Genomic DNA, 49,899 nt, shown 5'->3' with positions numbered 1-49,899 from the left:
TTTTTTATGCGTGATCTCATCGGTTTTCATTTCCCGCTCTCCCCCCGTTACATGGCCAGTCTTCTCTCTTCCATCGCTTGTCTCGGCCCGCAAATTCCATTCTCCCGCTTCCGGGAAGGCCGGGGGAGGTTCTCGGAGAGAGAGCCGTCTATCCCTCGGCAGCATGATAGGAAGAGCGCACCAGCGGACCGCTTACCACATGCCGGAATCCCTTTGCCAAGGCAATCCGTTTGTATTCAGCAAACTGTTCAGGCGTAATATAGGCCCTGACCGGCAGGTGACGGGCGGTCGGCTGGAGATACTGGCCGAGTGTCAGCCTCCGGCATCCGGTCGAAAGAATATCGTCCATCGTCTCTAATATCTCCTCGCAAGTTTCCCCGAGACCGAGCATGAAGCCGGTCTTGGCGGTGACACCGCAACGCACGATTTCACGAAGGACATCCAGGCTGCGGTCGTACCGGGCAACAGAGCGGACAGAAGGTGTAAGGCGGCGCACGGTCTCCATGTTATGCCCTGCCACATGCGGACGGGTCTCCATCACCTGCCGGATGAGGTCGGCCTGTCCCATGAAGTCGGGAATAAGGAGTTCTATCTTCGTGTCAGGATTCAGCCGCCTGACCTCTTCTATCGTCTTTATCCAATGGGCGGCTCCATAGTCGGGCAGGTCGTCGCGGTCGACGGAGGTGATGACGGCATAACGCAGGCCGAGTGCCTTTATCGATTCCGCCACATGGCGCGGTTCATTGGGATCGAGATGGTGCGGACGACCGCTCAGCGTATTGCAGAACCGGCATTTACGGGTGCAGATCTCGCCGCCGATCATCAGTGTCGCCGTGCGTGCCATCCAGCATTCCGACCGGTTAGGACAGAGACCACTGGTACAAATTGTGTTCATGTGGTGTTTAGCCAAGATTCCAGCCGTCTCACCGGTCGACTTCTTCGATGTAAGGTCGATCTTCAACCATTCAGGCTTCCTCACGTGCGGCTCACGTCCGAAGAGCAGCCGGAGGAACTGACGCAGCTGCAAGCCGCGCACAATGGCAGACAGGTCCACGTCCTGCAACGTCTCGCCTACCGCCTCCCGGGTGAATGCGCATCCCTTGAGCAGTGCCAGGAAGTCATGGTCGATGTCGCCGAGCAGGAAGTAGTCTCCCACCATATTGATATTTCCTATGATGTTGTTCTTCAGCTCCAGATGCGCTTCCAGCGTACCGACACCCTCGAAGCGGTGCTTCCGCACGACGGTGTACTTCGGATTCTTTCCATAGACAAAGCTGTCCGATGCCAGTTCCTTCTCCAACTCCGCCACACCCTTCATATCCTCGTCAGTCAGCTGCAGCACCTCTGCACCGCACATCTCACGACGTACATAGTCCATGAAAGCAGAAATGCCGAGATGCGTATAGGCCGCAAGGTTCATGACCCGCTGTTTTACAGACTCCACTCCCTTGCTCTGCAGCTTTTCCTTTGCCGGTGTGAGTGCATTGGAGAGATGGTCGAGCCGGGTGTCGAAGAGCAGGGAGTTATGCAGCACACTGCGGTTGGGAAGCTGGTAAAAAGCACACCCCGACACCTTCGTATCATCAATCAGGATGTCATTGCGTCCCGACAGCCGTGCATCGATCTTCAGTCCTTGCAGCATCCCGGCCATACGCCGCATGTACCGTGCGAAGGCCTCGCCGGCATTGGAGGTGCGGGAGATATAAGAGAACTGTATGCAGCCCCTGTCGGCATAAATACATCCCCCGCCGCTCTTCCGTCTGAAGATGTCAATCGCATTCTGCCTGCAGTAATCCGTATTCACCTCATTGTCTATCAGCTGGTTGCGTCCCAGCATGACCGTAGGATTCACACGCCAGCCCATAAAGTAGTCATCGTCTGTATAATGGCGTGCCACATACTCCTCTACCGCAAAATAGAAGGGGAGCCGGCGGATAACGTCAGGTTCCGGCAGTAGTATATATTTCATAGCTTGGTATTTGATTGTTTATACGGACAAATTTACGAATAAAAAGCCAATAGAAGAAAAGAAAGCCGGAGAAACTGAAAGATAAGGACAAATCGACCCTGCGAAGCTTGTTTCTGCAAGCGGGCCGACCTACCTGCCTGCAAGTAGTGACAATCGGAATGATTATCGTCCGGTAAGACCTGAATGTCATGGATACCAATGCACGCCTTCCTTTAAACCGGCATAAAAAAAAAGACACAAAGCGTTGACAACACCTCTGTCAACGGCAGACCAACGTGGACAATTATTCACATCGGCTTGTTTTACAATTGCACAGCACAATTCGTACCTTCCTTATAAGCAACTTACGCCTTGGTCACTATGACCTCTGCTGACTTTTCATGGCGAGTTCTACTCCATAACTTTCGTAAGAACAACTGATTTTCACGTCCATGAAACCTACTCGGACAAAGACATTGCCTTTTCCTCATAACTACTTCATTTATATCAACCGTTACGAATAGCCATCGGGCTTTAGTTTGTTTAGCAACCTTACCCACACTACATGTCTTATATGAAGTTCCTATGCGTTGGAGCAGGAGGTTGCCATCAGCTTTCTTCAGATTTCATCTCACGGTGGACACCCTTTCCTTTAGCTATATGATTCTCGCTATTGGGGTTTATCCGGGGCTTCCCCCGTTTAGACTATACTCATGCCGAACGTACGAAAAAATGCGGAACGTATAGTTTCAACTATCCGGTCCGCATCTTAAAAAAAGAATTACAAAATAATATATAGTTATGAGTTATTCATCCCAAAAATTATAGCTAGGCCACTCAACCACAACATCTTCCTCGAAAAAGTCATTCTTCTTTGCGCCTATCTCTTCACTGGGATTGTAATTGCCTCCCACACCCGGACTGGCGGTGATCATGATGTTTTCAGTCGTCATGTGAACAACCTCTGTGGTCGGTGTAATATATTTTTTTTCTTCCATAATTTCCTTATGCATTATTTAATAATTACTTTATTTCCGCGATGGATAAAGATACCATGCTGCGGCTTTATCACACGCTGACCGTTGAGGTTGTAATAGCTATCATCATCGGTCTTGGCAGCGTCTACCGTCGTTATTCCGGTTGTTTCATCGTCGTCTGCAAATACAAGTGTCAACTTGGCACCTGCAGGTATGCCCTGAATCTTGGCATACGCCTTATGGATGGGGAAGGGATTAATGGTGCTCACAGCCTTTCTAAAGATACCGCCTTGAATCAGATAGACCGGATCTGTAACCGATGCCGACACACTCTTTGAATTTACTACAACACCTGTCATGATATTATTGCTAATGTTATAGACTTGATCATCCTTTTCACCAATGGCATAGTAGAAATCATTTGATGTAGCTTCTTTGTCCAGCACTTTCAATAACACGCCGGTGTTAGCCGGCACATAACCATAGCTGTTATTGGAACCACCATTTACGTCTACACTGGACATTCTTACAAAATAGTCAGAATTCCCATAGTCTCCATTTCCCGATTTCACATCGCCTATCTTGGCAACAAAAGCTGCTACATCGCTATTCCCTTTTTCTGCGTTATAAACACTGAAGTCCACATCAAACTCACGTGCAAATGTCCCATATTTGTTTTTTATTGTTACACCGGGAATCTGATATTTAAGATGTGACGTGAAATTAAAAGGACTTGGTTCTTCAGTCTTGGTAGCTGTATTATAGATTGTCTTAGTCCAGACTTTCTTGTATTTCGGGAGAGCCGTTTTCTTCACGTAGATGGTAGTTGTCTCTGCAAACTCGTTGTAGCTCTTACGTGTATCATCGAGTTCAAAACGAGTAGTGCTCAACATCCGCTTCGTGGGATTGCTTTCAATAAAGAAAACACTTTGAATAGTACTCTTATCGTGATCCTTATCGGTCATGAAGGCCTTAGCTCCAACATACCTAACATCTTTCGTTACAACAACCTCCTTCATCCTGCTGCTAACGCCATCGAAGGAATAGTCGCCAACCAAGCTCACAACATAGTTCTTGCTGTTGTGGGTTACTTTTGCCGGGAAAACGAAAGTCTCATCTGTGCTCGTTGTTTTGAGCATATCCACAGACATATCAGACACAGCTATATACTCTTCTGTACCATCCATAAAAGAAGGGCTGATGGTCTTGAACTTTTTGTAGAAAGCATCACCAGTGTAATCGCTAAGTTTCTCCTTACGTACATGGATGTCAATCTCTTTCATCAAATCAGGAGCCTGTGCACCATCGTCGAAAGATCTTTCATTCTTTTTTTGGTTGATATTAACTGGATCGATTTTATTATCACAGAGGAACGTGATAGTATTCAGGTTAGAGCAACCACCAAACGCACGTTTTTCTATCTTAGTAACCAAGTTGGGAATCACCACATTCTTCAAGACCGTACAATCATAGAATGCGTATTCACCTATGGTTGTGAGTGAAGGAGGCAGTAATGTGAAATGGTCATTGGCCTTACCTGCAGGGAATATCTTCAATGTCTTCTTATCCTTAGACAAGAGGTAACCATCAATACTGGAGTAAACAGTGTTGTCTCTACTTACATTAATATCTGTGAGTTTAAAGCAGGACTTGAAAGCCTCGGGGCTAATATCCGTTGTAGCTGCTGAAATATTCACGACATCTAATGCTGCACATTTGTTAAATGCTTCGCGTTCAATCTTCTGCACCCTATTAGGAACGGTAAACTGCGTCAAACCACAGTCTGCGAAAGCCCCCTGACCAATAACTTCAATCTCGGCATCAGAAGGGAATTCTGCTGTTTTCATACCCGAACAGCCTCTGAAAGCATTGATTTCAATAGTCTTTACTGTCTTGGGGAATTTGAAAGACTCGAGTTTTGGCAAGTAGGCAAAAGCATTCGATTCAATTTTTTCAAGCTGACAATTTCCTTTGAAGTTAAAATGCTTCAAATTTTTGTTAGTAGAAAAAGAATTGGGACGGAGCGTTTTTAGTTGGGAGCCATTCGGAACATTAATCGTCTCTAAATTGGCACAACCGTCAAAAGGCTTATCAAGCGATGTCACCTTTGAAGGCAATGTCACCTCTTTCAATTTCGGACACGCTCTAAAAACAGCTGTACCAAGATGCTTAACATCTGAAGGTTCCGTGAATGTCACATTTTCAAGTTTTGGCAGTTGACGAAAAGCCTCATCATTGATTGATTCCAACCCTACAGGAAAGGTCATTGCCGTAAGACTCTGTACAGACCAGAAAGCCAGAGCCTCAATCACCTTTGTTGTTGGAAGGATGTCGTAGGTATCACCAGGTTTACCAGCCGGATAGAAATAGAGGATATCCTTTTCAGGCTTAGAATAAATCACGCCGTTCACAGCAACAAAGTCTGTGTTCTCCTCAGGAACTATATACTTATCAACTTTTGTACAAGCACCAAAACAACCAGGTTCCATACCCTTCTTTGTAGTGGAATCATATTTCTTTAGCCCCTTAGGAAGGGTAATCGTGGTAAGCTTATAGGCTGAAAAAAGAGAAGATTTTGCCAAACTGGTAACCCGATTCAGGTCGATTGTTTTCATCTTCTCAGGATAAGCAATAGCGAAACCTGCAAGAGTGGTTATACTGCTAGGTACTGTGTAATCCTCTGTGTTCTTAGCACGAGGATAGAGCATAAGCTCTTCACCTTTACAGAGTACCCCAGCTTCTGTTCTAAAAGGAGTAATTCCTCCACCAGCTATGGCAAACTCCTCAAGCGAGTTGAGTGGGGCGATAGAAGGATAGCCAACAGATATTTCTTTCAGGTTGGGGGGAAGAACTATTTTTTTTAAACCATCAATCAGACTGAAACACGAATTTTTAATAATTTCCACATTGGGCTTAACAGTATAGGTACCACCGGTAAGAGGAACAGATGAAGGGACAAAACGCAGCGTCTTCCCATCCCTTGAATAAAGGGCGCCATCACTATCTGAACTGAAATGGGGATTATCGGGAGACACGGTGTACTTAGGCACCTTTTTCAACTGTGTATTTGCATTTTCTTCGATTCTTTCTACTTTCTTTGGAATATTGATAGATTCCAAACTAGCGCCTGAAAAGACACCTGCATCCAAGTAAGTAATACTTTCAGGCAACTTAACCGAAGTAATCATCTTACAATCATACCCCCCATATAAGTTACGCCTGTAACAGTGAAAGTTGTACCATGACCATCTGGAACTGTTTCAGGAATCACCAACTCGCCAACAACATTGTCTGCATTCAAAAAAGCAAGATAGTGTAAATCAACCGAAGTCACTTTATAGTTCATGTGATTGATCTTAACAATCTGGCCATTGGTATAGGCATAGAGCCCTTTCGGTATTACCACAAACAGCAATGCCAATAAAAAAAGTTTAGTTTTTACCATATTTATCAATTATTTTAATAATTCCAGCTGATTGTTGTGAGTGCCTACCATTCGTTTAAAACCCACAGCACTTTAAATGATGTTTAGCCTCTTTCTTATATAACAACTCTCGCCCGCAAAGGTAAACATTTTATATTGAAAACACAAGTATTTATGGATCAAAGTTGATTTGAATGGGTAACAGAAGTCTGGGTAACAGAAGTCTGGTTCTTCCGTTAAATGCGTAGATGCTTTTCATATGGCTTTAACGGAAGAACCGAAGTGATTGATGAAACAAAAACATGATCAGGACTGTCAACTGCCGATCCTGTCATCAGCCTCCGAGTCAAAGACCTTTTCATTTTAATACGTTGAAAAGGCAGATAAGATTTTGAAAAACCATTACATAATTTCAAACAGATCATCTGTAAATGTAAAGAACACGTACAAAAATCGAGTTTGTAACCAGCAGTCAATCAATCGGTTGTTAAGTCGTTTACAAGAGGTGCTTAATTGGACTTCAAAAGGGCGTTGGTAACACGCTAAGAGAGCACCTGTTGCAGGTCAATCAGGCATCTTTTAGGAGCCAGAAGAGCATGTGTCAGCTTTGAACTGCACAAAAATATTTACAAACACCGATGATCTGAGAATAAGTTGTTTGTAAAAGACGGAAAGACAGGCTGACGGGCAGGCATCGTATCAATTTGTCTTTTCTGCCTTTTATCCTGTAGTTTACCCTCCTTTGCAAGACCATCCGTTTTTGGAGAGTCATACTATGCAAGTACACAAGCCCTTTATTCTATTCTATCCATTTAACGGAAGAACCAGAAGTTTTTCCTATTGATATGGTTATACCCTATTCATGAAATCGCTTGCATTCGCATACTCCTCCGGATCTTCTTTTTCGCTAATTGAATCTTGGAGTTCAGAATTGGTAACAATAGCATATTTGTATCCATGGCTTCAAAGGTGATACTGTTTGAGGACTTGAACTAAACGTTACCCACACAAATCAACACTGCCCTTGGATTTCTTAGAACATGCATAAAGTACATTATCTTTGCTGTTTTACTGCAAGCTGCACTTCGGTCAGCAGATTGCAGGCGTGCAAGCCTTCGACACGAATGATGCCGGGCGTAAGTACACCGGAAGGAGGGCAGGTTCGTCTCTGTCATTACCCTAACATACAGCAAGGGGGAATGACCGACTTATACAGAAAAGGTTTACCGGACGGAACAAACGGGAAGTACGTTTAGAACAGGAATGACGTCGGGGAATGACCATTTAGAGGAAATCTCCACCGTTTTAAACAAATAGAACTTGCCTCTTCTTGAAAGAGCATCGTGCTACGCTTTCAAGGAAAGGCAAGTTCCAGCTGCCTGAAAAGAAAAATCAATACAGACTGTCAAAGCCCCGACCTGACCAGATACTCTGCAATCTGCACGGCATTCAGTGCAGCCCCCTTGCGGATCTGGTCGCCGGTGAGCCAGAGGGTGATGCTGTTGTCGTCAGCAAGGTCCTTGCGGATGCGCCCGACAAAGACATCATCTTTGCCGGCACTCTCCAAAGGCATCGGATAGATATAGTGCTGCGGATCGTCGACAAGCGTCACGCCCGGAGCCGTCTTCAAAGCCTCACGGACTTCCCCGACGGAGAGCGGACGCTCGGTCTCGAGCCAGACCGCCTCGGAGTGGCTGCGGAGCGACGACACACGGACGCAGGTGGCTGATGTGCGTACATCGGAGTGCATGATTTTCCGTGTCTCGTTGAACATCTTCATCTCTTCCTTCGTGTAGTCGTTCCCGGTCATCTTGTCAATCTGCGGGATGACATTGTAAGCGAGCTGGTGCGGAAACTTCTCGATGGTCTTCACCTCACCCGTCTCCACCAGTTCCTTATACTGCTGCTGCAGTTCCTGCATGGCTGCTGCACCGGCACCGGATGCACTCTGGTAACTGCTGACGTGTACTTTCCGGATATGGCTGAGCCTGTCGATCGGATTCAGCACGACGACCATCATGATGGTGGTGCAGTTGGGATTGGCAATGATGCCACGCGGGCGTACGAGCGCATCCTCGGCATTGATTTCCGGGACGACCAGCGGCACATCGGCATCCTGACGGAACTGGCTGGAGTTGTCGATCATCACGGCACCGTACCGGGTGATGGTCTCCGCAAACTCGGCAGATGTACCCGCACCGGCACTGGTGAAAGCAATGTCAACACCCTTGAAGTCTTCATTGTGCTGGAGCAGCTTCACTTCGTAATCCTTCCCCTTGAAGGTGTACTTACGTCCGGCTGAACGTGTCGAGCCAAACAGCACCAGGCTGTCCAGCGGAAAGTTTCTCTCGTCCAGAAGGCGCAGGAGTTCCTGTCCTACGGCACCGCTGGCACCAACAATTGCTACTTTCATCTCTTTTATGTCTTTATTGGTTTTACGAATCCTTTGTCATTGCAAAAGTACTATTTTTCCTGCAATGCCGGCTACTGTCAGCCTTTCTTTTTTCGATTTTTGCAGCGCTTTCAATTTGATTATAACCTTTTGCAAGACAATATGCACCGTACGATTACACAATTATCTTTCGTACGACAGAAGATTAAAGTCTTCAAAGCAGAAGAAAGAATCCCACGTCTGACAGTGATTTTAAACGGCTGTCATCCCTATGCGATTCTGTTGCTTCCACCTAAGAACGAACTCGTCAAAAACCGGTCATTCCACTTTCAACACTTTCTCTCTGCTCATAAATACTCCATCAAAGCCTATTCATCATGTAGAGATATATCAGACTTTTCCGCTATCCCTCTCTGAAGAAAAAAACATTTTCTTTCTCCCGCTGGCTTATAAATCGCAGTTTTTGTGTAAATTTGCAGACAACAAGCGTATAGACTTTCATGCTGAATTTATCCCAATATTTTCCTATCACCGACCCGACACTGATTTTCTTCGTCGTCCTGCTGATGATACTGCTTTCGCCCATCATCATGGGACGGCTGCGCATTCCGCATATCATCGGCATGGTGCTGGCGGGTGTCGTCGTGGGACAATACGGACTGGACATACTGGAGCGCGACGCCTCGTTTGAGCTTTTCGGACGTGTCGGACTCTATTACATCATGTTCCTTGCCGGACTGGAGATGGACATGGAGGGACTGAAGAGGAACCGGAGCCGCGTGGCTGTTTTCGGCATGCTTACTTTCCTTGCACCCTTTGCGATAACCTACGCCATGGCGACCGGGTTGCTGCACTACACGCCTCTGGCATCCCTCCTGCTTGCAGCCATCATGGCCTCGAACACGCTGATCGCCTACCCCATCGTAGGACGGTACGGACTGACACGCCACACAAGTTCGACGCTGAGTGTCGGCTCCTCCATGACGGCGCTCTTCCTGGCACTGATCGTCATGGCCTCCATCGTCAATTCGTTCCATGGCGGCAGCGGTATCGGCTTCTGGCTGCTGTTCGTCGTGAAGTTCGCTGTCTACTGTGCCGGACTCATTCTCATCATCCCCCGACTGACACGCTGGTTTCTCCGCCGCTATTCAGACTCGGTGATGCAGTTCATCTTTGTCCTTGCCGTCGTCTTCCTTTCGGCAGCACTGTCGGATGCCGTCGGACTGGAAGGCATCTTCGGTGCGTTCATGTCCGGACTGATACTGAACCGGTTTGTACCCAAGGTATCACCGCTGATGAACCGCATCGAGTTCACGGGCAACGCACTGTTCATTCCTTACTTCCTGATCGGTGTGGGTATGCTGATCAATGTACGGCTGCTCTTTGCCGGGAGCAGAATCCTCTGGGTGGTATTCTGTCTGGTCTTCTTCGGCACACTGGGGAAAGCCGTGGCGGCTTACCTGGCAGCACGGCTCTTCCGTATGCCGTGGCTGTCGGGGCACATGATGTTCGGACTGACCAGTGCCCATGCCGCCGGCGCCATCGCCATGGTAATGGTAGGCCGGCAGCTGGAGACGGCACCAGGAAGTTATCTGTTCGGCGATGAAGTATTGAATGGCATCGTCATCATGATTCTCTTCACCTGCGTCATCTCGACCGTCATCACCGAGCGCGCGGCGCAGCGTCTCCGCCTGCAGGAGAAGGAGGAACCGCAACTGAAGAAGGACGTTGACGACGAGAAGATACTCATCCCGGTGAAATACCGGGAGTATGCCGACAACCTCGTCACGATGGCGACGATGATGCGCAATCCCCGCTCCAGACGGGAGCTGGTGGCATTGAATGTGGTGTATGATGATGTGAACATGCGGCACAACCAGGCCGAAGGACAGCGACTGCTGGACCATCTTCAGCATCTGGCCAGCGCATCGGACGTACCCATGACCACACAGGTGCGTATTGCGGCAAACATCGCCAATGGCATCAAACACGCTTTCAAGGAGTTTCAGGCATCAGAGATATTGATGGGTCTGCACTTCCACAAGGAAGTCAGCCGGGGCTTCTGGGGGGAGTTCACACGGAGCCTGTACAACGGACTGAGCCGACAGATCATCATCACCCGCATCATGCAGCCGCTGAATACCATCCGCCGCATACAGGTGGCTGTCCCCTCACGTGCGGAGTTCGAGCCGGGCTTCTACCGCTGGGTGGAGCGGATGGCGAGAATGGCCGGCAACCTGGAGTGCCGTATCGTTTTCCACGGCCGGCAGGATACGCTGCAGCTTGTCAAGGAATTCATCCACAACCGTTTCCCGAGCGTCAGGGCCGAGTATGAGGAACTGGAACACTGGAACGAACTGCCAGGACTGGCGACGAGAATACGGGAAGACCACCTCTTCGTCATCGTGACGGCCCGCAAGGGAACCATTTCCTACAAGAGTGCGATGGAACGGCTACCCGAAGAGGTGAACAAGTACTTCAAGGGCAAGACACTGATGATCATCTTCCCTGACCAGTACGGCAACCGGATGGACGACATGACCTTCGCCCAGCCGCAGCACACAGAGGAGCGCAGTGCCTACGAGGCTGTAAGGGAGTGGATTCAGAACAAGGTATAAGCATTGCCTCTGTCTGCCTGGTCCGTTTCACAAAACAGACGGGTCTACCCGTCCCGGCAGACCTCACCGGCCTGCCTTCCCAACAGATTCGATCGGACAGAGAAAAGAAAAAATATGATTGACATTAAGAACATAACAAAGAGTTTCGGGTCACTTCAGGTGCTGAAAGGCATCGACCTGCACATTGACAAAGGTGAAGTCGTCAGCATCGTCGGGCCGTCCGGGGCCGGAAAGACCACCCTGCTGCAGATACTCGGCACACTGGACAAGCCCGACAGCGGTTCTGTCATCGTGGACGGTGTGGATGTCGGCAGACTGTCTGCCGGCAGGCTGAGCGACTTCCGCAACCAGCACTTGGGCTTCGTCTTCCAGTTCCATCAGCTTCTCCCGGAGTTTACCGCACTGGAGAACATCATGATTCCTGCCTATATCGCAGGCAGGAAGACGAAGGATGCACGGAAGCGTGCCGGTGAACTGCTTGAGTTCATGGGACTGGCCGACCGTGCCGGACACAAGCCCAACGAGCTCTCCGGCGGTGAGAAGCAGCGTGTAGCCGTTGCCCGAGCATTGGTAAACAATCCTGCCGTCATCCTTGCCGATGAGCCCTCGGGCAGTCTGGACACAAAAAACAAGCAGGAACTGCATCAGCTTTTTTTCGATCTCCGCGACAGATTCGGACAGACATTCGTCATCGTCACACATGATGAAGAGCTCGCCCGTACCACAGACAGGACCATCCGCCTGAAGGACGGTCTGATAGAAGCCTCCCCGGAAAGAGAGAATACTCCTGAAACAAAAACATCAGAATAAGGTCTACCATCCTTCTTTCTATATCACCTATCACCGTTATCATCGCTTATCCCCACTTATCATCGCTTATCATCACCCAATAATCATCTCCAAAAATGTCTAAAATAAAACTCGGAGCATACAATACGCTCACAGTACAGAAAGTCGCCCTGCGTGAAGGCAACGGCGATCCGTTCGGTCTCTATCTCGACGGCGGACCGGCAGGTGAAATCCTCATGCCGCAGAAATACGTCCCGGAGGGCACACAGATCGGCGACGAGATAGAGGCATTCGTCTATCTCGACCAGGACGAACGCCCCATCGCCACGACCGAGAAACCACTGGCACAGGTAGGCGACTTCGCTTATCTGGAATGTTCGTGGGTCAATGAGTATGGGGCATTCCTGTCATGGGGCATCACGAAAGATCTCTTCTGCCCGTTCCGTGAACAGAAGAAACGAATGGAGAAAGGCAGCAGCTATATCGTCTACATCCATCTCGACGAAGAGACCTACCGGCTTGTAGCCTCGGCAAAGGTGGAACATTATCTCGACGGATGCCCGGAAGGCTACAAGCACGGACAGGAAGTAGACCTGCTGGTGTGGCAGAAGACCGACCTCGGCTTCAAGGTCATCGTTGACAACCGGTATGCAGGACTTGTCTATGAAGACCAGATTTTCCAGTACATTCATACCGGCGACCGACTCAAAGGTTACATCTCCACTGTCCGCCGTGACGGAAAGATAGACTGTACGCTGCAGCCGGCCGGACACCGGCATGCTGAAGACTTTGCAGAAGTCCTGCTCCAGTATCTGAAGGACAACGGCGGTGTATGCGACCTCGGTGACAAGAGCGAGGCAGAAGACATCAAACGCCGCTTCCAGGTATCGAAGAAAGTGTACAAACGAGCCGTCGGCGACCTCTACAAGCGCCATCTCATCACCGTCGAACCACTGATGATAAAATTAGTCTGAGCGTTCCGCTCCCCTGCCCCGTTTCCTCTATCAAGAACCATCTCGACAGAGGAGGCCATCAGGATAAATCTCATCATCGCCTATCACCGCCTATGCACAACCAATTCTCAAGAACCCAACTCCTCCTTGGCAGACCCGCTACTGACACCCTCAACGGCAGCCGCGTGGCGGTCTTCGGAGTCGGGGGCGTAGGAGGATATGCCGTCGAAGTGCTCGCACGCAGCGGTGTGGGGGCCATTGACATCATCGACAACGACCGTGTGTGTCCGTCCAATATCAACCGGCAGCTCCTTGCCACCACCAAGACGGTAGGACTATATAAGGTCGATGTGGCTGAAGAACGCATCCATGCCATCAATCCCGACTGTATTGTACGCAAGCACCGGACTTTCTACCTGCCGGACAATGCCGACCAGTTCGATTTCACTCTTTATGATTACGTGATTGACTGTATTGATACGGTCAAGGCAAAACTCGACCTCATCTTCCGTTGCCACGAGCAGAACACCCCTCTGCTTGCCTGCATGGGTGCCGCCTACAAGCTGGATGCCACCCTGTTCCGTGTGACCGACATCTTCAAGACCATCAACGACCCGCTGGCAAAAGTCATCCGCAAGAAACTCCGCAAGACGAATATCAAACATCTCAAAGTAGTCTACAGCCCCGAAGAACCGCTCGAAAGCATCCTGCCACTCGACGGTTCCGGCCCGTCCGATGAAGACTGCTCCGACACCATCCGGCATTCCGTGCCCGCCTCAAGCGCATGGGTACCAGCCGCAGCAGGACTAATCGCAGGAGGAGAGGCGGTGAAGGACCTTATCCTTTCAGCCCACACCATGCGCATCCGACCCGAAGAAGAGGCAGCAAGCGAACCGGCCCGCATCGCACGTGAGCGGGCTGCAATGATGCTGGAAGAGCATAAACGGATCAAAGCAGAGCAGACTGCAGCGGACAAGCAGTGCTTTTGACAAGAAATTTAAAAAGCGAAGATGAAAGATGAAAACAAGTCAGAACCCTTTACGGGTGCCGGTACAATTATAAGTGCAGAATAAGTAAGCCCCTTATTAAATAAGTCTTTCCGACACAATGCTTCACCGACTATAAGTTGCTCCCATTCCGGCAATATACGGCAGGGAGCGGGCCAACAACATGACTGGTGTTTACCGACAACTCCATAAGTGACGGCCATCAACACATCTGCAGGGAACGGGAAGACCTGCATTCCGGCCGCTTTTATATACAGTAAAGCACCAATGAACAACTTATATTGAAAATGCTCACCGAACAGCACTAAATTCTATTTGCTGTCATTCCCGTCATCCCAAGCAGGTGTAAAAGTGATTAGCTTACAGGATATTATCTCGAAATGTTAGAATGACAGCAAATGAATTTAAAATTATATTGTGATTATCTCTGAAAGGAGTTGTGGTATGACAAAGGCCATTCACAATGATCAGGTTATTCGAAAGTCAGAGTTCAGAATGCGTAAGCAACTTTTACGGCCTTGTCACGTGACAGCTGTCCGGGATTAGTACCGGGTTCTCCTTCGGGCACTTCACGATGGTAGAAGCCATAGAAGCGGATCCAGGAGTCTAAGATCTTACCGTCTTTACCATGAAAGGACATAGGGATAGTGTGGAATACCGGGAGTCCATGATGGTCGACGAACGACTTCTGGACCAGTTCACTGCAATAGATTTCCTTGTCATCGGGCATATAGAAGTGGTCGTAAGGCCTGCCGAGATAGCACAATGCCCGTTTCATAGAAGCAGCTATATCACAGTCGGCAATTACCCTTCCTACAGCAATAAGCGGCCTGCCTTCTTTCCCCTTCGCACGGTTGAGGAAGTCGGTCAGGGCGGTAAGCACAACCCCTTTCCCGATTGCTTCCAGTGCATAATCAAGGCTGTCCGTATGATGGAAAATCGCCACATGGTCAATCTTCAGTCCGTCAATGCCCTGCGTTGCATCTGTAATGGCATTGCTTTGTTCCTTCACAACAAACATCAGGTCTCCCTCACGCAGGTTGCGGAGGGAGATGTCTTCATCCTGCTCAAACGCTGACGAACAGCCACAGAACAGAATGAACAAGACTAAAAGCAGAGGCTTCAGGTTTTCCGGGAATCTTCTCATGGAGTATAAAGTCTGATGTTAATAATATATGTCTACGGGTTTCTTGATCTGTGCAGATAGCATACCGGCAAAATGCTCAATGCTGAAAACAAGATCCGCACAACGGCATCAAGGCATGGAAACGGAACAGGATTGAGCGTACGGCCGTCCCGGCAGCGGATATTCCCTGGCGGAGGAGGCTGCATCAAAAGATCATACGGCAGCTAAACTGTAGGGGCACACTTTCCTCTGCCTACTGTCTGAACTGCAACAGCATCAGTTGGCCATTTCGGAAAGGAACTTGATACGGACAAGACGGATTTCAACTTCACTGTAGTCTCCGTCCAGTTCTTCCATTGCCGTCTCAATGCTGTCGGTCTCACTGTCCATGAAGTAGTCGTAGATGTCGTCTATCTGCTCCTCGTCATACATTTCCTCAAGGAAGTAGTCAATATTGAGTTTCGTCCCGCTATAAACGATTTCCTCGACTTTCGTCAGCAGATCGTCGAAGTCGAGTCCCTCCGCCGAAGCAATGTCGTCGAGCGGCAGCTGGCGGTCGATGCTCTGGATGATCTTGACCTTCTGCATCGATTTTTTCGCCACCGTCCTGACACGCAGTTCCTCCGGCCGTTCGATATGGTTTTCTTCGCAATGCTGTTTTATCAGTTCACAGAACTCCTTTCCGTAGCGTTTCGCCTTGCCGGCTCCCACTCCCTGTATATTCTGCAGTTCCTGTTCGTTGACAGGATACATCATCGCCATCTGTTCCAGCGATACGTCCTGGAAAATCACGTATGGCGGAATCTCCAGTTTACGGGCGATCTTGCGGCGGAGATTCTTCAGCATGGAGAAGAGTTCCGGGTCGAGAACAGCCGTACCTGCCACCGGCTCTTCATCATCGCCATCATCTTTAAACTCGGCATCCATCACGATCATGAACGACTCCGGCGACTTCATGAAACGCCTGCCGGCGGCAGTCAGTCTGAGAAGTCCGTAATTCTCGACGTCTTTCTCCAGATAGCCGGCCAGCAGCGCCTGACGGATGACAGGATTCCATATCTTCGGATCTTCGTCTTCTCCGGCTCCGAACTCCTCCAGTTCGTCATGCTTATGGTCTTTCTGGTCGTCAGTAGCCCTGCCCCTTATAAAGTCGATGACATACTCCTGCCGGAAGTTCTCCTTCAGCACCTTCACCGCCTGAAGGGCTATCAGAAGCTGCTTCTTCCCCTCGATCTTCTTCTTGGGATGCAGGCAGTTGTCGCACATTCCGCAGTTGTCCTTCGGGTATTCCTCACCGAAATAATGCAGCAGCATCTTCCTCCGGCAGACAGACGACTCGGCATAGGCTTCCGTCTCCTGCAGCAGCTGCCGTCCGATGTCCTGCTCGGCGACCGGTTTCCCCTCCATGAACTTCTCCAGCTTGTTCAGGTCTTTCTTGGAATAGAACACGATACAGATACCTTCTTCACCGTCGCGTCCGGCACGTCCCGTCTCCTGGTAATAACCTTCAAGGCTCTTCGGGATATCATAATGGATCACAAAGCGCACGTCGGGTTTGTCGATTCCCATTCCGAAGGCGATCGTCGCCACGATCACGTCCAGATCCTCCATCAGGAAGTCGTCCTGCGTCTTCGACCGCGTCTCCGAGTCGAGACCTGCATGATAAGGTGCGGCCTTGATGTCATTGGCCTGCAGGACGGCGGCCAGTTCTTCCACCTTCTTGCGCGACAGGCAGTAGATGATGCCGCTCTTGCCGGCGTGCTGCTTGATGAACTTAATGATCTGCCTGTCGGTATCGTCGTCGCTCTTCTTCGCCCGTACCTCGTAATACAGATTCGGACGGTTGAAGGAGCTCTTGAACTCCACGCAATCCTCGATGCCCAGACTGCGCACGATGTCCGTACGCACCTTGTCGGTAGCCGTCGCCGTAAGCGCAATGACCGGAGCCACGCCGATCGCTTCAATCGCATGACGGATCTTCCGATACTCCGGACGGAAGTCATGTCCCCATTCCGAGATACAGTGTGCCTCGTCAATGGCGTAGAAGCTGATCTTTACTGATTTCAGGAAAGCTATGTTCTCCTCTTTGTTCAGCGACTCCGGCGCGACATAGAGCAGTTTCGTATGTCCCGAGACAATGTCCGCACGCACCTGGTCGATTTCGGCTTTCTTCAAGGAAGAATTGAGGTAATGCGCCACCCCGTCCTCCTCGCTGATGCCGTTGATGACATCCACCTGGTTCTTCATCAGGGCGATGAGCGGAGAGACGACAATCGCCGTCCCCTCCATGATCAATGAAGGAAGCTGATAGCACAGGCTCTTTCCGCCGCCTGTCGGCATCAGCACGAACGTGTCGTGTCCGGAAAGAAGATTGCGGATGATGGCCTCCTGATCGCCTTTGAACTTGTCAAAGCCAAAGTAATGTTTAAGTTTTCCGGTAAGATTGACTTCCTGTGTCATGTTAATAGCTGGTTGTTCCTTATCCTTTTAGGTTCGGTAGAAAAACGACACAGCCTGCCGACATGAATCCGTCTTCACATCCGCAGGCTGTATGTGTATAAGGTTACGAGGCAGCATTCGCTTTCTGAATGTGCGCCTTGTCCAATTGCTGACGGACGTATTCCTCCGTCACTTCAAACGACTTGATACGCCGGGACGGCACATCGAACATCGCATCCATCATCACCGCCTCGACGATAGAACGCAGACCGCGCGCACCGAGCTTGTACTCGACAGCCTTGTCCACGATGTAATCGAGTGCCGGATCCGTAAAGCTGAGCGTGATGCCGTCCATGCCGAACAGCTTGACATACTGCTTCACGATGGAGTTCTTCGGCTCGACGAGTATCTTTCGCAACGCTTCCCGGTCGAGCGGATTGAGATAAGTCAGCACCGGAAGACGCCCGATGATCTCCGGAATGAGGCCGAACGACTTCAGATCCTGCGGCAAGACATACTTCATCAGGTCAGCCTTGTCGATCCGTGCGACATTCTGCACCGAGTTGTAACCAACCGTATGCGTATTGAGCCGCTGCGCTATCTTGCGCTCGATGCCGTCGAAGGCACCTCCGCAGATGAAGAGGATGTTGCGCGTGTCAACATGTATGTAGTCCTGGTCAGGATGCTTGCGTCCGCCCTTGGGCGGCACGTTCACCATCGTTCCTTCCAGGAGCTTCAACAGACCCTGCTGCACCCCCTCGCCGCTTACGTCACGGGTAATGCTGGGGTTATCGCTCTTACGGGCGATCTTGTCGATCTCGTCGATGAAGACGATGCCGCGCTCCGCCGCCTCCACGTCGTAGTTGGCAACCTGCAGCAGGCGCGAGAGAATACTCTCCACATCCTCCCCTACATAGCCGGCCTCGGTGAAGACGGTCGCATCCACAATCGTGAAAGGCACCTCCAGCAGCTTGGCGATCGTGCGGGCAAGCAGAGTCTTGCCCGTACCTGTAGAGCCGACCATGATGATATTGCTCTTCTCTATCTCGACACCGTCATCGTCCTTGGGCTGCTGCAGCCGTTTGTAATGGTTGTAGACCGCTACCGAAAGATAGCGTTTCGCCTCATCCTGCCCGATGATATACTCGTCAAGATACTTCTTTATCTCTTTCGGCTTCGGCACCTTCTTTATCTTGAAGGGTCCGCCGTCACCGTTCTGTTCCTGTGCCAGAGCACCCGTCTGCATGACGATGTTATAAGCCTGCTGCGCACAGTCCTCACAGATATAACCGTTCAGGCCTGTGATCAGGAGCTTCACGTCCTTCTCACTCCGGCCGCAAAAACTGCATTTCTTCTGGGGCATCGTCTCTCCTTTACTTTACTGCTTCTGGAGCGTTACTAACTGGTTTCCTCGTCAGCACCTCGTCGATCATGCCGTACTCCCGGGCTTCTTCCGCCGTCATCCAGTAGTTGCGGTCACTGTCGTTCCAAACCTTGTCAAACGGCTGGTGCGAGTGGTTGCTGATGATGGTATAGAGTTCTTTCTTGAACTTCTGTATCTCGCGTGCTTCAATCTCAATATCGGAAGCCTGACCCTGTACGCCGCCGAGCGGCTGATGGATCATCACACGGCTGTGGGTCAGGGCCGAACGCTTGCCTTCCTGACCGGCCACGAGCAGCACGGCAGCCATCGAGGCGGCCATGCCTGTGCAGATGGTCGCCACATCGCTCGAGATGAACTGCATGGTATCATAGATGCCCAGTCCGGCCGTCACGCTTCCACCGGGGGAATTGATGTAGATGGAGATGTCCTTTCCGGGGTCGACGGAGTCCAGATAAAGCAGCTGCGCCTGCAGCGTATTGGCGGTGTAATCATCTATCTGCGTGCCGAGGAAGATAATGCGGTCCATCATCAGCCGGGAGAACACATCCATCTGGGTCACGTTCAGCTGCCGTTCCTCAAGAATGTACGGGTTCAGATACTGTGCCTGTGCCTTCACCACGTCGTCCAGCACCATACCGTCGATCCCGAGATGCCTGGTAGCATACTTTCTAAAGTCGTTCATTGTTTTCCTTTCTATAATATAAAATGTGACAAAAAAACAGAGGTTATCGACCTCTCTTATCATTGCCATCTATACAAACACCGTGCCACCCGGGGGCGACATCCGGCTGCATATCTTAAGCAAAGATAAGCAAAAAAATCGATAACCTCTCTATCTAAAGGAAGATTTTTCCTAAAATTATTGTTCGCTTACAAGTTTGTTGAACTCTTCAAGACTTACGCTCTTGACATTCAGCTTGACAATTTCCTTGACAGCGGCAGCGAGTTTGCGGTCGAGTGCAGCCTCGACGAACGAGTCGATGTTCTCACGCTTCTTCAGCATATCATCCGCATAGCCGTTCAGGTAGTCGTCCGGAACGTTTGTCATACCATACTGGGCGAACTGCGCACGGGCCATCTGACGCGCACTCTCACGGACGTCATTGTCTTCTACCTTGATGCCGTGGGCTGCTGCCAGCTGCTGCTTGATCAGGTGCCATGTAAGTTCCCTGATGCTCTGCTCATAGTTTTTCTCTACGAACTCCTCGCCCTTGTCCTTGTTGTTGGCGAGCATGATGCGCTTCAGGAGTGCGTCCGGGAAGGTCAGCTTGCCCACTTTCTTCTCGCAGTAAGCACGGAGATCCTGGATGAACTTGTAGTCAGAATCACCCTTCAGCTGTTCCTTCAGACCGTCGGCAATCGCCTTGCGAAAACCGGCCTCGTCCTTGATGCCGGCCTCTTCGCCGTAGACACCGTTCCAGAGTTCGGCATTGTTCTCAGCCTTGACAAAGCGTGAAATCTCGGTAATCTGATAAGAGAAGTTGCCCTTATGCTCGGCCACTTCCTCCTTCTTGATCTTCAAGAGAGAAGAGACTTCTATATCGTTGTCGGGATAAGCGGCAGTCGGGTTGAAAGTGATGATGTCGCCCAGCTTGGATCCGTCAAAAAGTTTCTTCTGATCCTCGACCTTGATGTACTGCGGCATCATCGAAGCGCCCTCCACAGTGATGCCGCCCTCGAGCGTATTGCCGTTCTCGTCCAGCTCGCGAAGATCCCCCTTCAGCATATCACGCTGCTCCGGGTCGAAGGTCTCGGCCTTGTCGTAGTGGCCTGCACGGCTCCGGAACATCTCTACCTGCTGGTCGATCAGCTTGTCGTCAACGGCGATCTCATAGTAATCGACCTTGTTCTTTCCGCTCAGTTCAATATTGAACTCAGGAGCAACGGCAATATCGAACTTGAACTCATAAGGAGCAGCCTTTTCCAGATCGACAGCCTCCCCGGCCTCCGGCGCCAGCGGCTGGCCCAGCATCTGGATTTTGTTGTCGGCAATGTATTTCTGAAGGTTCTCACCCAGGATTTTGTTGATGGTATCCATCTTGACCTGCATGCCGTACTGACGCTTGACCAAGCCCATCGGCACTTGCCCCGGACGGAAGCCGGGGACATTGGCGTGCTTGCGGTAATCCTTGAGGGTCTTCTCCACCTCATCCTTGTAATCAGCTTCCTCAACGGTAATCGTCATCAGACCGTTCACCTTGTCGGGATTCTCAAATGAAATTTTCATCTTTGATGTTCTATATTATTGTTTATTGTTATTTATCAACAGCGTACAGCTGCGAGAAGACACACTCCCTCCCCGCAGTCTTTGAGGTGCAAAGGTACTTAAAAAATCGCATACCTTTATAATATACAGGTGGAAATTTGTTTTTTTAACCAAGGAGGACGGGGCTGGAGGACGGGTATATCCCTTCCGGATCCAGCCATGACCTTGCCGCTTCCCCACAGCACGTCCACGCCCATCCGTACCTTCCAGGCGAAAGGCCGCAACACCGGACTCCACAACCGGAACGGCCGGAAATGCCGTGCCCGATGCTTGGGGACACGGTCGTGGACGGTGACGACACCGTATCAGCGACGCTACGGCGACTGCCGGGAGGCCGGATTACTGGCGGACAATGCCGTCTGCCTCTTCCTGCGCCCGCTTGCGCTGGTCGAGCAGCTGGAAGTCTTTCTTCTGCAGGACGAAGTCTGTACCGAGGTACTTTTCCTTCACGATCTTGTTGGCAGCCAGCTCCTCCGGCGTCCCCTTGAAGAGGATGCGCCCCTCAAAAAGGAGATAGGCGCGGTCGGTGATGTTCAGCGTTTCATGTACATTATGATCCGTGATGAGGATTCCGATATTGCGGAACTTCAGCCGCCATACAATGTGCTGGATGTCCTCGACGGCAATCGGATCTACCCCGGCAAACGGCTCGTCGAGCATGATGAACTTCGGGTCGATCGCCAGGCAGCGGGCTATCTCGCAGCGGCGACGCTCACCGCCGGAGAGACGGTCGCCGAGGTTCCTGCGCACCTTCTCCAACCGGAATTCCCGTATGAGGGCCTCCATCTTGTCGATGCGCTCCTGCTTCGAGAGCTTCGTCATTTCCAGTACGCTCATGATGTTGTCCTCCACACTCATCTTGCGGAAGACGCTCGCCTCCTGCGGCAGATAGCCGATGCCGGCACGGGCGCGCTTGTAGACGGGGAAGTTGGTGATTTCCCGATCGTCGATGTAGACGTGCCCCTCATTCGGAACGACAAGCCCCGTCGTCATATAGAACGACGTTGTCTTTCCGGCACCGTTCGGTCCGAGCAGTCCCACGATTTCCCCTTGCCGCACATGGATGCTTACCCCGTTGGCTACCGTACGCTTCCCGTACCGCTTCACCAGCTTCTCCGTCCGGAGCACACTCCCCTCCTCCTGCGGACGGACCACAATCTTATCTGTCTCTGACATAGCTTTTTCTTTTAGCATTTACACAGGCGGGCATCACCTGACACCACCGCTGCAATCGCTGCAAAATTAATAAATTAAAAGCAGACAGCCGTCATAAAGACGTGAAAAGAAACAAAAGAGAAGAGCTGCATACGGCCGGGGGGCGTACGCTGCCGCCTGTCTCCGCCGCCAGCAGGGCTTGTGCCGGCACGGGGCTGCCGCCGGTCCGCACATCGGGCTACATCTCCCGCACTCTGCCGGACCGCTTTTCACAGCCTGCACCTGCCCGGTTATCCTGCGGGGATACGAAGAACATCGGGGAAACACACCTACGACTGGTGCGGAGACACCGTCTACAAAGGGCGGAAAGCAGCCTTCCCGACTATTAAATAATGTCTTTCCTGCCTGTTTCTGTGATATTTTGGCTAATTTTGCACATTCAAACCAAAAGGAGAAATCATGCTTGTCTTCAAGTGGCTGAACACATTCGGCAATTATCTTATACTGATGGGACGGTCGTTCAGCCGCCCTGAACGGATGCGGATGTTCCTGAAACGGTACGTCAAGGAAATGTCGCAGCTGGGGGTCGACTCCATCGGCATCGTCCTGCTCATCTCGTTCTTCATCGGTGCGGTGATATGTATACAGATCAAGCTCAACGTGCAGAGCCCCTGGATGCCTCACTGGGTGTCGGGCTACGTGACGCGCGAAATCATGCTGCTGGAGTTCTCCAGCAGCATCATGTGCCTGATCCTTTCGGGGAAGGTCGGGTCGAACATCGCATCAGAGCTGGGGACGATGCGGGTCACGCAGCAAATCGACGCCCTGGAGATTATGGGCATCAATTCCGCCAGCTACCTCATCCTGCCGAAAATGTTGGGACTGATCACCATCATGCCGTTCCTTGTCATCTTCTCGGCGGCTACGGGTATCATCGGAGCGTATGCAACGGCATACATCGGGCACATCATCACGCCGATCGACCTGACCGCCGGGCTGCAGCACGACTTCAATGCTTGGTTCATGTGGATGAGCATCATCAAAGGATTCTTCTTCGCCTTCATCATCTCAAGCGTATCCTCCTACATGGGCTACACGGTGAAAGGCGGCAGCGTAGAAGTGGGCAAGGCATCCACCGATGCCGTCGTCTGCTCGAGTGTCCTGATTCTCTTCAGCGATGTGTTCCTGACGCAGATATTGAGTTAATATGAACACCTCTCCCCGAGGGGAAAGTAAACATTGAAAAGGTGAAAAAGCAAAACCTACTGCCCTCCTTGGGAGGGACTGGAGGAAGTTCTCATTATGATTGAAGTAAAACATCTCTACAAGTCGTTCGGCAACAAGGAAGTGCTGAAGGATATAAACACCATCTTTGAAGACGGGAAGACGAACCTCATCATCGGACAGAGCGGTGCGGGAAAGACCGTACTGATGCGGTCGCTCACCGGCCTGCTCGACCCGACCAGCGGCGAAGTGCTCTATGACGGGCGCAACTTCGTCAACATGACAAAGAAGGAGAAGATTCTCATGCGTCGTGAGATGGGAATGATTTTCCAGGGTGCAGCTCTCTTCGACTCGCTTACCGTGCTGGAAAACGTGCGTTTCCCTTTGGATATGTTCTCGGACATGACCTCACAGGAGCGTGACAAAAGGGCTATGGAATGCCTTGAGCGTGTAAACCTGACCGGCGCCGAAGAGAAGTTCCCCGGTGAGATTTCGGGCGGTATGCAGAAGCGTGTCGCCATCGCACGCGCCATCGTGATGAACCCGAAGTACCTCTTCTGTGACGAGCCGAACTCCGGACTGGATCCGAAAACCTCATTGGTCATCGATGAACTGCTGACAAGTATCACACGTGAGTTCAATATGACAACCATCATCAACACCCACGACATGAACTCGGTGATGGGCATTGGTGAAAATATCATCTTCATTGCTGACGGCAAGAAGGAATGGCAAGGCGACAAGGACACGGTCATTTCCTCCCACAACCAGAAGCTGAACGACCTCGTCTTCGCTTCCGACCTCTTCAAGAAAGTCAAGAGCATAGAAGAAAACAAGACTGCGCTGTAAGGAGACCCGGCAGCTCATGAAACACTGATATATACCTGCACAATCCCTTATCCTTCCTGCCAAGATAGGGAGGATAAGGGATTGTCTTTTCCCATCGGCAGACACAAGAGAGCCGATCATTAAAGACCATGCAGACAGAGGCTTGGCAGGACTGCAGACAAGCCTCTGTCAGACTCCGCTCAAGCCCCCTTCGACCGCCAAAGAGCGCCCCGGAAACAGGGATGATAAAACCTGCCTGGAAAGTGCAGAACAATCCCTTACACACAGGCTTTCATGCCGCCACTAAAACTTTCAAGAGACCGACTTTCCTTACCAGATAAGTTTTTGTTTTGCCGGCTGTCATTTTAACATTTACAGCCAATACGCTGTATATAAACACTTTGAGCGTCAGCGAAGTATGACGGGAGTGACAGGAAAATCCGTTCGCGTCTCTTTATCCCACACAGTGCTTATCTCATCCTCCACACGCCTTTCTTCTTGATCATCGGGACAACGACCTGTTCCGTCATCCTGTCACCAAAATGAAAGAGCAGAAAAGCACTGGCTGTACTGTCTTTCTCCGAGAATACAGATGAAGTCAGCGAGATGGAATCAATCCCTTTGTGCTGACTCTTCTGCTGCTCCATAAACTGCTGAAGGTTAATCAGAAGCTGTTTCCGATAGCCATCAGGCAGCTTTCCCGGACGGTTCTCACCCTCCAAAAAGGCTTCGTACTTCCCTTTCAGCAGCTGTTCATAATAGAGTCTGGCCGCACGGGCAGCCAGTTCTCCCTGATCAACCTCCTCCTTCTTACTTCCACAAGCCGCCAGCAGCAATGCCGAAGCAAAAAGAAAGGGTAGTATCATCCACTTCATATACACACCTCCTACGGCTACTTCTGACGGACGAACACGTTGATCGGACAGCCATGCAGATTCCAGTTCTCACGTATCTTGTTCTCCAGGAAACGGCGATACTGCTCCTTGACATACTGCGGCAGGTTCGCATAGAACACGAAAGACGGTATCTGCGTGTTGGGCAGCTGTGAGCAATACTTGATCTTGATGTACTTCCCCTTCACCGACTGGGGCGGCGTCGCCTCGATGATGGGCAGCATCACCTCGTTCAGCTTCGTCGTACCGATGTGCCTCTTGCGGTTCTGATAGACTTCCTTTGCCGTTTCCAGCACCTTAAAGATACGCTGCTTGGTCAGTGCAGAAGCAAAGATGATCGGGAAGTCGACGAACGGTGCCATACGCTTACGGATAGCATTCTCGAAAGTATCGATAACCTTCTGGTTCTTGTCTTCCACCAAGTCCCACTTGTTCACAACGACAACAAGGCTCTTGTTGTTACGCTGTATGAGCTGAAAGATGTTCATATCCTGCGCCTCGATGCCACGGGTTGCATCCAGCATAAGGATGCAGACATCAGAGTTCTCGATGCTTCGGATGGAACGCATGACACTGTAAAATTCCAGATCCTCGGTCACCTTGTTCTTGCGGCGGATGCCGGCAGTATCGACGAGATAGAAGTCGAAACCGAACTTGTTGTAACGGGTATAGATGCTGTCGCGGGTCGTACCGGCAATCTCGGTCACGATATTACGGTCCTCGCCGATGAAGGCATTGATGATGCTCGACTTGCCGGCGTTAGGACGGCCTACGACGGCGAAACGGGGTATGTCCTGGTCGACCGTCTCGTCCGGCGCATCCTTCAGCCGCTCAAGCAGCAGGTCGAGCAGGTCGCCTGTACCGCCGCCCGTAGCGGCACTGATACAGACGGGATCGCCCAGACCGAGCTTATAGAACTCGGCCGCCTGATAGGACTCGCCGCTGTTGTCCACCTTGTTGGCGACAAGAAGCACAGGCAGCTTGGTACGGCGGAGAATCATTGCGACATCCTCGTCCCAGTCGGTGACACCGGTCTCGGTATCAACAAGGAAGAGCACGAGGTCGGCCTCTTCAGTCGCCACAAGCACCTGCTTGCGGATCGCATCTTCAAAAATATCATCTGATTTGACGACCCATCCACCTGTATCAACAACAGAGAACTCACGGCCGTTCCACTGGCACTTGCCATACTGGCGGTCACGGGTAGTACCGGCCGTGTCACTCACAATAGCGTGACGGGTCTGGGTCAGTCGGTTGAAAAGCGTGGACTTACCTACGTTCGGGCGTCCCACGATAGCTACTAAATTTGCCATTCATGCTGGTCTTTTTCCTCCTCATGATGCAAGAGCCATGCCGCCAAGCGTATCATGAAAAGGCGCCGGATGTGGTCAGGCATCCGATGAATATTTGCCGGGGATGACCATTCCCCAGCCCTCGCATTGTGCGAGAGTATACCCTACTAAGCAGTCAGGGCGATTCTGTTTCTCTTATGTTCAGGGAGGACTGTCAGATCCATTGGTTCCGTCAGCCTTGTCAGCCGAATTGGACCCATAGTCACCATCAGTTCCGGAGGCCAAAAGCCCCAAGACCTCTCTACGTTTTTTTCCGTCAGGCATCCCCCGTAAGAACCGGCGCTTTTTACTTTTTCACCTTTTCACTTTTTTACTCTTCCTCTCGGATCACTCCGGATTATACCCGAAGTTGTTCAGCTCCTTCTGCGAGTTGCGCCAGTCCTTGTCCACCTTCACGAACGTCTCAAGGAAAATCTTCTTGTCGAAGAAACGCTCCAGACTCTTGCGGGCCTCGGTCGACATCTTCTTCAGTGCCATTCCCTGGTGCCCGATGATGATGCCCTTCTGGCTGCTGCGCTCAACGTAGATGACCGCATTGATATGTATCTGGCGGTCATCCTCCTTGAAACGCTCAACGACAACCTCAACTGAATAAGGGATTTCCTTGTCGTAATAGCGCAGGATCTTCTCACGGATGATCTCTGAGACGAAGAACCTTGCAGGCTTGTCCGTCAGCTGGTCCTTGTCAAAGAAGGCCGGACTCTCCGGCAGCAGTTCTCGGACACGCTTCATGAGAATGTCCGTCCCGAACTTGTTCTTGGCCGATATGGGGAGAATCTCCGCATCGGGAAGCAGGCTGTGCCACTTCTCCACAAGCTCGACGAGCTTCGACTGGTCACTCTCGTCAATCTTGTTGATCAGGAGAATGACCGGAATCGTCATCTTCGCGACCTTCTCCAGAAAGTCCATGTTCTTCTCCGGATTCTCGATGACATCCGTCACATAAAGCAGGACATCGGCATCGGCCAGGGCCGACTCGGAGAACTGGAGCATCATCTCCTGCATCTTGTAGTTCGGCTTCAACACGCCCGGCGTGTCCGAGAAGACGATCTGAGCATCCTCCGTATTGACGATACCCATGATACGGTGGCGCGTTGTCTGTGCCTTGAAAGTGGCAATGCTGAGCTTCTCACCGACGAGCTGGTTCATCAGTGTGCTCTTCCCGACATTCGGATTGCCGACGATGTTTACGAATCCTGCTTTGTGCATAATCTTTTCTAAGTTACCGGGGAGGAGCCGCCCCGGTCAATCTGTTTCAACTCCTTGACAAACTTGACTCCTAAAAAAACGCATCAATCTTATTGGGAAAAGAAAGATGCGTTCTTTTGTGTATGATAACTTAGCGTCTTTATTTCTTAACCGCTGCGGAAGCTCCGTCATACGCCCACCTGTAATAAGAGGCACCATTGACGAAACCCGCTCCGAAAGCCGTGAAGATGATTCTGTCGCCTTTCTTCAGTTTCGATTCGAAGTCCCAGAGAACAAGCGGCATACAGGCGGCGCTGGTGTTGCCGTAACGCTGGATGTTCACCAGCACCTTCTCCATCGGAACACCGATACGCTTTGCCACAGCCTCGATGATACGCAGATTGGCCTGATGACAGACAACATAATTGATGTCCTCCTGTGTCAGACCGTTGCGTTCCAGCAAAGTCGCACAGTCGTCGCCCATGGCCGTGACAGCATAACGGAACACTGTGCGCCCCTCCTGGTAAGTGTAATGCAGCCGATGGTCGACCGTGAACCGGGAAGAAGGGCATACGGAACCGCCCGCCTTGATGTGGAGGAACGGAAGTCCCTTGCCGTCCGTACGGTGGTAGGAGTCTATCAGACCGATGTTTTCCTCGGTCGTCCCTTCCACCATCACAGCACCTGCCCCGTCGCCGAAGAGCGGACAGGTCGCACGGTCACGGTAGTCGGTAATGGCCGACATCTTGTCAGCTCCGATTACGATGATGCGCTTGTGACGGCCGCTCTGAATCATGTTGCAGGCAACATCGAAAGCATACATGAAGCCGCAGCACGCAGCAGCAAAGTCAAATGCGAAAGCGTTCTTCAGACCCAGCTTGCCCAAGACAATGGAAGCTGTGGAAGGGTGCGGATAGTCAGGAGTCGTAGTGGCGACGATGACAGCATCGATACTGTCAGGATCGGCACCGGTCTTCTTCATCAGAAGTTTGGCCGCCTTGCGTGCCATATAGGATGTGCCGAGACCTTCCTCCGTGAGAATGCGGCGCTCCTTGATGCCCGTGCGGGTGGTAATCCACTCGTCATTGGTATCCACCATACGCGACAGTTCCTCGTTGTTGAGGACATAGTCGGGCACGTAACCTGCGACACCTGTGATGATCGCATTGATGTTGCTCATGTCTATTCAGCTGTTTCCTTTACGACAGCAACCTTGCCACGATAGTAACCGCAGGTAGGACAAACCGTGTGGTAAACATAATAAGCGCCACAGTTGGGGCATACTGCCAGTGTAGGAGCTACTGCCTTATCGTGAGTTCTTCTCTTGAGTGTACGGGTCTTTGACTGTCTTCTTTTTGGATGTGCCATAATTCTTTAAACGTTTAATATATTATTCTTTCAGTTTTAATAGAGTTTCCCAGCGCGGATCCACCGCTACCCCGTCTTCCTGACCGCTTCGGGCGGCAGAGTGCTCTTCGAGAGCTCGTATCATAGCAGGGTTGCATTTTCCAGGTGCATGCACATGCTTGATAGGGATTGCGAGGGCAATGAATTCGTAGAGGAGCCATGTGACATCGAGTATTCCTTCGTCCTCGGCCACCGTCACAAGGTCGTCCTCTTCTGAGTTTTCTGTTCCGAATTTCGCTTCGAGACGCTGCGTTGTCTCTACAGACTGCTCCATCGGTTCGAGACAGAGGTCGCACGGAACCATCACCGTGCCTGTCTCATGAAAGTCCAGGGTAAAGAAATCATTTTCCGTGCGCACGATGTCGACCGACACACGCACGCACCCCCGCCTCACTTCGGGAGCGTTAATCGCCTTAAAGTAAGTGTCATCCAGGTCGAAATCAAGGTGACTTGCACCTTTTTCCAGACCTTTCAAGTCAATCTTAAGGGTTTCCAAGTCCATAATTGGGTTGCAAAGTTACGAATATTTTTCTGATTATAAGCAAATTAAAAGTAAAAAAAGTGAGGACGCATAAAGCAAGCCTCTCCTGCATCACCATTCCTTTCCTATATAAGACAGCCTGTAAAACGTATGCACCGGCAAGCCGGAGCAGCAGCCGGCACAGGAGCCGGCTGCCTGCAAAAGCAGGCCATGGAACATACGATGACGGACTACGGAAGCAGCGTTCCGGTGCTACGGCAATCCGACAGGGGCATTGTCGCCCTGCCGTTCCGGCATGGACTTTCCACCTGTACCCGACAATCCGGCAGGCTTGCGAAAAGAGTGTCTGCCGATTCAACTGATACGGCAAAGAAGCGTCTTGCAGATCAGGATGGGTCATCAAGGACACCGGGAATCCTGTTCCCAACCGGTCGGGAACAGGAGTACCGATGCCTGGGAACACGGGTACCGGCCGCCGGGAACAGGAGTACCAGCCGTCAGCGTGCAGAAAAGGTACTCACGATTCAGCCCCCGGAAAGCGCATGAGGGAGCGCTTCAGGTATCCGATTCGCAAGGACAGACATCCTCCGTATGTCCCTCTGCTGGTTATCTGCCCTTATATCTGGCGCATTTCCTGCTCCTTCCCAAGTTCAATACGGAAAGTGGTTCCCTTCCCGATCTCTGAACTCTTCACGAAGATCCTTCCGTGATGGTATTCCTCCACGATGCGCCTGGCAAGGCTCAATCCCAGTCCCCAGCCACGTTTCTTGGTCGTGAAACCAGGACGGAACACATTTCTTATATCCTTCTTTTTAATTCCCCTGCCCGTGTCCGAGACCTCTACGACAACACGTCTTCCGGCCTCTTCCAGACGGATCGTGATGGAACCGGACGCACCGCCCATCGAATCGACGGCATTCTTGCAGAGATTCTCCACAACCCATTCGAAGAGCGAGGCATTCATCTTTACAATAAAGTTGCCGGACGGGAACTCGGTCCTGATGTCTATCTTCCGGGATGTACGCCGGTTCATGTAGTCCACGACGTGCTGCAGCACCTCCTTCAGGTCGGCAGGGACAGGCTCGGGGACGGAGCCGATCTTGGAGAAACGGTCGGCGATGAGCTGCAGCCGTTTCACGTCCTTGTCCATCTCCGGCAGCAGTTCGTCGTCGGGATAGTTTTCCCTCAGGATTGTCGTCCATGCCATCAGCGAGGAAATGGGCGTACCCAGCTGATGGGCCGTCTCTTTGCTCAGGCCCACCCACACCTTGTTCTGCTCCGCCCGCTTCGAGGTGAGCAGGGCCATGACCGCCACGACCACGAAAAGCATCACCACGCCCAGCTGGATGTAAGGATAGACAGCTATGCGCTTCAGCATCAGCGATTCATCATAACACACGTCTATGTAATCTCCGCGGCGGCTGCTTAAAGGAATACGGATCACCCGCCCCGCCGATTTCATCCGCAAGGCCATATCCGCCAGTTTCGCCGTACGGTCGGCGGCATTGTGTGCCCTGACACTTACGTTACGGCAATCCGTAACAGTGCCCTCACTGTCCAGGACGACGACCGGGATAGAGTTGTTCTCGTCCAGCACCTTCAGCACCAGGCTCAGGTCCGTGTTCTCATCCGCCTCGCTCAGCGACTTCATCGCTTCTGCCCAGACCTGCATTCTGCTCCGCTCCTGCCTGGCAAGGTCATCGGTCAGGAAATGGGACACAGCCAGCGAGGCGACGGCAATGATGATTGCCGCCACTACCAGGAATATCTTTACCTGCCGGATTCTGTCTGTCCACTGCATATATTCCATCTAACGACAAAGCGTGCTGATTATTGCATGGCCATAGGACAAGACCGCATCAGCAGGGGAAGAACAGATTGTACGTCATGAGAATACCTTGTTTTAGGTATTGCAGGAAAGGATGCGTTTCCATACTTTTGCACATCTTTAATTATTATTTAACAAGATTGCATTCAAAATGAAAAAAAAGATTTTTCTGTCACTTGCGATAGCAGCCACGGCTGCCATTCCCTGTCATGCACAGACTGACAGCACACAAGAAGCGACTCTGCAGCTGAAGGAAGTAACCATCAGCACGACCCGCATTCCGGAGGTGAAGTCGAACGCAGCGGCAACGGTCACAATCATCGACCAGAAACAGATTGCCGAGATGAGCAAGGTCGCCCCGGATATGTCACATCTGCTGGGACTGCTCACACCGGGCATGGCACTGTCGAGCAATACAACCAGTTCGCGTTCACAGTCGCTCCGCGGCAGAAGCGCGCTTATCCTGATCGACGGTATTCCGCAGTCTACCCCTCTGCGCTCTACCGACCGCGACATCCGTACGATCGACGTATCGGCAATCGACCATATCGAGATCGTGAAAGGATCAACGGCATTATACGGAAATGGTGCCATCGGCGGCCTGATCAATATCATCACCAAGAAGAATGCTGCCCACAGAGCCATCGGCGGACAGACGACGCTCTCCGGTTCTACCTACAACTTCTTCCGTCAGGGAAAGGGACAAGGATATCGTATCAACCAGCAGCTATACGGGGCGGCCGGGAATCTCGACTACCTTGTCAATGGGACATTCGGACGGACAGGAAGCAGTGTCGACGGGGACGGACAGTTCATCTCGCCCCGGTACGGGCTTGGAGACACCTATACGACGAATGCACTCGTGAAACTGGGCTATGCCTTTTCGCCGAAGAACAGAATCGAACTTATGTACAACTTCTACCGCAGTCTGCAGGACACACGCCTTGTCCCTTCCGGCGGCAAATACCTGAAGCAGCCGGCCATCGGCATCGTCGGTGACAGGGATCCGCTGGCAGTGGACGAGGGAACACGCTACAACCACAATGCCTACCTGAAGTTCACGTCACATGATCTGTTCGCCCATACGGATTTTGAAACGGCTGTCTACGGATCGAGCCTGTACACCATCTTCGACTTCAGGAAAGCCAATCCGGCACAGCCACGCTGGGAGGAGACCAGCGGACAGTCGGCCGTCAAGGACCGTAAATTCGGTTTCCGCACGCAGTTCAGCACTCGTCTCATATTCTCGGACAATGCTTTCACGCACCTTGTCTATGGTTATGATTACCTTTTCGACAAGACGGCACAGCCCCTCGTCGACGGACGTTACTGGATGCCGTGGCTGACAAGCAACAGCCATGCGCCGTTCCTGCAGACAAAGACAACGCTGTGGCAGTGGTTCAACATCAAGCTAGGCGGACGCTACGACTTCATCAATGTAAGCGTGCCCGATTACGATGTGCTGCGTAACAAGCTCTCTGCCCCGCAGGTTCATGTGAAAGGTGGCTCGCTCAGATACAACAACCTCTCGTTCAATATCGGGCTTTCCTATAACAGGTATCCCGTCTTCCAGCCTTTCGTCGCTTTCTCACAGGGTTTCTCCATCTTCGACCTGGGACGCACCCTGCGTGCTGCCAAAGCGGATGTACTCGAAAAAATCTCCACCGAACCGGTAAAGACGGACAACTACGAAATAGGAGCTTATTCAAACATCAACAACTGGCTGCAGATCAACGGATCATTCTTCTACACCTACTCAAAACTGGGTAGCGACCTCAAGATTGAAAACGGATTCTGGGTAGTGAACCGTACACCGCAGAAGGTCTATGGCATTGAACTAAGCGCAGATGCACAGATTCTAAGCAACCTCAAGGCAGGAGCAAACCTTTCATGGTTCGAAGGAAAGCTGAAATCGGCATCAGGAGATTGGGACACCTACATGTCAAGCATCTCCATTCCGGCCGCCAAACTGGCAATGTACGTCAATTATGCTCCGGTCAAGAACACTTATCTGAACCTACAGTACATCCATACGGGAAAACGTGACCGCTTTGCACCGAATGCCGCAGGGGCATACAACGAAGGAGAAGGAAAGGTGAACCGCATCAACCTTCTGAATCTTACGGCAGGAGTAAGGCTGAAGGCATGGGATCTGAGCCTGTCCGTTTCCAATCTGCTGAACTACACCTATTACACTCCGTCCTCCATGCTGATGGCCCGCAATGCGGAATATGCACATGCGGACGGACGCAATATAACCCTCACTGCAAGCTTCAGATACTAAGCTACAACAAAAATCCGCAATTTATCCTACCGAGCGAATAATTTTACATCGCCCTATAGGATAAATTGCGGAGTCATAGTCTACCAAAAACTGATTGGTAAACATTCTATCGCAATTCTTCAGAAATCATCATTCAACCCGACAAAGACCGGCTGATTAGTCATCATTCTGCCCAATGCCAGACTGATAACTGCCCACCACAGATACTGTCAGGCAGGCATATTCAAGAATATCACTGTCCGGTAAAAATAAACTGAAACCTCTGTATCTTTTTATCCATCGGCGTTGCAGCTGTTTTACTTATCCAGAGGCTTGGTTTTCTGTTTCACACTGCAAGCATTATAAAAATGTGTTTATTTTGGCAACGGCAAACCTATAATGACCGATAATTCAAAGAAATCATAAGTTTAAGTCTATTTTATCTAACAAGGACAGACCCAAAAAGTTGTGTCGGGAAAATGCAAGAAAAAGGTTGATTTATGTAGATTGATGGTAAGTGATTGAGAATGTGTGAGAAATACGGATTATTGCCGTGTGCTGCTTTGATGGTGAAAGTGCAGAAAATGTGGATTTGTGCAGAAGATACGTTACCAAATCGTTAGCCAAATGTGTGTGAATAAAATGAGGTAACGATAAGCAGTTTGTACAGTGGTATCGATTTTTGATATTATGGTGTTTATGCACTGACTCACAACATTTTGCATAACCGAAAACGCTTCAAAAACGGGTAACTTTGCCCACAAAAACAGAAGCGTATGCAAAAAGAAAAAATGAAGGTTTTGCTCTACCTCAAAAAGAGCGGTTTGGACAAGTCGGGGCAGGCTCCGATTATGGGACGGATAACCTACAATCGCACGATGGCTCAATTCAGCAGTAAGCTTTCGTGTCCCCCAAGGTTGTGGAATGTGCGAGAGAGCCGATTGAATGGCAAGAGCCGTGAAGCAGTGGCAACCAATGCAAAGTTGGAACAGCTGCTCCTCTCTGTACAATGAGCGTACCAAACGCTTTGCGATAGAGGTATAGAGTTCTCTGCAAAAGACATCAAGGAACAGTTTCAGGGTTCAATGCAGAACCGCACTACGTTCTTGCAACGCTATGACCAAATGGTGGAAGACGAGAAGCAATTAGTTGGTGTGGAGATTACGGCACGTTGGCACTCGGTCTATTACATGCTCCGAAAGCATCTGCAAGTCTTTATTTTAGAGCGATACCATACCGCTGACATCACCTTTGGGCAACTAACCAAGGATTTCTTGGACGGCTTGCATCAATACAGCGTGGGAAAACACGGTCATTCACAGAGTTATTACCGCAAGATGGCTTTGACGGTCAAGAAAGTATGCCGTTTGGCTTTTCGCGAGGGTATCATAGACCGTCCTCTCTTTGACCTTGTCAAGATAGACAGAGGAGAGAGTAAATTGCCCAGAGCTTTGGACAGGGCTTCTTTGGACAAGATAAGGCAAGTCCGATTAGAAGAGGAGGAAACAGAACTAACACTTGCCCGTAACCTTTTCCTGTTCACATGCTACGCAGGCACAGCCTTTTGCGACATGATGAATCTGCGCAAGGAACATCTTGTGCAGGATGATGCAGGGGCTATGTGGCTTAAATTCAGAAGACAAAAGACTAATACCCTTTGTCGGGTAAAACTTCTGCCCCAAGCCGTTGCTCTGCTTGATACATACCATTCGGATGAACGGGACACGCTTTTGCCGACTATCAGTTACGAAACCTACCGTTTCCTCCTGAAAGCCCTACAACTGAGAGCAGGGATTGCCATTCCCTTGACCGCACATATAGGACGGCACACCTTTGCAACATTGATAACCTTGGAGAATGGAGTGCCGATTGAAACAGTGAGTAAAATGCTTGGTCATAGCAAAATTGAGACCACCGAGCGTTATGCCTATGTGACACCGAAGAAAGTATTTGAGGAATTTGGTCGCTTTCTCTCTTTCACAGAAGATTTAACCCTTAGCCTTTGAGATTATGCGCAGTACATTCAACATTTTATTCTACATCAATCGCAATAAACTGAAAGCGGATGGTACAACAGCAATCCTTTGCCGCATTACGATAGATGGCTCAAAAGTCGTGATGTCCACAGGAGAAAACACATCGCCCGACGATTGGAGCGTAAAGCGACAAGAGACCAACGACAAGCAGCAGAACCAACGCTTGCATTCGTTTCGTGAGAAGATAGAGCAGGGGTATAATACGTTGCTCCTGCAATTCGGTGCTGTGAGTGCCGAGTTGCTTAAAAACCACTTGCAAGGTGTCGGATCAAATCCCACCACATTGCTTGCCCTTAGCCGAGAGAAACTGTCAATCGTTCAATCCACAAAGGCTTCAGGCACTTACCAAAGCTGTCGTAGCTATCACAGGCAGTTGGAAAGTTTTGTAGAAAGTAAAGGCGTAGCAGATATTCCTCTGACAACTCTTACTATGGAGTTTTTCGATGATTATCGCATCCACTTCAAAAGAAAAGGTTATGCTTTGTCCTCAACAAAACAAAATCTCTTTTGGTTAAGTCGGTTGATGTATAGGGCTGTGAGCCAGCAAACCATTCGGTATAATCCTTTTGAGGATGCTAAGTATGAGCGGGTGGAGCGAAAAATTCGCTGTTTGAGTAAGACGGATATAGCCTGTCTGTTGGCTATGCCCTTGCAAAATGAACAGGCGGAATTTGTGCGGAGGTTGTTTCTTTTCTCGGTATTTACAGGTCAGGCTTTTGCTGATGTGAGCAAGTTGCGGTACTGTGATATTGAAACGAACAATACAGGGATACGTTATATCCGGCAGTACAGAAAGAAGACCGATGTCGAGAGCATTACGCCCCTGCACCCGATAGCCGAGCAAATACTCTCGCTTTACCCACTGAAAGACAGGAAAGAGGATAGCCCCATCTTTGCAACATCGATGAGTAGAATACAGATAGGCATGCACCTCAAGACTATTGGTCTGGCTTGTGGCATTCGCCAATCCCTTTCCTTTCATGTCGATCGCCATTCTTTCGGTGCGCTGACATTGGAAGCAGGCATACCGATTGAGAGTATTGCCAAGATGATGGGACATGCGTCCATTGCGAGTACACAGATTTATGCTCAAATCACGGATAATAAGATTTCAAAGGATATGGATAGGCTGATAGAAAAATGTGGAAACGAGAGCAAATAAAAGAGAATTCATTCAAGATTGATAATAATATTATGTAAATTTGCATGGTCAAATCCAATCTTATAGTTGCTATATGTACAAGATAAGAGAAGCATTGAAAGAAGAGATGAAGAACCAGACGGATTTTTCAGCTTGGTTTGAAGAGGATTTAAGATAAGTAGTCATAATGCCATTATGGCGAATTTCTTGAACACAAGGGTATTTCGTATTATTCTTTCATTTGCATTATTGAGTGTCGGTTGTATGATTTACATCTTGTTTAGGCAAGATTCCCTACTGATGTTTACATGCTTTGATGAACTGCAAATTATGGAGCTAATTCAACACATCAGGAATACTGGAACTGAGTATTCTGTATTTGATTGGGTGAAAAACAGTCTTCCTGATGGTTTGTGGTTATTCTCTTATATGTTCTTAATTGATACAATATGGGATAGAGAGAAGGTATTCTTATATTTTTTTTCTTTATTTATTGCCTATAATTGCAATAGCGTCTGAGATATTGCAGGCATTTGATATTGTTTCTGGTGTTTATGATACATTAGATTTGTCGTGTTACTTTGGTGCGATACTCCTATTTTTGACATTAAAGTTTATCCTAAAATAATAACGTATGAAAGCTAAAACTTTACTATCATCAAGTGTATTGCTATTATTTGCAGTACTTGCTGGTGGATCTTTTGATGGTGATGACATCAAAATCTTCCTTTGGCTTGCTGGCGGAGCCTTCTTATGTGTAGTAGTTGGTGTGATAATCCAATCAATTGTGCAGTCGAATAACAAGAAAAAACGGCTTGAAATGATTGAAAAAGACGAAACAGAAAACAAGGACTTTGATCGTTCTGTTAATTTTGGGAATGATCGTTGTAAGTTTTACTTTGATGCATCAAAAAAGCAAGTCATGATAATGAGAGTCATGACAGAAGGAATTAACAAGCAGTTTGTCGATGACTTTGAATTTGGAGGAAAAGAGCTTTGTCGTCAGAATGATCCCTATTTCTGTATCTATGATAGCAAAAATCGCAAATTACTTACTGGTACATATGAGGGAATGACTCCTATTTTTTGTGTGAGAGATATAGCTACCGAAGACAAGCACAAAGATATTGTTCCTAAAAGTGATATTGCGCCAAAGATTGTATGTAATGCAATAACAACAGCTATTAGCCCTTCTCCTACAAAAGAATTAATTTATACATTAGTTGATGAAACTCATGGATTGATGGCAATCGTTAGAAAAGGAAAAATTTCATCCTTATTTAACTATGTAAATGGTTCAAGCCTTCCAAGGAAGACAGGTAATAAATCGTATGTGCATGATAAAGGGATTGGAAACTATCATTTTGTTATGGACGACTTCTTTAATGTTCTTGTAATTGTGACTCCATCTTCATATGAACTATTCAATTATTCAGACATTATAGAAGTAAGCTATGAGGAGAATGGGACTAAACTCTACTCTAAATCAGCAATGCGCACTGTTGGAGGTGCCATTGTTGGTGGTGCATTAATTGGTGGTGCAGGAGCTGTTGTTGGTGGCTTGTCTGGCACTTCAAAGAAGAACATGGAAATTAAGACCATGCAGATTAAGATACTTCTTCGTGATACTCAAAGGACAAGTCTAGTTTTGAATTTCAATGATTCTAATCGCATCCTAAAAACTAAAAACGCCAATGATAATATATTGTATGAGAATTATCAGAAGAATGCAAATTGTGCAAAGGATTTACTGTTTGTTATTATTGACAGAGCAAAACAATCAGGAAATCCAATAGTACAGCAAGTTGCACAAGTTCCATCTTCTCCAAAGTCTGGAATAGCAGATGAACTAGCCAAATTAGCTCAGTTGAAAGCTGATGGTATTCTCACAGATGAGGAATTTAACACACAGAAGGTAAAACTCTTGAATTTGTAACTTAAGAAATCTCTATATACTTATAAAATACCGACTGGTTTTTAGTTCAATACCTAAAATTAGTCGGTATTTTCATTAATACTCATATTTATGTTCATTAATAAATTATAGAGTACTCCGCTTGATGTAGTTTTCCTGCAATATGTGCTGCAGGTCAGACAGTCGGTAAAGTACCTTCTCTGCAATCTGCGTGTATGGGAAAATGCCTTTGTCCCGATAGTCCTGCAAAGTGCGGGGAGAGAGGAAGAGCCTCTCGCATACTTCTCTCTCTGTGAGATAGAGTTCTCCCCCGAATAGGGGGCGGTGTGTCTGTGCCGTTGCCCGCACACGCTTTGTGAGGTTTCTGATGCCCGAAATGAGCTGTTTCATTTCGGGTGTTTCTTTGCTGATGGTTTCATATTCCATAGTGCGTTTTATTTATGAAGGTCAGATTTGGCAAGGAGTTTCTCAACGTCCTCACGTTTGTAATAGCATTTATGCCCGATTTGGATGAAGGGCAACACGGAGGTGTCTCGATAGTGCTGGAGTGTCCGCTTACTGATGTTCAGTATTCGGTACACGTCCCCGTTGTGCAACAGGTCGGGCAGTTCGGCAGGTGGGGCAAAATGCTCGTTAAAGCAGTCGGTCAGCTCCACGATGCTCTCTTTCAGTTCCTCCCAAGCGGAGGTGTCAATAGCTGTAAATTTCATTTTTTTCGTTGTTGTTTTATTTGCGTAATTATTGATTTCTGACGCAAAAGTAAGCAGTGTATTTCGATTCCCGAAGAGGTAGGGATAAGCAGGGAAGAAGAGGGAAACGGCAGGAAATCCGCACTCCACACCTCCATTATTATTCCTTTTCAAATCCTCCTGCACCGCCCGAAAAGACATTTGTTTCTTACAGAAAGTGCAAAACTCTGCAAACAGTTGCAGACCGCATAATTTTCCACCGTGCAATCCGCACACTTATTTTGTCTGTTTTTCTCTGTTGTTGAGTAAAAAGGGGCTTTCTCGTTGTGTTGTAGCAGAGAAAAGTGATGTACTCTGATGCAAGAACACCGCAACCTTTGGCTCTGCGAGAAAGGCTGTCTAACTTGGCTTTGGCATTCGAAAACGTGCCAAACATCAAAACCAAGTAATAGAAAGCAATCCGCACAATGAAAAGAGAAAACAACGACAACACTTCAAGGAATACTCAAATAGAGGAGTTCCTTTCGGCTCGGTACGAGTTCCGTTACAACACCGTGTTAAACCGTGCAGAGTACCGTCCGCGAGAAACCGGGGACTATGCGGCAATAGACCGCTACCGCATCAATACCCTCAAAAGAGCCTTGGACAAGGAAATCAATGTACAGACCTCGCCAGAAAATCTATACAGCATCATCGAAAGCGATTTCTCCCCACGCATCAACCCTGTGTAGGCTTATTTCCACAGCTTACCGATAATGGAAGAAGCCAAGAAGGGAGCAATTACCGCCCTTGCAGACTGCGTGAGCGTAGCCAATCCAGAGAAATGGAGGGAATACCTCACCAAGTGGCTGGTGGCAGTGGTCGCCAATGCGATGGACGACAGGCAGTGCCGTAACCACACCTGCCTTGTACTGACAGGTGAGCAAGGGAAATTCAAAACCACATTTCTTGACCTGCTCTGCCCACCAGCACTGTCAGACTATCAATATACGGGAAAGATATATCCGCAGGAAAAGGACGTGCTGAGCCTTATCGGGCAGAACCTCATCATCAACATTGACGACCAACTCAAAGCCCTCAACAAACGGGATGAGAATGAACTAAAGAACCTGATTACCTGCCCACAGGTGAAGTATCGTATGCCTTACGAGAAGCATATAGTTGAGCGACCGCACTTGGCAAGTTTCGTGGCTTCGGTCAATGGTAACGACTTCCTCACCGACCCGACAGGGAGCAGGCGCTTCCTTCCCTTTGAGGTGTTGGCAATAGATATAGACCGAGCCAAGACAATCCCGATGGATGCCGTGTATGGCGAAGCCAAAGCATTGCTGAAAGACGGATTTCGCTATTGGTTCAATGATGAGGAGATTGCCGAACTGCACCGAAACAGCGAGGCTTTCCAAGTCTATACGGCAGAAATGGAACTGTTGCTCCGCTACTTCACCTTTCCCACGGAAGCGGAAAAAGCCATCAAGCGTTTCTATATGACCAATTCGGAAATTGTTGGCTATCTCTCTGTCTATACCAGACAGCAGCTCTCACCCAAACGGATGGGCGAAGCCCTGCGAAAGGCAGGCTATTCGAGAGAATGCCGCAGGGTAAATGGAAATCCCGTATATGTGTATGCCGTTCGCAAGATTTTCCCCGAGCAGCCACCATAGCATTCTGTTATAACCTATTTTTTTCTTTCCTATTCTCCTTACTACATTACTACAAACAAGGATAATACAGTGAAAGGAAAAGGATTGCAAGGGATATTCGTCTTGCGACACAGCTTACTACCATCTTTCTACGCTTCTACGATAGTATGAATGAGGAAAGGTATAGAAAGATAGAACCGAAAGAAGTGTTACACTTTTCTCTTTCACTGTCAATCACTTATCCGAGTGTCGAAGGGTAGTAAGATAAAAAGGGGAAATTCCCAAAAGAGAAAACAGAGCGAACAATAAAATATCGAACAATCCAAATCCAACGATAACAACAATGAACAACGAATATTACAATTTACAAAACATCAAGAACATACCCATAGCGGACTATCTTCATGGCTGTGGCATACAGCCCGTCAGGAAATACGGCAGTTATGCCCTTTACAACGCACCTTATCGGGAAGACCATAATGCCAGTATGAAAGTGGATTTTGCACGCAACCTCTGGTACGATTTCGGCTTGGGCAAAGGTGGCAGCATCATAGACCTCGTGATGCTGTTGCAAGGGTGCGATGCTCACAAAGCCATGAGTCTTTTGGCAGGGACCAACCTTTCCTTTCATAGTGCAACTCCTCCAAAGGAAGAAGTCGCTGCACTATCCCCGAGCACAAGGCACATTCTCGGCATCAGCGAGGAGTTGCCCCCACACCTGCAACGCTATTTGCAGGAGGAACGCAAGATTGACCTTTTGCTTACCAAACCCTATCTGCGTTCCGTATGCTACGAAGTGGGAGGAAGAACTTACACCGCCATAGGATTTTCCAACCGTGCAGGAGGGTATGAACTCCGGGACGACAAGACGTTTAAGGGAACAATCGCTCCAAAGGATATATCCGTGATTGCAGGAGAAACGAACAACGCCTCTCACTGCATCTTCGAGGGCTTTATGGACTTCCTTTCCTATCTTACTATGAAAGGAAAAGAATTAGTCCCCTGCCTTGTGCTGAACTCCGTAAGCAATATTCATAGAGCCGTTGCATATCTCCGTGAACATCATATTGCCTACGTTCGTGCGTTTCTTGACAACGATGAAGCAGGACGGCAAGCTTTACTGGTTTTTCAATCGGCAGGAATGAACGTAGAGGATATGAGCCGACATTACGGCGAATATAAAGACCTTAACGAGTACCACGTTTCACGTCAGAAAGCGATGGAACAGAAACAGAAGAAACCTCAATCGGTTGTCAAACGGGGATTTCGCAGATAAGGCAAAAGAGTGCAATCAAAACCAAATATCAATCGGGTATCCTTAGGGACTAAAAGAGAACAAAAGCAGACAGATGGCTTTGTTTCGAGAGCGATGGCAGTTTTCCCAACTGCAAGTTTCCTCAAAAGAAACTTAGAAACAAAGCCCTCTGCGCATTCGGGGAATGCAATTGCCGTAAAGGCAGACTTCGGACAGGGCGGAGCGGCATTTAGAAGAAATGCCATAGCTTATTAGGGCATTTTCTTCACGCTCCACTCCGTTACCGCTGAAAAAGCCCTCCTGAGCCAAGGGTCTCCGCCCCTTTGGATACCCCTTAAAGCAATATTCAACTTATGGGCTACGCAGTATTATACATAGACAAGGCTCGGAGCAACGACTCGGCAATAACCGCCCACATCGAGCGTACATTCGTGCCGAACAACGTCGATGCCACCCGCACGCACCTCAACCGTGAGTTGGTGCAATTCCCCGCAGGTGTCACCAACCGCACGGAAGCCATAGAACACCGCATTGCCACGGCAAACATTTATCGAAAGGTGGCAGACAACCAAGTCAAGGCTTTACGCTTTATCCTTTCTGGCTCGCACGAGGATATGCTCCGACTTGAAAGCGAGGGGCGTTTGGGAGAGTGGTGCGGCAGCACGATGCAGTGGCTTTACACCACCTTTGGTAAGGAAAACGTGGTGGCTGCCACACTGCACGCAGACGAGGAAACACCGCATATCCATGCTACGATAGTACCCATCGTACAAGGAGAAAGACGAAAAGCCAAGACCAAAGCCGAAAACGGCAAGCGGAAGTACAAGACAAAGAAAGACAAGGTACGGCTCTGTGCCGATGATGTGCTTACCCCGAAGAAATTGGAGGAGTACCAAACCACATACGCAGAACAGATGAGGCCTTTCGGGTTGGAGAGAGGTATGTACGGCTCGGAAGCCAAGCACCGCTCCAATATGGAGTATTACAAGCTGATACTCAAGGAGACGGAACAGAGGCAAGCCGAAGAAGCCGAACTTATTGAAAAAGTAAGGGAATTGGAGAAGCAGGCAGGCAAACTTCAGGTAAAGGGTACTCTATACTCGCTCTTTGGCAATACGGAACTTGACAAGGCGGAGAAGCGTATTGAAGAGTTGGAAAGGGAGATGGAGCGACAGAAGTTCCTTTCAGAAAAGGAGAAAGCCGAAATCCGCAAGGAGGTTATTCTTTTGCAGGATACGGTTAGGGGAAGGGACAGAACTATTGCCGAATTGAAAGAGACAATGCAAGTTTACGAGGAAGAGCGGAATTGGATAAAACGCTTCTTCAATGGCTTCTATCAACTGCTGAATATTCGTCTGATGCTGCGAAAGATGAATTTCTCTGATGACAGGATAGCGGAGATGTATCGCACGGAAGCTCCCCAGCAAGGAACGGCTAAAGCCTATTCGGGGCTGTACAAGAGAGAGTTCACAGAAGAAGACAGTGAAATCCGCATCGCCAAGGACGAGAAGAAGCGACCGCTCCTCACTATCAACGGACTTCCCATTACCGATTGGTGCGAACTGAAATGGAAACAGCTTATTATCCGTAACCGCTCACAACGGCTGTAATCACTTTTTCTTTCATCGGCAAAGAAGAAAAACACAAAAGAACGCTCACTTTTCCACGCAAAGTGTTACCTTTGCAACTGAAATAGTGAGCGTTCTTTGGACTAGTTTTCAGGTTCTTAATCCTAAGTTTAATTTTTATTAGAAATAATTATAATCAAATATGCAACTGACTCATATTGATAGATACACTGACATTGCCAAACTGATATCTGACATTGGTCTTGGCGATTCAATATCTGCATCAGCACTGACTGCTGATATATTGATAGTACCTTTGGGATATAATGACGCACCGTACGCTTTCCCTCAGCGTACAGATGAATTATTCCAGTTCTGTCAGGAGAATAATTTGAAAATTGAGATATTGGTCGACGATGATAAGTATGAAGAAATAGAGCTCAATTCGCATGTGATGCGACTAGGTAAAATCATCGTCAAAGATTTAGCTCTACCTCTTTTTATCAGTGTTCTCGGTGCGTACATTTATGAAAATACGCGTAATGATTTTGATACAGATGAAGTAGTTGAATTTGTGGCTCCCACTGAGGTGGAATTCGAGATGGAAGTTATAGATTCACTCCAGCAGCGGAAATCAATGACGTTCAAATTTAAGGGTGAGGCTAAAGAGTTCACTGTAGCAGCAGAAGAAATAAAAAAAATCTGGGATGAGCATTGAACTGAATAAATATGATTTTGCTTTTCTGACTTCGAAAGTCATTAATTATAAGCAAGAACTGTCTGTTGTAGAAAAAGAAAAGAAGATACAACAGCTTCGAGGAAATTGTCAAGTTTCCAATATGTTATGGAGAATCCAAAAGCGTATTTCCATATTTTCTGAATACAAGGAAATATTCCAACTGCTGCGTAATGGTGAGTATTTCAAGGCTTGGTGTCAGGCAGAACAAACAGAGATTGCAATTAAATTCCTTCTAAAGAATTTTCCTGATGACAAAAAGCTCGTGGAAGGTATAAGGCAGCATATTCAGAAATTACAACAGCTATACCCATATAGGTTGTTTACCAGTACTGTGATAGTAGTCAAACAAGCGAAATGTAGTATTTGTGGTCAAAAGCTATTACTAAGACATAATTGCGAACACAAGATAGGAAAAGTTTACAATGGAGAAATGTGTTGCAAGATAATCACAGATTGTGAGTTAAAAGGTGTTGATATAGTATCGAACCCTGAACATAAATATACTGTACTTTTCACAACAAATGAAAAGGGTGAACAAATCGATCATTATAATTACAGTGGGATACAGAAGCTGATGAAGTTGTGGATAACTCCATTTCAGAATTGGGATTACAAGGTTACAATATCTTATATGCCAAAACAAAAAGCATATAATGATGATGAATTTTGTCCATGTGGTTCAGCACTATTCTATAAAGACTGTTGCAAAAACAAGCCTGGCATCAAGCATAGACTCTTTGTCATTGGGTAATTTACTTAATTCCCATCTCTTTACAACTACCTATGGATTTCAGAGGAAGGTGAGTAAAGTAATTGAATAACGGATGAATAGATAAACTCTAAGAGATGTCTCAATATCGTTTCTCATATAACTACGATTCGCTGAATGACGCGTTCAATGCAGTGAATAGGAAGGGAAAGATGCAGAAAAGGTATCTTTCACCTGAATATTTGGCTACGGCTCAAGAATATCGTAAGATGAGAAAGGAACTAAATGAGATATTGCGGAAGAAAATGGCAGAGCGTACCGAGGAAGAAGCGAGCCGTTTTGACCACTTGAAGCAATCGATGAAGGAGAATGCTCAGCAACAGAAAGTCTTGCTTCAAGAGCATCTTAATAAAGTATCTTCAAGTATTTTATCAAGTAGTTTTCGTTTCACCCTTACGTCAGATGCGTCAGAAGATTCGCAGAAGCCAGTTTATTCTATTGGAGCTACAGCTGAAGAGTTTTTCGCAATGCAAGTTCTTTGTAGAAATGTGAAAAAGCTGTTTAATATATCCATGTCAAGTCGCGACGAGATACTTTCTCAGCTAAAGATGTTGTTGAGAGAGGATAAGAGCAGGTACTATATAATCCGAACGGATGTGTGTCACTGCTTCGAGTCGATTCCGCATGATAAATTGTTTGAGTATTTGGAGGGGAACAATCTGCTTGACATAAAGAGTAAATCGCTCTTGCGCGGACTCATACGTAAGGAGTTTGAAGCCAAGAATTTGCGCCCACTTGTACGGACTCCTCAAACCGGTATTCCACGAGGTTGTGCTATCAGTTCGCTACTATCCGAATTCTATTTGTCCAAGATAGATGAGGTGATAAAGAGATCTTTGCCTAGTGTTTTATTTCTTGGCAGATATGTGGACGACATGGTACTTGTTATTCATCCTGATATCAGAGATGAATTCCATAAATCAATAGATTGGTACATCGAAGAGCTTAAGGAAATTTATTATCAAAAGGGGTTGACAATACACACGCCATCAGATGGCTCGGGGAAATGCTATAAATATGATTCGGCTAAAGCTGTAGATTTAGACTTCAATCTATTAGGATATAATATCCATATCGACAATAAAAATAGGGATAGGCTAGTATTCTCACTCTCCCAAGATAAGTTGGAAAAGATTACAAAAAGAATAGATAAGTCGTTCACTACTTTTGATAATATGATTGATGTCGTAGGTTTCGATGTTGCAGCACACTATTTGTTTGATGCACTTCATGTGTTGACCTGCAATATAAATCTGTACAACGCAAAGAAAGGGGTTAAAGTTGGTATCTTTTATTCCAATCAACTACTGGATAATAAAAGAAATCTATCATACTTGGATGGACAATTGAGTCGCAACATAGGTAGGCTGAATCTTTCTTCAAAGGCATCTATTACAATTGCAGATAGGGCTATAATAGAGGATGGACTGAAAAGAAAGCTTGCTTTACTATCTTTCGCAAAGGGATTTGATTATCCCCACAAGCGTTACAAAGTAAAGAAGCAAAGACTTCGAACAATTAAATCATCATGGGTATGAAACGTAGAAAAAAGATAAAACTAAGCTACAGTAAAGAGCGAGTGATCTTTTCAGACGTTCTGCCCTACGAGTGCCCTATAATATTCTCAAACCGATATTTGTATCGATTTCTTGCCAAGTATTTATGGGTTGGTGAAAAACAAAAATTGATAATATCACGTGGAACACCTTGAAGCAATCTAAACGCTTGAATGAGAAAGATGCATCTGCTTTTGCAGCATTGCTTTTTGGTTGTTATGAGCAAGGTAAGCCTATAAGCGATTTGAAACACAAGAATAATGCTCTATTCTATCCTTATCATTTCAATATAGCTCACAAGGCAAACAAGAATAGAACGTTGTCAATTATACATCCATATAATCAGTGGCAGGTAGTAGATTTTTACGAACAATATAAGTATTCTATACTCTATCTCTGTAATCAGAGCAAATACTCTCTTCGCAAGCCACACAAGGTTGCACAATACTTTTATTATAGAGATAGACTCCATCGAAAGTTGTTAGGACATCAAAGCGACAAAGTCGAATTGTTCTTTAATGAATATGAGAACTTGAAAACTTATTTCAGCTACAAGAAGTATTCGAATATATACAAGTTCTACGAAGACTATAGGTACCAGCGGGCTGAAAAGAAATTCAAGCATCTTATTAAGTTTGACCTTCAAAGCTGTTTTGATAGTATTTACACTCACACAATAAGTTGGGCGACTGCTGGTGGTGCAGACAAGGTGAAGGTTTTGCCCGGTTATCATGGTTCATGGCTCGGTGATGCATTTGACAATCTAATGCAGTCGGTCAATGCTCGTGAAACTAATGGTATTGTTATAGGTCCGGAGTTCTCTCGAATCTTTGCAGAGATTATACTTCAGTATATAGACCAAAAGGTTGAGCAGGAACTATTGAAAGAAAAACTTTGTCAGAAATCTAACTATGAGTGTTATCGGTATGTTGACGATTATTTCCTATTCTATAATGATGAACAGGACAGGAGTCTCTTCATGGAAAGTCTAACAAAATGGCTGAAAGAATTCAAATTACAGATTAGCCCGTCCAAAACTGAAGAGTTTGAAAGACCTTTTATAACAAAGGTTACAATAGCCAAACAGAGAATCGAACATTTATTTAGCAATATATTCTCGACTCCACTCTGGGAAGAAGTAGAATCTAATTTGGATGTGGAGAAAGAAGATGAAACCGAAGATGAGAATTCGGATAAAGACAGAGAAATACTAGATAAGAAATTCAATATATACCTGCCTGCAAATAAGGTAAATGCTCAAATAAAAGCAATAATTAGGGAATGTGGAATAGAATATCGCGATATAGCAAACTATCTGCTTGAGAGAATGAGTCAACACCTTGACGCTTTTCTCAATCGATATGAAATGGGATTCAAGAAGTATGAACGCTTGATGTCTAAAGAGAACACTAATAAGGATGAGGTTGAACTTCTAGCACAAGGAGTACAAAGGAAGCTTACAAGTTTTCTTGTATCTCTGATTGATGTGGTGTTCTTCGTGTTCAATAGCAACAGGCAGGTAAACACCACATTGAAATTGCAGAAGACAATGAATGCCATTGTTATCTATGCAAAACGGCATGGTGGTTTTAAAACGAATCCTGAGGTTAGATTCCAAACAATAAGTAAGGATGTTATCTTTAAGAAGATTCAAGATGAAATAGCCTTGGTACTCGCTACAACAGATTCACATCGTTACACATTACATGAAAGTCTTTATCTGTTAATTTTAGCCAAAGAGTTAGGTTCTGCATATCTATTCGCACCTGAAGTTATCCAGTCATTTATTAAAAAAAGTGAGTTACAGTATAACTTATTCGCATGCATCATATTGATGTATTACTATGCTAACCACAAGTGTTATAATGAGCAAAAGATAGCATTGAAAGATGAGATTCTGAAAAAGTATCGGCTTGTTGCGGAAGTGGAGCGTAAACGCAATTCGGAGCTCACGATTCTCACGGCGGATATGATGACTTGTCCCTTTGTGGATGATGTATATAAGCTAAAACTCCTTACATTGATGGGCATTGCTGATATGAAAGTTCAACAAATGATATTGCGCTTTGCTAAAAAGCAAAAGTACATCTTCACTCGCTGGACAATGTTTAATTTGAATAAAGAACTACAGGCAAAGATTTCACAGGAGGTATATTCGTAGCTTCTGTAACAGCTGTTGGTCCAACCACTCTTTCACACACATAACCTTCAAGCTAGCCGAAATGACGCAGGAAGTCACGTTTCCCAAAATGGTTGGTTAGGGTTGTACCGAATGTGAAATCTTTCCTTTTTAAACTTCTTACTTATAAGAATGAGTAACCTTCTATGCTTGCAAAATCAATGCAAGCATAGAAAGTTTCATTTTTCTTTTACTTACAAGAGGAAAAATAGAAAAATGCTCTTTTCTACTCGCAAAGAGTTATCTTTGCAAGTGAAATAGTGAGCGTTCTTTGGCTATTCAAAATATTGTGTATCAGTGCACTTCGCTCATTTCTAAATCGTTACCTATACGACCTGTGTTTTATCGCAGAGCCTTGTAATTTAAGCATTTAGACCGAAATCATATTTTTTTACCGGACAGCAATAATTCAAGAACATAATCATTCTTTTTCTGTTCACCATTCCCGGTGGAGAAATCGCCTATCATCG

Annotated in this window: 36 protein-coding genes and 2 pseudogenes; 18 read left to right on the top strand and 20 right to left on the bottom strand. The window is 48.0% G+C overall.

All coding sequences use genetic code 11. The features are described 5' to 3' along the window. Window positions 1–148 precede the first annotated feature (148 nt). The 5 genes from lplA to HMPREF9141_RS07780 all read right to left on the bottom strand — a co-directional run bounded on the left by lplA (window position 149) and on the right by HMPREF9141_RS07780 (window position 8,762). The gene (gene lplA / locus HMPREF9141_RS13025) at window positions 149–1,969 is read right to left on the bottom strand and encodes a bifunctional lipoate--protein ligase/lipoyl synthase (protein WP_007368110.1); all 1,821 of its coding nucleotides are present in this window, start codon (window positions 1,967–1,969) and stop codon (window positions 149–151) included. Between the two features lie 785 nt (window positions 1,970–2,754). Then, window positions 2,755–2,946: a hypothetical protein gene (locus tag HMPREF9141_RS07790; protein WP_040554970.1), complete on the bottom strand. Its 192-nt coding sequence runs from the start codon at window positions 2,944–2,946 to the stop codon at window positions 2,755–2,757. Between the two features lie 14 nt (window positions 2,947–2,960). Continuing rightward, window positions 2,961–6,113, bottom strand: a complete 3,153-nt coding sequence (locus tag HMPREF9141_RS07785; protein WP_007368108.1) for a leucine-rich repeat domain-containing protein — start codon at window positions 6,111–6,113, stop codon at window positions 2,961–2,963. Next, window positions 6,110–6,370, bottom strand: a complete 261-nt coding sequence (locus HMPREF9141_RS13970; RefSeq protein WP_007368107.1) for a hypothetical protein — start codon at window positions 6,368–6,370, stop codon at window positions 6,110–6,112. The genes HMPREF9141_RS07785 and HMPREF9141_RS13970 overlap by 4 nt, the downstream gene beginning before the upstream one ends. 1,384 nt (window positions 6,371–7,754) lie before the next feature. Further along, on the bottom strand, window positions 7,755–8,762 hold the full coding sequence (locus HMPREF9141_RS07780; protein ID WP_007368104.1) for an aspartate-semialdehyde dehydrogenase: 1,008 nt from the start codon (window positions 8,760–8,762) through the stop codon (window positions 7,755–7,757). A gap of 479 nt (window positions 8,763–9,241) precedes the next feature. Here HMPREF9141_RS07780 and HMPREF9141_RS07775 point away from each other — a divergent pair, with 479 nt between their 5' ends. The 4 genes from HMPREF9141_RS07775 to HMPREF9141_RS07760 all read left to right on the top strand — a co-directional run bounded on the left by HMPREF9141_RS07775 (window position 9,242) and on the right by HMPREF9141_RS07760 (window position 14,090). Continuing rightward, complete coding sequence (locus HMPREF9141_RS07775) at window positions 9,242–11,359, top strand: cation:proton antiporter (RefSeq protein ID WP_007368103.1); 2,118 nt, start codon at window positions 9,242–9,244, stop codon at window positions 11,357–11,359. A gap of 114 nt (window positions 11,360–11,473) precedes the next feature. Continuing rightward, a complete protein-coding gene (locus tag HMPREF9141_RS07770; RefSeq protein WP_040554692.1) occupies window positions 11,474–12,169 on the top strand; it encodes an ABC transporter ATP-binding protein in 696 nt (231 codons plus the stop codon). A gap of 95 nt (window positions 12,170–12,264) precedes the next feature. Further along, window positions 12,265–13,122, top strand: a complete 858-nt coding sequence (locus HMPREF9141_RS07765; RefSeq protein ID WP_007368101.1) for a CvfB family protein — start codon at window positions 12,265–12,267, stop codon at window positions 13,120–13,122. A gap of 92 nt (window positions 13,123–13,214) precedes the next feature. Then, complete coding sequence (locus tag HMPREF9141_RS07760) at window positions 13,215–14,090, top strand: tRNA threonylcarbamoyladenosine dehydratase (RefSeq protein WP_007368100.1); 876 nt, start codon at window positions 13,215–13,217, stop codon at window positions 14,088–14,090. 508 nt (window positions 14,091–14,598) lie between these two features. Here the strand turns inward: HMPREF9141_RS07760 and HMPREF9141_RS07750 are convergent. The 6 genes from HMPREF9141_RS07750 to lptB all read right to left on the bottom strand — a co-directional run bounded on the left by HMPREF9141_RS07750 (window position 14,599) and on the right by lptB (window position 22,499). After that, window positions 14,599–15,255, bottom strand: coding sequence for a YiiX/YebB-like N1pC/P60 family cysteine hydrolase (locus HMPREF9141_RS07750; protein WP_007368098.1), 657 nt, complete (start codon window positions 15,253–15,255; stop codon window positions 14,599–14,601). Window positions 15,256–15,510: 255 nt separating this feature from the next. Further along, on the bottom strand, window positions 15,511–17,694 hold the full coding sequence (gene recQ / locus HMPREF9141_RS07745; protein ID WP_007368096.1) for a DNA helicase RecQ: 2,184 nt from the start codon (window positions 17,692–17,694) through the stop codon (window positions 15,511–15,513). Between the two features lie 103 nt (window positions 17,695–17,797). Further along, the gene (gene clpX, locus HMPREF9141_RS07740; RefSeq protein ID WP_007368095.1) at window positions 17,798–19,036 is read right to left on the bottom strand and encodes an ATP-dependent Clp protease ATP-binding subunit ClpX; all 1,239 of its coding nucleotides are present in this window, start codon (window positions 19,034–19,036) and stop codon (window positions 17,798–17,800) included. Between the two features lie 10 nt (window positions 19,037–19,046). After that, entirely contained in the window at window positions 19,047–19,739 is a 693-nt protein-coding gene (gene clpP / locus HMPREF9141_RS07735) for an ATP-dependent Clp endopeptidase proteolytic subunit ClpP (RefSeq protein WP_040554688.1), read from the bottom strand. Window positions 19,740–19,916: 177 nt separating this feature from the next. Then, window positions 19,917–21,284 carry a trigger factor gene (gene tig, locus HMPREF9141_RS07730; protein ID WP_007368093.1) on the bottom strand — a complete coding sequence of 456 codons (1,368 nt, stop codon included), beginning with the start codon at window positions 21,282–21,284 and terminating at the stop codon, window positions 19,917–19,919. A gap of 378 nt (window positions 21,285–21,662) precedes the next feature. Continuing rightward, complete coding sequence (gene lptB, locus HMPREF9141_RS07725) at window positions 21,663–22,499, bottom strand: LPS export ABC transporter ATP-binding protein (protein ID WP_040554968.1); 837 nt, start codon at window positions 22,497–22,499, stop codon at window positions 21,663–21,665. A 101-nt stretch (window positions 22,500–22,600) separates the two neighbouring features. On the opposite strand from lptB, the gene HMPREF9141_RS13400 reads away from it, so the two are divergent. The 3 genes from HMPREF9141_RS13400 (at window position 22,601) to HMPREF9141_RS07715 (ending at window position 24,551) form a co-directional block, all read left to right on the top strand. Next, window positions 22,601–22,867 (top strand): hypothetical protein, encoded by a 267-nt coding sequence (locus tag HMPREF9141_RS13400; protein ID WP_007368090.1) that lies wholly within the window; start codon window positions 22,601–22,603, stop codon window positions 22,865–22,867. 70 nt (window positions 22,868–22,937) lie between these two features. After that, window positions 22,938–23,684 (top strand): MlaE family ABC transporter permease, encoded by a 747-nt coding sequence (locus HMPREF9141_RS07720; RefSeq protein WP_007368089.1) that lies wholly within the window; start codon window positions 22,938–22,940, stop codon window positions 23,682–23,684. Window positions 23,685–23,780: 96 nt separating this feature from the next. Next, window positions 23,781–24,551 carry an ABC transporter ATP-binding protein gene (locus tag HMPREF9141_RS07715; protein ID WP_007368088.1) on the top strand — a complete coding sequence of 257 codons (771 nt, stop codon included), beginning with the start codon at window positions 23,781–23,783 and terminating at the stop codon, window positions 24,549–24,551. Window positions 24,552–25,000: 449 nt separating this feature from the next. Here the strand turns inward: HMPREF9141_RS07715 and HMPREF9141_RS07710 are convergent, their stop codons facing one another. The 7 genes from HMPREF9141_RS07710 to HMPREF9141_RS07680 all read right to left on the bottom strand — a co-directional run bounded on the left by HMPREF9141_RS07710 (window position 25,001) and on the right by HMPREF9141_RS07680 (window position 31,652). Beyond that, window positions 25,001–25,405: a hypothetical protein gene (locus HMPREF9141_RS07710; protein WP_007368087.1), complete on the bottom strand. Its 405-nt coding sequence runs from the start codon at window positions 25,403–25,405 to the stop codon at window positions 25,001–25,003. Between the two features lie 17 nt (window positions 25,406–25,422). Continuing rightward, complete coding sequence (gene der / locus HMPREF9141_RS07705; protein WP_007368086.1) at window positions 25,423–26,736, bottom strand: ribosome biogenesis GTPase Der; 1,314 nt, start codon at window positions 26,734–26,736, stop codon at window positions 25,423–25,425. Window positions 26,737–27,102: 366 nt separating this feature from the next. Then, on the bottom strand, window positions 27,103–27,984 hold the full coding sequence (era, locus tag HMPREF9141_RS07700; RefSeq protein ID WP_007368085.1) for a GTPase Era: 882 nt from the start codon (window positions 27,982–27,984) through the stop codon (window positions 27,103–27,105). A gap of 139 nt (window positions 27,985–28,123) precedes the next feature. Beyond that, the gene (locus tag HMPREF9141_RS07695; protein WP_004352518.1) at window positions 28,124–29,143 is read right to left on the bottom strand and encodes a beta-ketoacyl-ACP synthase III; all 1,020 of its coding nucleotides are present in this window, start codon (window positions 29,141–29,143) and stop codon (window positions 28,124–28,126) included. 2 nt (window positions 29,144–29,145) lie between these two features. Continuing rightward, window positions 29,146–29,331, bottom strand: coding sequence for a 50S ribosomal protein L32 (gene rpmF / locus HMPREF9141_RS13020; RefSeq protein WP_004382259.1), 186 nt, complete (start codon window positions 29,329–29,331; stop codon window positions 29,146–29,148). Between the two features lie 22 nt (window positions 29,332–29,353). Then, window positions 29,354–29,872: a YceD family protein gene (locus HMPREF9141_RS07690; protein ID WP_007368084.1), complete on the bottom strand. Its 519-nt coding sequence runs from the start codon at window positions 29,870–29,872 to the stop codon at window positions 29,354–29,356. A gap of 595 nt (window positions 29,873–30,467) precedes the next feature. Then, the gene (locus HMPREF9141_RS07680; protein ID WP_174256069.1) at window positions 30,468–31,652 is read right to left on the bottom strand and encodes a sensor histidine kinase; all 1,185 of its coding nucleotides are present in this window, start codon (window positions 31,650–31,652) and stop codon (window positions 30,468–30,470) included. A gap of 178 nt (window positions 31,653–31,830) precedes the next feature. On the opposite strand from HMPREF9141_RS07680, the gene HMPREF9141_RS07675 reads away from it, so the two are divergent. From HMPREF9141_RS07675 to HMPREF9141_RS07655, 4 genes and pseudogenes are all read left to right on the top strand, one after another. Then, window positions 31,831–33,963: a TonB-dependent receptor gene (locus tag HMPREF9141_RS07675; RefSeq protein WP_007368081.1), complete on the top strand. Its 2,133-nt coding sequence runs from the start codon at window positions 31,831–31,833 to the stop codon at window positions 33,961–33,963. 755 nt (window positions 33,964–34,718) lie between these two features. Further along, window positions 34,719–35,948: pseudogene (locus HMPREF9141_RS07670) on the top strand (site-specific integrase). Between the two features lie 4 nt (window positions 35,949–35,952). Beyond that, complete coding sequence (locus HMPREF9141_RS07665) at window positions 35,953–37,140, top strand: site-specific integrase (RefSeq protein WP_007368078.1); 1,188 nt, start codon at window positions 35,953–35,955, stop codon at window positions 37,138–37,140. Window positions 37,141–37,753: 613 nt separating this feature from the next. Further along, window positions 37,754–39,055 carry an SHOCT domain-containing protein gene (locus HMPREF9141_RS07655; protein ID WP_007368076.1) on the top strand — a complete coding sequence of 434 codons (1,302 nt, stop codon included), beginning with the start codon at window positions 37,754–37,756 and terminating at the stop codon, window positions 39,053–39,055. A gap of 105 nt (window positions 39,056–39,160) precedes the next feature. Here HMPREF9141_RS07655 and HMPREF9141_RS07650 read toward each other — a convergent pair whose 3' ends face one another. Continuing rightward, a complete protein-coding gene (locus HMPREF9141_RS07650) occupies window positions 39,161–39,460 on the bottom strand; it encodes a helix-turn-helix domain-containing protein (RefSeq protein WP_007368075.1) in 300 nt (99 codons plus the stop codon). A gap of 8 nt (window positions 39,461–39,468) precedes the next feature. Beyond that, window positions 39,469–39,744: a helix-turn-helix domain-containing protein gene (locus HMPREF9141_RS07645; protein WP_040554966.1), complete on the bottom strand. Its 276-nt coding sequence runs from the start codon at window positions 39,742–39,744 to the stop codon at window positions 39,469–39,471. A 446-nt stretch (window positions 39,745–40,190) separates the two neighbouring features. Here HMPREF9141_RS07645 and HMPREF9141_RS07640 point away from each other — a divergent pair. The 7 genes and pseudogenes from HMPREF9141_RS07640 to drt3b all read left to right on the top strand — a co-directional run bounded on the left by HMPREF9141_RS07640 (window position 40,191) and on the right by drt3b (window position 49,411). Then, a pseudogene (locus HMPREF9141_RS07640) lies at window positions 40,191–41,384 on the top strand (VapE domain-containing protein). A 322-nt stretch (window positions 41,385–41,706) separates the two neighbouring features. Then, the gene (locus HMPREF9141_RS07635; protein WP_007368071.1) at window positions 41,707–42,639 is read left to right on the top strand and encodes a toprim domain-containing protein; all 933 of its coding nucleotides are present in this window, start codon (window positions 41,707–41,709) and stop codon (window positions 42,637–42,639) included. A gap of 332 nt (window positions 42,640–42,971) precedes the next feature. Then, window positions 42,972–44,228 carry a MobV family relaxase gene (gene mobV / locus HMPREF9141_RS07630; protein ID WP_007368069.1) on the top strand — a complete coding sequence of 419 codons (1,257 nt, stop codon included), beginning with the start codon at window positions 42,972–42,974 and terminating at the stop codon, window positions 44,226–44,228. A gap of 160 nt (window positions 44,229–44,388) precedes the next feature. After that, window positions 44,389–44,904, top strand: a complete 516-nt coding sequence (locus tag HMPREF9141_RS07625) for a hypothetical protein (protein WP_007368068.1) — start codon at window positions 44,389–44,391, stop codon at window positions 44,902–44,904. Beyond that, a complete protein-coding gene (locus tag HMPREF9141_RS07620; protein ID WP_007368067.1) occupies window positions 44,894–45,676 on the top strand; it encodes a hypothetical protein in 783 nt (260 codons plus the stop codon). The genes HMPREF9141_RS07625 and HMPREF9141_RS07620 overlap by 11 nt, the downstream gene beginning before the upstream one ends. Before the next feature lie 95 nt (window positions 45,677–45,771). Then, complete coding sequence (drt3a, locus tag HMPREF9141_RS07615; protein ID WP_007368066.1) at window positions 45,772–47,232, top strand: antiviral reverse transcriptase Drt3a; 1,461 nt, start codon at window positions 45,772–45,774, stop codon at window positions 47,230–47,232. A 187-nt stretch (window positions 47,233–47,419) separates the two neighbouring features. Further along, entirely contained in the window at window positions 47,420–49,411 is a 1,992-nt protein-coding gene (gene drt3b / locus HMPREF9141_RS07610; protein WP_257009586.1) for an antiviral reverse transcriptase Drt3b, read from the top strand. The last annotated feature ends 488 nt before the right edge of the window (window positions 49,412–49,899 follow it).

The sequence above is a fragment of the Prevotella multiformis DSM 16608 genome, assembly GCF_000191065.1.
In the GTDB taxonomy this organism is placed as follows: Bacteria; Bacteroidota; Bacteroidia; order Bacteroidales; family Bacteroidaceae; genus Prevotella; species Prevotella multiformis.
The sequence above is the reverse complement of the archived record's forward strand: the minus strand, read 5'-3'. Positions and strand labels throughout refer to the sequence as shown.

Excerpts from the sequence above, each read along its gene's own strand:
- HMPREF9141_RS07720 (WP_007368089.1), top strand. The coding sequence starts at position 22,938 with ATGCTTGTCTTCAAGTGGCTGAACACATTCGGCAATTATCTTATACTG.
- HMPREF9141_RS07750 (WP_007368098.1), bottom strand. The coding sequence starts at position 15,255 with ATGAGAAGATTCCCGGAAAACCTGAAGCCTCTGCTTTTAGTCTTGTTC.
- HMPREF9141_RS07790 (WP_040554970.1), bottom strand. The coding sequence starts at position 2,946 with ATGGAAGAAAAAAAATATATTACACCGACCACAGAGGTTGTTCACATG.
- recQ (WP_007368096.1), bottom strand. The coding sequence starts at position 17,694 with ATGACACAGGAAGTCAATCTTACCGGAAAACTTAAACATTACTTTGGC.
- HMPREF9141_RS07645 (WP_040554966.1), bottom strand. The coding sequence starts at position 39,744 with ATGAAATTTACAGCTATTGACACCTCCGCTTGGGAGGAACTGAAAGAG.
- era (WP_007368085.1), bottom strand. The coding sequence starts at position 27,984 with ATGCACAAAGCAGGATTCGTAAACATCGTCGGCAATCCGAATGTCGGG.
- HMPREF9141_RS07775 (WP_007368103.1), top strand. The coding sequence starts at position 9,242 with ATGCTGAATTTATCCCAATATTTTCCTATCACCGACCCGACACTGATT.
- lptB (WP_040554968.1), bottom strand. The coding sequence starts at position 22,499 with ATGTCAGAGACAGATAAGATTGTGGTCCGTCCGCAGGAGGAGGGGAGT.
- HMPREF9141_RS07655 (WP_007368076.1), top strand. The coding sequence starts at position 37,754 with ATGAAAGCTAAAACTTTACTATCATCAAGTGTATTGCTATTATTTGCA.
- mobV (WP_007368069.1), top strand. The coding sequence starts at position 42,972 with ATGGGCTACGCAGTATTATACATAGACAAGGCTCGGAGCAACGACTCG.
- HMPREF9141_RS07680 (WP_174256069.1), bottom strand. The coding sequence starts at position 31,652 with ATGCAGTGGACAGACAGAATCCGGCAGGTAAAGATATTCCTGGTAGTG.
- HMPREF9141_RS07785 (WP_007368108.1), bottom strand. The coding sequence starts at position 6,113 with ATGATTACTTCGGTTAAGTTGCCTGAAAGTATTACTTACTTGGATGCA.
- drt3a (WP_007368066.1), top strand. The coding sequence starts at position 45,772 with ATGTCTCAATATCGTTTCTCATATAACTACGATTCGCTGAATGACGCG.
- HMPREF9141_RS07760 (WP_007368100.1), top strand. The coding sequence starts at position 13,215 with ATGCACAACCAATTCTCAAGAACCCAACTCCTCCTTGGCAGACCCGCT.
- HMPREF9141_RS07715 (WP_007368088.1), top strand. The coding sequence starts at position 23,781 with ATGATTGAAGTAAAACATCTCTACAAGTCGTTCGGCAACAAGGAAGTG.
- rpmF (WP_004382259.1), bottom strand. The coding sequence starts at position 29,331 with ATGGCACATCCAAAAAGAAGACAGTCAAAGACCCGTACACTCAAGAGA.
- HMPREF9141_RS07765 (WP_007368101.1), top strand. The coding sequence starts at position 12,265 with ATGTCTAAAATAAAACTCGGAGCATACAATACGCTCACAGTACAGAAA.
- HMPREF9141_RS07635 (WP_007368071.1), top strand. The coding sequence starts at position 41,707 with ATGAACAACGAATATTACAATTTACAAAACATCAAGAACATACCCATA.
- HMPREF9141_RS07770 (WP_040554692.1), top strand. The coding sequence starts at position 11,474 with ATGATTGACATTAAGAACATAACAAAGAGTTTCGGGTCACTTCAGGTG.
- HMPREF9141_RS07650 (WP_007368075.1), bottom strand. The coding sequence starts at position 39,460 with ATGGAATATGAAACCATCAGCAAAGAAACACCCGAAATGAAACAGCTC.
- HMPREF9141_RS07710 (WP_007368087.1), bottom strand. The coding sequence starts at position 25,405 with ATGAAGTGGATGATACTACCCTTTCTTTTTGCTTCGGCATTGCTGCTG.
- clpX (WP_007368095.1), bottom strand. The coding sequence starts at position 19,036 with ATGCCCCAGAAGAAATGCAGTTTTTGCGGCCGGAGTGAGAAGGACGTG.
- HMPREF9141_RS07620 (WP_007368067.1), top strand. The coding sequence starts at position 44,894 with ATGAGCATTGAACTGAATAAATATGATTTTGCTTTTCTGACTTCGAAA.
- der (WP_007368086.1), bottom strand. The coding sequence starts at position 26,736 with ATGGCAAATTTAGTAGCTATCGTGGGACGCCCGAACGTAGGTAAGTCC.
- HMPREF9141_RS07625 (WP_007368068.1), top strand. The coding sequence starts at position 44,389 with ATGCAACTGACTCATATTGATAGATACACTGACATTGCCAAACTGATA.
- HMPREF9141_RS13970 (WP_007368107.1), bottom strand. The coding sequence starts at position 6,370 with ATGGTAAAAACTAAACTTTTTTTATTGGCATTGCTGTTTGTGGTAATA.
- lplA (WP_007368110.1), bottom strand. The coding sequence starts at position 1,969 with ATGAAATATATACTACTGCCGGAACCTGACGTTATCCGCCGGCTCCCC.
- tig (WP_007368093.1), bottom strand. The coding sequence starts at position 21,284 with ATGAAAATTTCATTTGAGAATCCCGACAAGGTGAACGGTCTGATGACG.
- HMPREF9141_RS07675 (WP_007368081.1), top strand. The coding sequence starts at position 31,831 with ATGAAAAAAAAGATTTTTCTGTCACTTGCGATAGCAGCCACGGCTGCC.
- HMPREF9141_RS07695 (WP_004352518.1), bottom strand. The coding sequence starts at position 29,143 with ATGAGCAACATCAATGCGATCATCACAGGTGTCGCAGGTTACGTGCCC.
- HMPREF9141_RS07780 (WP_007368104.1), bottom strand. The coding sequence starts at position 8,762 with ATGAAAGTAGCAATTGTTGGTGCCAGCGGTGCCGTAGGACAGGAACTC.
- HMPREF9141_RS07690 (WP_007368084.1), bottom strand. The coding sequence starts at position 29,872 with ATGGACTTGGAAACCCTTAAGATTGACTTGAAAGGTCTGGAAAAAGGT.
- clpP (WP_040554688.1), bottom strand. The coding sequence starts at position 19,739 with ATGAACGACTTTAGAAAGTATGCTACCAGGCATCTCGGGATCGACGGT.
- HMPREF9141_RS07665 (WP_007368078.1), top strand. The coding sequence starts at position 35,953 with ATGCGCAGTACATTCAACATTTTATTCTACATCAATCGCAATAAACTG.